General features: G+C 62.2%; 48 protein-coding genes (1 of these 48 running past the window's edge). 18 read left to right on the top strand and 30 right to left on the bottom strand.

All coding sequences use genetic code 11. The features are described from left to right. The 3 genes from VFW72_RS04670 to VFW72_RS04680 all read left to right on the top strand — a co-directional run. On the top strand, positions 1-595 hold a 595-nt coding region (locus VFW72_RS04670), incomplete at its 5' end, for a methyl-accepting chemotaxis protein (RefSeq protein WP_329673109.1). A 5-nt stretch (positions 596-600) separates the two neighbouring features. Further along, positions 601-1140, top strand: coding sequence for a chemotaxis protein CheW (locus tag VFW72_RS04675; protein ID WP_329673110.1), 540 nt, complete (start codon positions 601-603; stop codon positions 1138-1140). Positions 1141-1148: 8 nt separating this feature from the next. Next, positions 1149-1952, top strand: a complete 804-nt coding sequence (locus tag VFW72_RS04680) for a protein-glutamate O-methyltransferase CheR (protein WP_329673111.1) — start codon at positions 1149-1151, stop codon at positions 1950-1952. Positions 1953-1971: 19 nt separating this feature from the next. Here the strand turns inward: VFW72_RS04680 and VFW72_RS04685 are convergent, their stop codons facing one another. Continuing rightward, positions 1972-3075 (bottom strand): 6-carboxytetrahydropterin synthase, encoded by a 1104-nt coding sequence (locus tag VFW72_RS04685; protein ID WP_329673318.1) that lies wholly within the window; start codon positions 3073-3075, stop codon positions 1972-1974. Positions 3076-3177: 102 nt separating this feature from the next. Then, positions 3178-4827, bottom strand: coding sequence for an isovaleryl-CoA dehydrogenase (locus VFW72_RS04690; protein WP_329673112.1), 1650 nt, complete (start codon positions 4825-4827; stop codon positions 3178-3180). A 58-nt stretch (positions 4828-4885) separates the two neighbouring features. On the opposite strand from VFW72_RS04690, the gene VFW72_RS04695 reads away from it, so the two are divergent. Then, complete coding sequence (locus VFW72_RS04695; protein ID WP_329673113.1) at positions 4886-5545, top strand: TetR/AcrR family transcriptional regulator; 660 nt, start codon at positions 4886-4888, stop codon at positions 5543-5545. On the opposite strand, the gene VFW72_RS04700 is transcribed toward VFW72_RS04695, so the two are convergent. Next, positions 5526-6623, bottom strand: coding sequence for a catalase family protein (locus VFW72_RS04700; protein ID WP_329673114.1), 1098 nt, complete (start codon positions 6621-6623; stop codon positions 5526-5528). The genes VFW72_RS04695 and VFW72_RS04700 overlap by 20 nt on opposite strands. A 14-nt stretch (positions 6624-6637) precedes the next feature. Next, entirely contained in the window at positions 6638-7483 is an 846-nt protein-coding gene (locus tag VFW72_RS04705; RefSeq protein WP_329673115.1) for a pirin family protein, read from the bottom strand. A 128-nt stretch (positions 7484-7611) separates the two neighbouring features. Here VFW72_RS04705 and VFW72_RS04710 point away from each other — a divergent pair, with 128 nt between their 5' ends. Next, positions 7612-8205: a PEP-CTERM sorting domain-containing protein gene (locus VFW72_RS04710; RefSeq protein ID WP_329673116.1), complete on the top strand. Its 594-nt coding sequence runs from the start codon at positions 7612-7614 to the stop codon at positions 8203-8205. Here VFW72_RS04710 and VFW72_RS04715 read toward each other — a convergent pair. Both VFW72_RS04715 and VFW72_RS04720 read right to left on the bottom strand, forming a co-directional pair. After that, positions 8196-8531 carry a nucleotide pyrophosphohydrolase gene (locus VFW72_RS04715; protein WP_329673117.1) on the bottom strand — a complete coding sequence of 112 codons (336 nt, stop codon included), beginning with the start codon at positions 8529-8531 and terminating at the stop codon, positions 8196-8198. The two genes, VFW72_RS04710 and VFW72_RS04715, sit on opposite strands and share 10 nt — an antisense overlap. Continuing rightward, on the bottom strand, positions 8531-9226 hold the full coding sequence (locus VFW72_RS04720; RefSeq protein WP_329673118.1) for a DUF4197 domain-containing protein: 696 nt from the start codon (positions 9224-9226) through the stop codon (positions 8531-8533). The genes VFW72_RS04715 and VFW72_RS04720 overlap by 1 nt, the downstream gene beginning before the upstream one ends. Before the next feature lie 339 nt (positions 9227-9565). Here VFW72_RS04720 and nirB point away from each other — a divergent pair, with 339 nt between their 5' ends. The 5 genes from nirB (at position 9566) to VFW72_RS04745 (ending at position 17615) form a co-directional block, all read left to right on the top strand. Then, the gene (gene nirB, locus VFW72_RS04725) at positions 9566-12094 is read left to right on the top strand and encodes a nitrite reductase large subunit NirB (protein WP_329673119.1); all 2529 of its coding nucleotides are present in this window, start codon (positions 9566-9568) and stop codon (positions 12092-12094) included. Positions 12095-12141: 47 nt separating this feature from the next. Further along, positions 12142-12480, top strand: coding sequence for a nitrite reductase small subunit NirD (nirD, locus tag VFW72_RS04730; RefSeq protein ID WP_329673120.1), 339 nt, complete (start codon positions 12142-12144; stop codon positions 12478-12480). Positions 12481-12588: 108 nt separating this feature from the next. Then, positions 12589-13878, top strand: coding sequence for a nitrate- and nitrite sensing domain-containing protein (locus VFW72_RS04735; RefSeq protein ID WP_329673121.1), 1290 nt, complete (start codon positions 12589-12591; stop codon positions 13876-13878). Between the two features lie 44 nt (positions 13879-13922). Continuing rightward, positions 13923-14849: a histone deacetylase family protein gene (locus VFW72_RS04740; protein WP_329673122.1), complete on the top strand. Its 927-nt coding sequence runs from the start codon at positions 13923-13925 to the stop codon at positions 14847-14849. Positions 14850-14882: 33 nt separating this feature from the next. Next, complete coding sequence (locus tag VFW72_RS04745; protein WP_329673123.1) at positions 14883-17615, top strand: bifunctional acetate--CoA ligase family protein/GNAT family N-acetyltransferase; 2733 nt, start codon at positions 14883-14885, stop codon at positions 17613-17615. Positions 17616-17618: 3 nt separating this feature from the next. Here VFW72_RS04745 and VFW72_RS04750 read toward each other — a convergent pair whose 3' ends face one another. After that, positions 17619-17855, bottom strand: coding sequence for an ATP-binding protein (locus tag VFW72_RS04750; RefSeq protein ID WP_329673124.1), 237 nt, complete (start codon positions 17853-17855; stop codon positions 17619-17621). 22 nt (positions 17856-17877) lie between these two features. Next, positions 17878-18222 carry a zinc ribbon domain-containing protein YjdM gene (locus tag VFW72_RS04755; RefSeq protein WP_329673125.1) on the bottom strand — a complete coding sequence of 115 codons (345 nt, stop codon included), beginning with the start codon at positions 18220-18222 and terminating at the stop codon, positions 17878-17880. Between the two features lie 206 nt (positions 18223-18428). On the opposite strand from VFW72_RS04755, the gene VFW72_RS04760 reads away from it, so the two are divergent. Together VFW72_RS04760 and VFW72_RS04765 are read left to right on the top strand one after the other, a co-directional pair. Continuing rightward, a complete protein-coding gene (locus tag VFW72_RS04760; RefSeq protein WP_329673319.1) occupies positions 18429-20453 on the top strand; it encodes an ankyrin repeat domain-containing protein in 2025 nt (674 codons plus the stop codon). Between the two features lie 15 nt (positions 20454-20468). Further along, positions 20469-21191, top strand: a complete 723-nt coding sequence (locus VFW72_RS04765; RefSeq protein WP_329673126.1) for a hypothetical protein — start codon at positions 20469-20471, stop codon at positions 21189-21191. Between the two features lie 15 nt (positions 21192-21206). Here VFW72_RS04765 and VFW72_RS04770 read toward each other — a convergent pair whose 3' ends face one another. Genes VFW72_RS04770 through VFW72_RS04780 form a run of 3 tightly spaced genes read right to left on the bottom strand, consistent with a single transcriptional unit; the run spans position 21207 to position 25447 of the window. Beyond that, positions 21207-22859 (bottom strand): acetolactate synthase large subunit, encoded by a 1653-nt coding sequence (locus tag VFW72_RS04770; RefSeq protein ID WP_329673127.1) that lies wholly within the window; start codon positions 22857-22859, stop codon positions 21207-21209. A gap of 27 nt (positions 22860-22886) precedes the next feature. Beyond that, the gene (locus tag VFW72_RS04775; RefSeq protein ID WP_329673128.1) at positions 22887-23771 is read right to left on the bottom strand and encodes a bile acid:sodium symporter family protein; all 885 of its coding nucleotides are present in this window, start codon (positions 23769-23771) and stop codon (positions 22887-22889) included. 50 nt (positions 23772-23821) lie between these two features. Next, positions 23822-25447: an FAD-dependent oxidoreductase gene (locus VFW72_RS04780; protein ID WP_329673129.1), complete on the bottom strand. Its 1626-nt coding sequence runs from the start codon at positions 25445-25447 to the stop codon at positions 23822-23824. A gap of 99 nt (positions 25448-25546) precedes the next feature. Between VFW72_RS04780 and VFW72_RS04785 the strand changes: the two genes are divergently transcribed. Next, positions 25547-26521, top strand: coding sequence for an AraC family transcriptional regulator (locus VFW72_RS04785; RefSeq protein ID WP_329673130.1), 975 nt, complete (start codon positions 25547-25549; stop codon positions 26519-26521). On the opposite strand, the gene yghU is transcribed toward VFW72_RS04785, so the two are convergent. Further along, entirely contained in the window at positions 26512-27432 is a 921-nt protein-coding gene (gene yghU / locus VFW72_RS04790; RefSeq protein WP_329673131.1) for a glutathione-dependent disulfide-bond oxidoreductase, read from the bottom strand. The genes VFW72_RS04785 and yghU overlap by 10 nt on opposite strands. Before the next feature lie 202 nt (positions 27433-27634). Between yghU and VFW72_RS04795 the strand changes: the two genes are divergently transcribed. Further along, a complete protein-coding gene (locus VFW72_RS04795; RefSeq protein ID WP_329673132.1) occupies positions 27635-28144 on the top strand; it encodes a hypothetical protein in 510 nt (169 codons plus the stop codon). Between the two features lie 18 nt (positions 28145-28162). Here the strand turns inward: VFW72_RS04795 and VFW72_RS04800 are convergent, their stop codons facing one another. The 4 genes from VFW72_RS04800 to VFW72_RS04815 form a co-directional block, all read right to left on the bottom strand. Further along, positions 28163-28930, bottom strand: coding sequence for a hypothetical protein (locus tag VFW72_RS04800; RefSeq protein WP_329673133.1), 768 nt, complete (start codon positions 28928-28930; stop codon positions 28163-28165). A gap of 44 nt (positions 28931-28974) precedes the next feature. Next, positions 28975-29433: a hypothetical protein gene (locus VFW72_RS04805; RefSeq protein ID WP_329673134.1), complete on the bottom strand. Its 459-nt coding sequence runs from the start codon at positions 29431-29433 to the stop codon at positions 28975-28977. Beyond that, entirely contained in the window at positions 29430-30137 is a 708-nt protein-coding gene (locus VFW72_RS04810) for a glutamine amidotransferase (RefSeq protein ID WP_329673135.1), read from the bottom strand. Before VFW72_RS04810 ends, VFW72_RS04805 begins: the two co-directional genes overlap by 4 nt. A 78-nt stretch (positions 30138-30215) precedes the next feature. Then, positions 30216-30749 carry a peroxidase-related enzyme gene (locus VFW72_RS04815; protein WP_329673136.1) on the bottom strand — a complete coding sequence of 178 codons (534 nt, stop codon included), beginning with the start codon at positions 30747-30749 and terminating at the stop codon, positions 30216-30218. Between the two features lie 133 nt (positions 30750-30882). On the opposite strand from VFW72_RS04815, the gene VFW72_RS04820 reads away from it, so the two are divergent. Then, positions 30883-31752 carry an AraC family transcriptional regulator gene (locus tag VFW72_RS04820; protein ID WP_329673137.1) on the top strand — a complete coding sequence of 290 codons (870 nt, stop codon included), beginning with the start codon at positions 30883-30885 and terminating at the stop codon, positions 31750-31752. Between the two features lie 25 nt (positions 31753-31777). Here the strand turns inward: VFW72_RS04820 and VFW72_RS04825 are convergent, their stop codons facing one another. Then, positions 31778-32590, bottom strand: a complete 813-nt coding sequence (locus VFW72_RS04825) for a type IV pili methyl-accepting chemotaxis transducer N-terminal domain-containing protein (protein ID WP_329673138.1) — start codon at positions 32588-32590, stop codon at positions 31778-31780. 100 nt (positions 32591-32690) lie between these two features. Between VFW72_RS04825 and VFW72_RS04830 the strand changes: the two genes are divergently transcribed. Then, the gene (locus VFW72_RS04830) at positions 32691-33863 is read left to right on the top strand and encodes an aminotransferase class I/II-fold pyridoxal phosphate-dependent enzyme (RefSeq protein ID WP_329673139.1); all 1173 of its coding nucleotides are present in this window, start codon (positions 32691-32693) and stop codon (positions 33861-33863) included. A gap of 30 nt (positions 33864-33893) precedes the next feature. Here VFW72_RS04830 and katG read toward each other — a convergent pair whose 3' ends face one another. From katG to VFW72_RS04850, 4 genes are all read right to left on the bottom strand, one after another. Continuing rightward, on the bottom strand, positions 33894-36107 hold the full coding sequence (gene katG / locus VFW72_RS04835) for a catalase/peroxidase HPI (RefSeq protein ID WP_329673140.1): 2214 nt from the start codon (positions 36105-36107) through the stop codon (positions 33894-33896). Positions 36108-36240: 133 nt separating this feature from the next. Then, positions 36241-37074 (bottom strand): S-formylglutathione hydrolase, encoded by an 834-nt coding sequence (fghA, locus tag VFW72_RS04840; RefSeq protein WP_329673141.1) that lies wholly within the window; start codon positions 37072-37074, stop codon positions 36241-36243. Positions 37075-37093: 19 nt separating this feature from the next. Further along, positions 37094-38203, bottom strand: a complete 1110-nt coding sequence (locus tag VFW72_RS04845) for an S-(hydroxymethyl)glutathione dehydrogenase/class III alcohol dehydrogenase (protein ID WP_329673142.1) — start codon at positions 38201-38203, stop codon at positions 37094-37096. A 77-nt stretch (positions 38204-38280) separates the two neighbouring features. Further along, a complete protein-coding gene (locus VFW72_RS04850; protein WP_329673143.1) occupies positions 38281-38622 on the bottom strand; it encodes a hypothetical protein in 342 nt (113 codons plus the stop codon). Positions 38623-38797: 175 nt separating this feature from the next. On the opposite strand from VFW72_RS04850, the gene VFW72_RS04855 reads away from it, so the two are divergent. Further along, entirely contained in the window at positions 38798-41413 is a 2616-nt protein-coding gene (locus VFW72_RS04855) for a hybrid sensor histidine kinase/response regulator (RefSeq protein WP_329673144.1), read from the top strand. A gap of 136 nt (positions 41414-41549) precedes the next feature. Here the strand turns inward: VFW72_RS04855 and VFW72_RS04860 are convergent, their stop codons facing one another. From VFW72_RS04860 to VFW72_RS04890, 7 genes are all read right to left on the bottom strand, one after another. Continuing rightward, positions 41550-42908: an EAL domain-containing protein gene (locus tag VFW72_RS04860; RefSeq protein WP_329673145.1), complete on the bottom strand. Its 1359-nt coding sequence runs from the start codon at positions 42906-42908 to the stop codon at positions 41550-41552. A gap of 92 nt (positions 42909-43000) precedes the next feature. Further along, a complete protein-coding gene (locus VFW72_RS04865) occupies positions 43001-43819 on the bottom strand; it encodes a TlpA disulfide reductase family protein (RefSeq protein ID WP_329673146.1) in 819 nt (272 codons plus the stop codon). 7 nt (positions 43820-43826) lie between these two features. Beyond that, positions 43827-46976, bottom strand: coding sequence for a type I restriction endonuclease subunit R (locus VFW72_RS04870; protein WP_329673147.1), 3150 nt, complete (start codon positions 46974-46976; stop codon positions 43827-43829). A gap of 229 nt (positions 46977-47205) precedes the next feature. Next, positions 47206-48615, bottom strand: coding sequence for an ATP-binding protein (locus tag VFW72_RS04875; RefSeq protein ID WP_329673148.1), 1410 nt, complete (start codon positions 48613-48615; stop codon positions 47206-47208). Beyond that, a complete protein-coding gene (locus tag VFW72_RS04880; RefSeq protein ID WP_329673149.1) occupies positions 48612-49898 on the bottom strand; it encodes an FRG domain-containing protein in 1287 nt (428 codons plus the stop codon). The genes VFW72_RS04875 and VFW72_RS04880 overlap by 4 nt, the downstream gene beginning before the upstream one ends. Continuing rightward, the gene (locus VFW72_RS04885; RefSeq protein WP_329673150.1) at positions 49895-51247 is read right to left on the bottom strand and encodes a restriction endonuclease subunit S; all 1353 of its coding nucleotides are present in this window, start codon (positions 51245-51247) and stop codon (positions 49895-49897) included. The genes VFW72_RS04880 and VFW72_RS04885 overlap by 4 nt, the downstream gene beginning before the upstream one ends. Then, the gene (locus VFW72_RS04890) at positions 51237-52952 is read right to left on the bottom strand and encodes a class I SAM-dependent DNA methyltransferase (protein WP_329673151.1); all 1716 of its coding nucleotides are present in this window, start codon (positions 52950-52952) and stop codon (positions 51237-51239) included. Before VFW72_RS04890 ends, VFW72_RS04885 begins: the two co-directional genes overlap by 11 nt. 380 nt (positions 52953-53332) lie before the next feature. Between VFW72_RS04890 and VFW72_RS04895 the strand changes: the two genes are divergently transcribed. After that, positions 53333-53965, top strand: a complete 633-nt coding sequence (locus VFW72_RS04895) for a hypothetical protein (RefSeq protein ID WP_329673152.1) — start codon at positions 53333-53335, stop codon at positions 53963-53965. A 4-nt stretch (positions 53966-53969) separates the two neighbouring features. Here VFW72_RS04895 and VFW72_RS04900 read toward each other — a convergent pair whose 3' ends face one another. Then, positions 53970-55490, bottom strand: coding sequence for a methyl-accepting chemotaxis protein (locus VFW72_RS04900; RefSeq protein WP_329673153.1), 1521 nt, complete (start codon positions 55488-55490; stop codon positions 53970-53972). 167 nt (positions 55491-55657) lie between these two features. Further along, positions 55658-57671 carry the 3' portion of a DNA topoisomerase (ATP-hydrolyzing) subunit B gene (gene gyrB / locus VFW72_RS04905; RefSeq protein ID WP_414638775.1) on the bottom strand. 503 nt of this gene lie beyond the right edge of the window, so only the last 2014 of its 2517 coding nucleotides appear in the window; its start codon lies beyond the right edge, outside the window; the stop codon is at positions 55658-55660.

A 57671-nucleotide genomic window follows, 5' to 3' on the forward strand; every position in this document is an offset into this window, starting at 1 on the left:
CAACCTGCTGGCGCTGAACGCGGCCATCGAAGCCGCACGAGCCGGCGAACATGGCAAGGGCTTCGCCGTGGTGGCAGAAGAAGTGCGCAAGCTGGCCGAACGCAGCCAGGAAGCGGCCCAGGAAATTGGTGAAGTGGCCAAGTCCAGCGTGTCCCTGGCAGAACGCGCCGGCAACCTGCTCGACGCGATCGTGCCCTCGATCAGCAAGACCTCGGACCTGGTGCAGGAAATCACCTCGGCTTCCGACGAGCAATCGACCGGCATCGGCCAGATCAACATCGCCCTGACTCAGTTGTCGCAACTCACCCAGGAAAACTCCAGTGCCTCTGAAGAATTGGCCGCCACGGCCGAAGAAATGAGTGGCCAAGCCGAACAACTGCAGGAACTGATGAACTTCTTCACCACCAGCGCCACGCTGCACCAGGCCGCAACGGCCCAGCAAGCGATTCACCGTGCTGCACGGGGTGCTGCGGTCGCCACGCCCCCACGCGGCGGCAAAGCCCACAGCAACAAGCCCAGCGCCTCGTCGCGTTCGTCACGCAAGCAAACCGTGGCCAGCGCCGAGTCTCATGAGTTCGTGAAGTTCGAGGAGTGAAACCCATGAGCACCGCCACCCCAAGCACATCGACACCGACCACGCAGCCCCGCACCAACATGATCAGCCAGTACCTGATCTTCAGCCTTGGCAAGGAACTGTTTGCCGTTGGCACCCTGCGGGTGCGCGAGATCATCGAGTATGGCAACGTCACCACCGTGCCGATGATGCCGGACTTCATCCGCGGCGTGATCAACCTGCGCGGCGCCGTGGTCCCGGTCATCGACCTCAACGCCCGGTTCGGGCGTGGCCGCACCGAGATCTCTCGCCGCACGTGCGTGGTCATCCTGGAGGTGGAATCCGAGACCGATACCCATGTCCTGGGCATCGTGGTCGACTCCGTCAGCGCCGTGCGCCAGATCGACAGCAGCAACGTCGAGCCTGCACCCAGCTTTGGTACCCGCATTCGCGCCGACTTCATCGACGGCATGGCCAAGGTCAACGGCAACTTCGTCATCTTGCTGAATCTGGGCAAGGTGCTGTCGGTCGAAGAAATCACCCTGTTGGGCGACGTCAGCCGCGCGCCCGCCCCCTTGGAACACTGAGCCACACCATGCTGCCCGTTCTCACCGACAAGGAATTCAACGGTTTTCGTCAGCTCATCTTCGATGCCGCCGGCATTCACATGAGCGATGCGAAGAAGCCCCTGGTCAGCGGCCGACTGGCCAAGCGTCTGGCACAGCACGGGCTGGACACGTTTGGCGACTACTACCGCATGGTCAGCCAGGATCCGAAAGAGCGGCAGATGGCGGTGGACCTGCTGACCACCAACGAAACCTTCTTCTTTCGTGAACCCAAGCACTTCGAGTTTCTGGCCGACACCATCGTGCCGGAAATGTCCAGTGCCAGCCCCTTGCGCGTCTGGAGCGGGGCGTGCTCGTCAGGCGAAGAGCCTTACACGATCGCGATGACACTGGCCCAGGCACTGGGGCACACGCGCTTCGAGATCCTGGCTTCCGACATCAGTACCCGCGTGCTGGCCACCGCACAAAAGGGCCTTTACCCGGTGGAAGATGCACAAGACATCCCCAAGGTGTACCGCACGCAGTATTGCCTCAAGGGCATTGGTAGCCAGGACGGCTGGTTCACGGTGGACAAGGCCTTGCGCAGCCGCATTCAGTTCGAGCAGATCAACCTCAACACCCAACTACCCAATGTGGGTGTGTTCGATGTGATCTTCCTGCGCAATGTGATGATCTATTTCAATGCCGAAACCAAGCAGCAGGTGGTCAACCGCTTGCTTGATCGCCTCAAGCCCGGCGGCTATTTCATCATCAGCCACTCGGAAAGCCTGCATGGGGTGACCGACCAGCTGCAGATGGTCAAGCCCTCGATCTACCGCAAGCGCGGTCATTGAGCGCGATCACTGAGCGCGTTCAAATCGGCAGCGCCGGACCTTCCTGGCCCACCAGGGCCAAGGCCCCGCAGCCCCGGGTTTCGTACAGATCAACCCGATCCACCTGGGGCAGCACCACCCGCGCCTTGTGCAAGATCCAGTGCGCAATCGACGCGGCATCGCAATCGGCCAGATCAGCGATCTCGTGCAGCGGTTGGTGGTCCAGCATCTTGAAGATGGGCTTGAACAGGGCCTTCACATCACCGAAGTCCACCGTCCAGCCCATGACCTGATCCAGCGGCGCCGACAGGTGCAGGCGCAGGGTGTAGGTGTGGCCATGCACCTGGGCCAAGGCGTCGCCTGCCGGCGCCTGCTTGAGCACCAGGGCGCTGTCCAGAGTCATTTCCTTCCAGATGCGGTAGTCGTGCCCGTTGAAATTGGCTCCGCACGAGCCGGTTTCGTACACCGTCACCCATGACAGCTCCGGCAGCACGGGCTTGAGCCGTTCCCACAACCAGCCGGCCAGGACTTCGCTGGTGGGGTTGCTCAGGCCCTCGATGTCGTTCAGATAGCGGTGGTGCAACTGGTAGTGAAAGGGCGCCCAGACTTCGTCGAGGTGGTCGTAGTCGATGCTGATGTCGCGTCCGCCTGCATCCTGGTTCGCATGCAAGATGACCTCGAAGCCGTGGCCATGCAAACGCCCGCACTTGTGGCCCAGCGGCACATTCGGCAGCTTGTGGGCCGACTGGAAACGATAGCGCCGCCAGACATGGGCCTGGTCATGTCGATCCAGATCCACACCTTGGTCGGTGGTGCTTTGAATGCCCACTTGCTCCAGCCCTGGCACCTGCTGCGCCAGCAACTGGTCGCGCAGCCAGCGCGCCAGGTTTTCATCGGAAGGCGACGGCAACACCTCGTTGAGCAAGCGGTAGTCGAGCTGGTCGGTACAGCCCTGAAGCCGCGCCGCCAACTGGGTTACCTGTGCCCCTGGATAGGGCCCCCAGCCCTGAGGCAGATCGGCCCGAATGCGCGCCACAAAGCTGTGCCCATGCAAACGCTGCCCACGATGGCCCGCAGGCAACACATCCACCTGACGGGCTGATTCGAAACTGGCCGAAGCCGTATGGAGCGTGGTGAGGGACATGGCAGACAAGGGCGGGCGTGCAGGGACGGTGCCTTATTGGATCACCAAACCCCGCGCCGGACCTTGATGCACAGCGAACTCACCCGCCGCGCCCACTGCGGCTCAGGCCGGATAGGCCCGCGACAGAATGGCATCGACGGCCAGATGGCGGATGTCGAGGCTGCCGACGATGCGGCCCCAATAGGGATCGAGTCGGGTCTGCACAAACGCGTCGGCCACGAAGGCAGGCGCATGCTGGCGCAGCAGGCAGGCCTGAGCCACCAGGGCCAGGCGCTCGGTGAAGCGTCGGCCCAAGGCCTCCAGGTGCTCGGGCGGCTCGGCCAGCATGGCTTGCAGGCCCTTGAGTTCGGCGCGGATGCGGGGGTCATCGCCACCCGCGGTGCCCAGCTCTTCCAGCAGAGTCATGGCCGAAGCGGGGTCGCGGCCAATCGCACGCATCACGTCCAGGCACATCACGTTGCCTGAGCCTTCCCAGATCGAGTTCACCGGCGCTTCTCGGAACAGGCGGCCCATGATGCCGTCGTCCACATAGCCATTGCCACCGAACACTTCCATGGTCTCGCCCGTCAGCTCGACCGCGCGCTTGCAGACCCAGAACTTCGCTGCCGGCGTCATCACCCGCTTCCAGGCGCGCTCGGTGGGGTCATCGCCGCGCTCGTAGGCCTGGGCCAGGCGCATCATCAAGACCACATTGGCCTCGTTTTCCAGGGCCAGGTCGGTCAGTACCGCACGCATCAGCGGCTGGTTCACCAGGCGCTTGCCAAAGGCCTCACGCTGTCGGGTGTAGGCCAGGCCCTGGACCAGCCCCTGGCGCACCATGGCGGCACTGCCCACCACGCAGTTCAAGCGGGTGTACGACGCCATTTCGATGATGGTGGGAATGCCTCGGCCTTCCTCGCCCATCATGATGCCGTAGGCATCCTGGAACTCGACTTCGCTGCTGGAGTTGCTGCGGTTGCCCACCTTGCCCTTGAGGCGTTGCACCTGCACCGGGTTCTTGCTGCCATCCGGGCGCCAGCGCGGCACAAAGAAGCAGGTGGGCGCGCCATCGGCGGTTTTGGCCACCACCAGGTGGGCATCGCACATGGGGGCCGAGAAGAACCACTTGTGGCCGCGCAAGGTGTATTCCCCGCCGCGCCCACCGGCGCCCACGGGGGTGGCCTGCGTGGTGTTGGCCCGCACGTCCGAGCCGCCTTGCTTTTCCGTCATGCCCATGCCGATCCAGATCGACTGCTTTTGTGCCATGGGGAGGTCACGCGCATCGTAGGCCCGGCTGTAGAGCTGGTCTTTGTGGGCCGCCCACAAGGCGGGCTCGCGCTCGATGACGGGAATGGCCGCCTGCGTCATGGTGGCCGGGCACATGGTGCCGGCTTCGATCTGGCTGTGCAGGAAGAACCCGGCCGCCCACGCCGACCAACGCCCGGCACGGGTGTCGCTGAAGGGCAGGTCGATGAGGCCCTGCTCGCGATACAGGGCCATCAGCGTGTGCCAGCTGGGGTGGAACTCGACCTGGTCGAGGCGACGGCCTCGGCCGTCAAACGGCTTGAACTCGGGCGTGTAGCGATTGGCCTGGTCGGCCAGGGTGTAGGTCTCGGCCCGGCCCAGGGTGGCGCCATACTGGGCGAGCTGCTCGACAAAAGGCTGCGCCCCCGCACGTGCCAGCGCCTCCTGCAAGGGGGCATCGGTGCTCAAAAGGTTGTAGTCTTTGAGTTCGTCAAACTGGTTGTGAATCTGGTGGGTTTGCCAGGTCATGCTTGTCTCCGCCTGCCTCGTCGGGCTTGTTGCTGTTCGTTGTCACAGTCTAGGAAAAATGGCCTCAGAAGGTGTTCGGGTTTTGCCAGCCACGCGTCGCAAGCCGAGGCAGTCGCGTGCGCGCGCCAGTTCCGAGGCGCTTCAGGAGGCCTTTGTTCGGGTTTTGATCGACAAGGGATACGGCGGTGTCACCGTGCGCGAAGTGGCCGCTGTGGCGGGCGTGGGCATTGGCACGTTTTACGAGTACGTGGCCAACAAGGAAGCCTTGGCAGCCTTGACCATCCACTTGCGTGTCAAAGGGCTGGCGCAGGCCTTGAGTGCCTGCACCGAGCGGCACAAAGGCCAGCCCTTGAAAACGCTGGTGCCGGCCTTGATCGATGCCCAGGTTGATCAGGTTCTGGGCGATGCCGTGTCATGGGCCGCCTTGTTCATGTTGGAGCGCCAGGTGTCCACCCCCGAGGTCTATCGCAAGCACTACGACCAGTTTGTCGAGCTGTGGACGCAGGCACTGGCAGCCGCCAGCGACGCCCCTGATGCTGCACGCCTGCCGGCGATGGCGCGCATGGTGCACAGCCTCGTGTACGGCTGGGTCACCCAGAATCTGTTGACCCTGGGGCCTGAGCTGGATCGCCAGGCCTTGCGCACCGAGGTGCATCTGGCCGTTCACAGCTACCTCACGGGCTGCAGCCAGCAGACCGTCAGCGGGTCGTCTGATTGAGGCGATGCCGCAAGGCTGAGGTCGACTCGTACACGGTCTTTCTCATCCGAGAAATGCCGCCCAGCGGTTGGTGCGCGACCAGGCTGTGCCAGGGCGAAAACGACAGGTTTTCACAGCCACTGCCTTGGTCTGGAACCTGAACAGGTATGTCCAGGGTGGCCACCCGCACGAAGGCAGATTCGGATTCCAGCCAGGGCACGGTGGGGTCTTCAATGGGCATGTGCTCGGGCACGAGGCGCCGCTGAACCATGAAGTCAAAGCAGGCCGGGCCTTCACTGAGGTGTCGAAACAGGTTCTCGCCGAGGCGATCGCGGGTGTGGTTGGCACTGTCCGCTGCGGTGTCAAACTGGCTGGCAGCGCACGGTTGGGCTGAAAACTTCATTTGCTGGCCCATGCCCAGGCGCGAGGGGGTGGTGCTCCAGTAACGGCTGTGCAAGGGGTTGTCGATTCGTGTTCCGGTAAAAGCCAGAATGCGAGGCACGGTGTCGAACAGATGCCGCACGGCCCAGCCGGCTTGGTGCCAGCCACCACCGTCCATGGCGCGCACGAACGCCAGGTACTCGGCCGCGTCCCGAATGAAGAACTCGGGGTGATGGGTCATCACGAAGTCCTGGGTGTCACGGTCTTCGGGAAGGGTCGGGTTCAGCACCTTGGGGCCGGCCACGCCACGCACCTTCACCGCCATGCCGCGGGCATCGCGTGCATCGTCGTCCTGGTTCTGACCCGAGCCATTCGAAAACCGCACGACAGCGTCGTACTGGCCAGGCTGGGCAAACAAACCCTGAGCCAGAGCGGGGGGCAGATCGGGCAACACGGTCCAGGTGGCCCGCACGCAGCCATGGGCTTTGCGGTGCGCGTCTCGGAACGCGTGTCCATCCTGATCGAACCCGCGTTGTACCGTGGCCTCAAGCGTGCGCGTGACCTCGGCCATGGCCTCGGCTTCGCCAGGCGGAATGACCTCGCCATCGGCATTCGCGCTGCCGGGCACAACCCCAGGCGAAGACGCACACGCAGCCAGAGAACCGACAAGCGCCCAAGCCCAGACCAGCCTGGGGGCACACCATCGAGCGAGCTTCATCATGCCTCCTGTGCTCAGGCCAAGCGGCCAGCGCGATAGTCGTTGAAGGCCTGCTGAATCTGCTCGGGCGTATTCATGACGAACGGACCGTACTGCACGATGGGTTCGTTCAAAGGCTGGCCAGCGATCAACAGCACACGAGCAGGCTGATCACCCGCCTGCACGCGAACGCCATCGAACTCGGGGCCGTTTTGCAAGATGCCCATGCGTTGGGCCGGCAAGGTCGTACCAGCCACATCGACCGCACCACGGTACACATACACAAAGGCGTTGTGTTCAGCAGGCAAGGCCTGCTCGAATGAAGCCCCCGCCGGCAGATGCACGTCCAGGTACAGCGGTTGGGTGCCGTCGCGCTGCACGGCGCCAATCACGCCGTGGCTTTCCCCGGCAATCACGGTCACGCTCACCCCTTCGGGTGTGGTCAGGCGGGGCAGTTCGCTGGCCTTGAAATCTCGGTACCAGGGCGCGCACAGCTTGTCGTGCGAAGGCAGGTTCAGCCACAGCTGAAACCCCTCCATCACCCCCTCTTCCTGTTGCGGAATCTCGGAGTGAATCACGCCACGACCCGCGGTCATCCACTGCACGCCGCCGTTTTCCAGCAAGCCTTCATGGCCTGCGCTGTCACGATGCAGCATGCGCCCGGCAATCATGTAGGTGATGGTTTCAAACCCGCGGTGCGGGTGGTCGGGAAAGCCGGCAATGTAGTCATCGGGCTGGTCGCTGCCGAACGCATCGAGCATCAGATAGGGGTCGAGTCGGCGTTGCAGGTGCTGCGTCAGCACGCGGGTCAGTTTGACGCCGGCGCCGTCCGAGGTGGGCACGCCGTTGACGACAGATTGAATGGGGCGGAAGGAAGACATGGTGACAAGCCTAACTTGATTTGGCGCAAGACACCATGCTTTCAGACCGCATTAGGGATTGAGGACACCACAAGCGCTGCCTAAGATCAATCCGGTCCCCTCATCACAAACCACACGGAGAACGACTCATGACCTTGCGCAAATCGCTGCCCCTGACACGCCTGGCCGTCGCGCTGGCCGCTTCCCTGGCGGTCAACGCGTCTCAAGCGGTGGAGTTCACCCTCAGCGGCGCCACGGCAGACACCTGGACCTACACGCTGACCTACAACCCGCTCGACAACTACGCCATTCCGGGACTGGCCACCGAGGCCACCATCCGTCTGACCGGCTTGGCAGGCGTGGTGTCGGCCACCGGCCCGGTCAGCACCGACTTCGTACCTGACGCACCTTTCCTGGATACCATCAACCTGAACTGGACCGCTCAGGTTCTGAATGGTGGCACCGAGGTGCTGTGGACTCACGTGGGTCCCGGCACGGGCAACTTCGATGTGGACAAGCATGTGTTTGGCTTCAGCGTGTTTGCGCCAGGTGCCACCGCCGGGGCTGCCACGTTCCAAACCACCGGGTTCAGTACCGATGTGAGCTTCGGATCGCTGTCGCGTGACGTACGAGGCCAGGTGGTCGGGCCAACGGCTGCCGTGCCGGAACCCGAAAGCTGGGCCCTGGCCCTGATCGGCGTGGCCACCGTGGGCGGCGTGCTGCGCCGTCGCCGTCAGGCCTGATCCGCAGTTCGACGCAGGGGCGGAAACCGCCCCTCGTTGATGGCGATCTTGCGACGGGCGGCATCGACCAGATCAATGCCCAGCTCGTTGCTCATCTGAATCAAGTACAGCAGCACATCGGCCATTTCCAGCGCGACGGCTTCGCGCTGCGGGGCCGCCAAGTCACGGCTCTGCGCCTCGGTCATCCACTGGAAATGCTCCAGCAGCTCGCCCGCCTCCACGATCAGCGCCGAAGCCAGGTTCTTCGGCGAATGAAACTGCCCCCAGTCGCGGGCTTGCGCAAAGTCCTTGAGCTGTTGGGCCAGCTGGTCCAAGGAATCAGACATCAAAGGGCTCCAAACACTTTCTTGAGAATGGCGCTGCCGGTGCCCACCGGGTCCTGTCGAATCTTGCGTTCTTCCTCACCAATCAGGGTGTACAGGCCATCCAGGGTCTTGCCGGTCACATACGATTCGATGCTGGCCTGCTGACCGTCCACCACGCCAGCCGAGGCCAGCTTACCCGCCACGCGGTTGTAGGCTTTGGCCAGGTTCACCTTACGCGTCGCATCGGTCACCACCGGCAGGAACTTCTGTCCCAGTGGCACACGAGTCTTGTCGGCAAAGAAGGTGGTGACGGCGTTGTCGCCTCCCGCCAGAATTTTCTTGGCATCGTCCACCGTCATGGATTTGACGGCCCCCACCAGCAGGTCTTTGCCCATGGGCACCGCCGTTTCGGCCGCACGGTTCATGGTGGTGACCAGTTCATCGACCTTCTGGCCCTGACCGGCCATGCGCAGGAAATCGGCGGCTTTTTCGAGATGGCCGGGCAGAGGAATGCGCACCTTCGGGTTGCCCAGGAAGCCATCGGGCCGTCCCAACAGGCTCACGGCCGCCAGGGCGCCCTTTTCCAGGGCCGCCTTCACTCCGGCGCTGGCGTCTTTCTGGCTGAGGTCGGCCAGCGTCAGCGCATGCGCCTGGCGCATGGCCGCCAGCACAGACAAAGACAAGGCGGTGTGAGCGAGAAAGTGTCGGCGTTGCATGGCGGCTCGGCGAAAAGTAGTGACCTCCCATCTTAGAGGCTGCGCTCGCCACATGCCATCGGCCCAGGCGCACGCACCTGATGCGCCAGCTCGGGGCGCGAAGCGCACCAGTTCTGTGCCAGATCAAGACGTTCAGCGCCCAATCACGCGCACACCGCCCCCTCTGACCTGGCGCCACGAAGCAGATTGGGGCTGGCATGGGGCTTGCGTTAGTTTCATCGCCCCCGCAGTGCTGACGCTGTGAGGGCAGGTTTCTCCGCTAATGACGGCGGTTTTCTGTTGGTGTGTGGCTGAGGTCCGCAGGGCGGCGCACACCTTGATTCCTTCTCAGGAGCTCACATGAAAATCGTCGTCATTGGTCATGGCATGGTCGGCCACAAATTCCTGGAAAGCCTGGCTGAATCGGGCGTGCAAAACGCCGAAGTCACGGTGCTGTGCGAAGAGCCGCGCGCTGCTTACGACCGCGTCCACCTCTCTGAATTCTTCTCGGGCAAAACCGCCGAAGACCTGTCACTGGTCGAACCCGGCTTCTTCGAGCGCACCGGCTTCAAGCTGCGCCTGGCGGCCAAGGCCGTGGCCATTGAGCGCCGCACCAAAACCGTGACCACCGCCGATGGCGAAGAGCTGCCTTACGACAAGCTGGTGCTGGCCACCGGGTCTACCCCCTTCGTGCCCCCCGTGGCCGGCCGCGATCGCCACAACTGCTTTGTTTACCGCACCATCGAAGACCTGGAGGCCATGAAGGCCGCCGGCGCCCACTCCAAGACGGGCGTGGTCGTAGGCGGCGGCCTGCTGGGTCTGGAATGCGCCAAGGCGCTGCGCGACCTCGGCCTGGACACCCACGTGGTCGAGTTCGCCCCCCGCTTGATGGCGGCGCAGGTCGATGAAGGCGGTGGCCGCGTTCTGCGCACCAAGATCGAAGCGCTGGGCCTGCATGTGCACACCAGCCGCAGCACCGTGAAGATCGTGGACGGCGCCGACCACCAGCACCGCATGGTGTTCGAAGACGGCAGCTACCTTGAAACCGACATGATTGTCTTCTCGGCCGGCATTCGCCCCCGTGACGAACTCGCCCGCCAGTGCGTGCTGGCCATCGGCCCACGCGGTGGCGTGGTCATCGACAGCCACTGCCGCACCAGCGACCGCAATGTCTACGCCATCGGCGAATGCGCGTCGTGGAACGAGCAAACCTTTGGTCTGGTCGCCCCCGGTTACGACATGGCCCGCGTGGCCGCCCGCCACATTGCCGGTCTGGATGACGTGGCCTTTGTGGGCGCCGACATGAGCACCAAGCTCAAGCTGATGGGCGTAGATGTGGCCAGCATTGGCGACGCGCATGCCAAGTCGGCGCACTGCCGCACCTTCCACTACACCGACGAAGTCAAGCAGATCTACAAGAAGATCGTGGTCAGTGAAGACGGCAAGAAGTTGCTGGGCGCCGTGCTGGTGGGCAATGCCGATGAATACGGCACCCTGCTGCAAATGGCCCTCAACGGCATTGATCTGCCCGCCGAGCCCGAGTTCCTGATCCTGCCTTCCAGCGATGGCAAGGCCAAGCCTGGCCTGGGCCCCGATGCCCTGCCAGAAACGGCGCAAATCTGTTCGTGCAACAACGTCACCAAGGGCCAGATCTGCAAGGCTGTAGGCGAGGGCATCAGCAGCATCGCAGACCTGAAGTCCTGCACCAAGGCGGGGGCCACCTGCGGCGGCTGTGTGCCCCTGGTCACCCAGGTCATGAAGGCCGAGATGAAGAAGCAAGGCATGGCGGTGAACAACCACCTGTGCGAGCACTTCGCCTATTCGCGCCAGGAACTGTTCCACCTCATCCGCGTGGGCCAGATCAAGACCTTCGATGAGCTGCTGGCCAAGCACGGCAAGGGCCTGGGCTGCGACATCTGCAAACCCACTGCGGCGTCGATCCTGGCTTCGGTGTGGAACGACTTCGTGCTGAAGAATGACCTGGCCGCCCTGCAAGACAGCAACGACTACTTCCTGGGCAACATCCAGAAAGACGGCACCTACTCGGTCGTGCCCCGCATGGCCGGTGGTGAAGTCACCCCCGACGGCCTGATCGCCGTGGGCCAGGTGGCCAAGAAGTATGGTCTGTACACCAAGATCACCGGCGGCCAGCGCGTGGACCTGTTCGGTGCCCGCGTGGAGCAACTGCCCTCGATCTGGGAAGAGCTGATTGCCGCCGGCTTCGAGTCGGGTCACGCTTATGGCAAGTCGCTGCGCACCGTCAAGAGCTGCGTGGGCTCGACCTGGTGCCGCTATGGCGTCGATGACTCGGTGGGCCTGGCGGTGGAGCTGGAAAACCGCTACAAGGGTCTGCGCGCGCCACACAAAATCAAGTTCGGTGTGTCGGGCTGCACCCGCGAGTGCGCCGAAGCCCAGGGCAAGGACATCGGTGTCATCGCCACCGAAAAGGGCTGGAACCTGTACATCTGTGGCAATGGTGGCATGAAGCCTCGCCATGCCGAGCTGTTCGCCTCTGACCTGAGCAAGGCCGAGCTGATCCAGCTGATCGATCGTGTGCTGATGTTCTACGTGCGCACCGCCGACCGCCTGCAACGCACCAGCACCTGGCGCGAGAACCTGGAAGGGGGCCTGGACTATCTGAAGGACGTGTTGATCAAGGACAGCCTGGGCATCAACGCCGAGCTGGAAGCCCAGATGCAGCACGTGGTCGACACCTACCAATGCGAATGGAAGACCGCCGTGACCACCCCCGAAGTGCGCCAACGCTTCCGCTCCTTCGTCAACAGCGACCAGAAAGATCAACGCATCCTGTTCGTAAAAGAACGCGGCCAGATTCGCCCGGCCCGTCCTGAAGAACACGCCTCGGCTTCGCCTGAGACCACCGCCTGATCAAACGCCATTGACTGGGCCCCCAACGGGGCCCAAAGGATCTGACCATGAACACCGACACCCTGAACTGGACCGCCGCCTGCTCGGTCAACGACATCTTGCCCAACACCGGCGTGTGCGCCCTGGTCGATGACCGCCATGTGGCCATCTTTCGGCTGGGCGAGCAGCAGTTCTTCGCCATCGACAACATCGACCCCAAGTCGCAGGCCAGCGTGCTCTCGCGCGGGCTGATCGGCAGCCTGGGCGAGCACATCGTGGTGGCCTCCCCGCTTTACAAGAACCACTTCGACCTGCGCACGGGCGAGTGCCTTGAATACCCCGAGTTGTCGGTGCGTGCCCACAAGGTGCGCATCGAAGACGGCCGGGTTCTGGTCGCCCTGACCTGAACCGCATCGTCTTGCAACCTCCAGCCCCACCGGGCTGGTCTCGGCAGACAAATTGCGGACAATGCACATCCTAGCTACGTGCCTGTTGGCAATTTGTCGGCCCCTTTCATGCAACAAACGCTTTCCCTTCTCGTGCTGCGCGCCAAGCAGCTGGACCTCGATGGCATTCGCCACCTGACCGACCGTGTCGAGCTGGTGGGCACCATCGGGCGGCTGATCCACGCCTTGCAGCATGAACGCGGCGCCTCCAGCATTTACCTGGCTTCGGCCGGGCAGCAGTTTGCGGCCGAGCGTCAGGCGGCAGTGGGGGCAAGCCAGCCGATCGAATCGCAGATACGGCAACGCTTCCTGGCCCAGGCACAACCGGGCGCAGGTGCCACCTCGGCCACCTTGTCCTTGATGGCCTGGGTGCTGCTCGACCTCGATGCCCTGGAGACCCTGAGACAGCAGATCGATCAGCGCCAGATGGGGGCGCACGATGCCGTGGCCGCCTACAGCCGCCTCATTGCCGGGGCCGTCGAATTGATCTTCCACCTCGCCGAGGCCACAGGTGACGCCGGCATGTCTCGCCTGCTGGTGGCCCTGGTGCACCTGGTACAAGGCAAGGAATACGCTGGCCAGGAACGCGCCGTGGGCGCCCAGCTGCTTGCCTCAGGCCAAAGCGAGGACCCCGCCCAGCAACGCGTGGTGCAGCTCATTGATGCGCAAGACCGCTGCCTGAGCACCTTCGAAGAATTTGCCGAGCCGGAAGTCCGCGCCCGTTGGCAACAACACCAGCTCACCCCCAACGTGGCGCAACTGGAGCGCCTGCGCCGTACCCTGTGCACCACCCGGCCTGGCGCTGCCCTCGACGCCGCCCTCAGCCCCATCTGGTTTGACACCTGCAGCGAACGCATGGCGGTGATGGGAGCCATCGAAGAGGCGCTGGTCAACGCCTTGCGTCAGCACGGGCAAGCCCGACTGCAAGCCGCCCAGCAAGAACTGCAAGACGCAGAAAGCCTGCTGCAGAAGTTGCGCGACAACCCGCCACCGCATACCGATGCCGTGGGCCGCTTTTTCCGCGCCGACAGCCACCCCGAAGCCCCCCCGCTGCTGAGCCGCAACGCCCCCAGCGAATCCGACCTGGAAGCCTTGCTGCGCACCCAGTCCGAGCGCCTGGCCGCCATGGAAGCCGAGCTCGACAAGGCGCGCCGCACCTTGCATGAACGCAAGATCATCGAACGGGCCAAAGGCGTGCTGATGTCTCGCATGGGGCTGACCGAAGAGGCGGCCTTCCGCGCCCTGCAAAAAGCGTCCATGGACCACAACCGGCGCCTGCTGGACGTGGCCGAAGCCACCCTGGCCCTGCCTGACTTTGTCTTCAGTCAGGAAAACCGCACACCGAAACGGTCTGGCTGAGCCTTCGCGTTGCATTTCCCGGTCCGCGTTCCTACACTGGGACGATGCTGTCGGCCTACATCACCCACCCCGACTGCGCCCGTCACGACATGGGCGCCCAGCACCCCGAGTGCCCCGCGCGCCTGGGCGCCATCCATGATCAGTTGCTGATCAAGGGCCTGCTGGACTACATGATTCCCTACGACGCCCCGCTGGCCACCGACGAACAACTCGGTCGGGCCCACTCGGCGCTGTACGTGCAGGAAATCCGCGCCCGCTCGCCCGCCCAGGGGCAAGTTCAGATCGACCCCGACACCAGCATGAACCCCCACACCCTGCAGGCCGCCTTGCGCGCTGCCGGGGCAGCTGTCGAAGCCACCGATCTGGTCTTGCGCGGCGAGGTCAGCACCGCCTTTTGCTCGGTTCGCCCGCCTGGCCACCATGCCGAGCGCGCGGCGGCCATGGGCTTTTGCTTCTTCAACAACGTGGCCGTGGGCATTCGGCATGCGCTCGATGTGCATGGCCTGGAGCGCGTGGCCCTGATCGATTTCGACGTGCACCACGGCAATGGCAGCGAAGACATTTTCCGGGGTGACGACCGGGTGCTGATGTGCTCGATCTTCGAAAAGGGGCTCTACCCCTACAGCGGCGAAAACGCCATCGGCCCCAACATGGTCAATGTGGGCCTGGCGGCTCGCACAGGCAGCGATGCCTTTCGAGAAGCGGTGCGCGAGCAATGGCTGCCCGCCCTGGAAGCCTTTCGGCCACAGCTGATCTACGTGTCAGCCGGTTTCGACGCCCACCGTGAAGACGACATGGGCAACCTCGGCCTGGTCGATGCTGACTACGAATGGGTCACCACCCAGCTGATGGCCGTGGCCCAGCGCCACTGCCAAGGCCGCGTCATTTCCTGTCTGGAGGGGGGCTATGTACTCAACCCCCTGGGGCGCGCCGTCGCCGCCCACGTCAAGGCCCTGATCGGGGCCGCCTGAATCGGCCCCACGCCATCGCCCAAGGGAGCTTGCATGGATCAACATTACCTGACCCCGCTGTTTGCCCCGCGTTCGATCGTGGTGTTTGCCGGGGCCACTCAAGCGGCTGCAGAGGACACATCCACCGCAGCGGATCAGCCCCCCACTGCGTCCATTCCGCCCGCGCCCGCTGCGGCCGTGCTGCAAGCCCTCAAAGCCCAGCGCTTCAAAGGCACCCTGCAGTTCTTTGACACGCAAACCCGCGGCACCCTGGCCGACCTGGTTCAGGTGCAGGCTGATCTGGCCATCATTGCCCTGCCGCCTGAAGAGGTGAGTGCCGCCATTGAACTGGCCGCACGCATGGCTTGCCAGGCGGTCATGGTGCTCGCCAGTGGCATTGGGCGCGAGCAAGCGCAGCAATGGCACAAGCAGGCCCGCCGCGAAGGGCTGTACCTGCTGGGGCCCAACTGCCTGGGCTTCCAGCGCCCGGCCTTGGGTCTGAACGCCGGCACCGTGGGCCCGCTGGCCAACACCGGGCCGCTGGCCCTGGTCTCGCAGTCCGGGGCCCTGACGGCCTCCATGCTCGACTGGGCCCCCAAGAACGGCGTGGGCTTTTCCTCGGTCATCTCACTGGGCCCACACGCCAGCGTGGGGCTGGCCGAAGCCCTCGACTTCCTCGCCAACGACCCACAAACCCAGAGCATCCTGGTCTACATGGAAGGCATCTCGGATGCCCGCCGCTTCATGAGCGCACTGCGCTCGGCAGCCAATGCCAAGCCGGTCATCGTGCTGAAAGCCGGGCGTCGCGCCGCAGGCAACGCTGCCGCCCAAACCCACAGCGCCGCCATCGTGGGCCAGGATGAGGTCTTTGATGCGGCCCTGCGCCGCGCCGGTGCCGTGCGCGTGAAGTCGTTTGTAGAGATGTTTTCGGCGGCCAAGTGCCTGGCCTCGCGTTACCGCCCGGTCGGCAAGCGACTGGCCATCGTCACCAATGGCGGCGGCCCCGGTGTGCTGGCGGCCGACTGGATCAACGAAATCGACCTGCAGCTGGGCACCCTGTCGCCTGACAGTGCCAGCGCCCTGCAAGCCCAGCTCTTGCCTCAGGCTTCGCTGGTGGACCTGATCGACCTGGCGGAAGACGCCGGCCCTGGGCATTACCAGGCTGCCATCCAGGCTGCCAACCGCGACACCGGCATCGATGGCCTGCTGGTCATCTACTCGCCCAAGATGGGCCAGGACCCGGCGGCCGTGGCCCAGGCTGTGGCGGCAGCCAAATCCGGTTTGTCCAAGCCCTTGTTGACCTGCTGGATGGGCGACGCCGCCGTCGTCGCGGCCCGTGGCGTGCTGAAAGACGCCAATATTCCGAGCTTCCGCACCCCCGAAGCCGCGGTGGGCGCCTTTGGCAGCCTGAGCTCCTTCTATCAGAACCAGAAGCTGCTGCAGCAAACGCCGCCGCCTTTGTCCACCCTGGCCAAGCCCGACATCGAAGGCGCGCGCCTGGTCATCGAAAGCGTGCTGGCCGAGCGGCGCAAGGTGCTCACGGAAATGGAGTCGAAAAGTCTGCTGTCGGCCTTCCACATTCCGGTCACTGAAACTCTGCTGGCACGCAGCGCCCACGAGGCCATGATGATTGCGACCCAGCTGGGCTTCCCGGTCGCGCTCAAAATCGATTCGCCCGACATCCCGCACAAGTCCGACGTGCAGGGCGTGGCGCTGAACGTCATGAACGGCACCGGGGTGCGTGACACCTACAACGACATGATCGAGCGCGTGCGACGCCTGCGGCCCGAGGCCCGCATCAACGGCATCACGGTGCAGCAAATGGCGCGCACCCGCACGGGCCGCGAGATCTGCATTGGCGTGGTCCCGGGTGACCCGTTCGGGCCGGTGATCGCCTTTGGCGCAGGCGGCACCATGATCGAGCTGATCGACGACCGGGCGATGGAGTTGCCTCCGCTCAACCAGTACCTGGCCCACCACCTCATCGAGCGGGCTCGCGTGGCCGAAACCCTGGGCGCCTGGCGTGGCACCAATGCGGCCGATCTCGATGCCCTTGAACGCATCTTGCTGCGTGTGTCAGAGATGGTGTGCGAACTGCCCCAGCTGCGCGAGATGGACATCAACCCCATCATCATCGACGAGCATGGTGCGGTCGCGGTCGATGCGCGCATCGTCATCGACAGTGCCCCGCAAGCGATTGGCGGACGGGTTGGCGCCTACAGCCACCTGCCCATTCCACCTTACCCGGCCCGGTTGGAACAGGTCTGGCCCATGCGCGGCGGCGGCGAATACACGCTGCGCCCCATCCACACCGACGACGCGCAGATGCTGCAGGAGCTGGTTCAAAGCCTCTCGCCCGAAAGCCGCTACTTCCGCTTCGTGTCCTCGCTGACCGAACTGCCACCGGCCATGCTGGCCAAGTTCACCTTGATCGACTACGACCGGGAAATGGCCTTGGTCGCCGTCTACAAGGAACGGGTGGCCCAAGCGGATGGCGAGATGGTCGACCGCGAGCGCATCGTGGGTGTGTCACGCTACATCATCAACCCCGACCAGACCAGCTGCGAGTTCTCGCTGGTGGTGGCCGATGACTTCAGCGGCAAGGGCCTGGGCAGCCGTCTGATGGAAAGCATCATGGACGTGGCCCGCGAACGCGGCCTGACCGAGATCATCGGGCTGGTGCTGACCAACAACGACGGCATGCTGAGGCTGATGCGCAGCCTGGGGTTCACGGTCAAGCCCTATCCGGAAGACCCGGACTTCCGACTGGTCACGCACGCGCTGTAAGCGCTAGGGTCGCTCGGGCGCTCTCACACGAACCATCTCGATGGCGTCAAAGGGGCAGACCACAGCGCAGCGCGCACAGCCAGTGCATCCGGCCGGGTCGTGCAACACCGACAGCTTGCGCCACTGGCCTTCGGGCCCTTGGGCTTCCAGCCACAACACATGCGGTGGGCAAGCCGCCACGCAGCGGCCGCAGCCCGTGCAGCGATCGGGCAAGACCTGAGGCAGGGCAGCGGCGGGCATGCGGCAAAACGGGTCGGCTTGCTTAAGCCTTCTTGATGAACTCCGACTTCAGCTGCATCGGGCCAAAACCGTCGATCTTGCAGTCGATGTCATGGTCATCGCTGTCGAGCAGGCGGATGTTCTTGACCTTGGTGCCCACCTTGATGACCGACGAGGACCCCTTGATCTTCAGGTCCTTGATGAGGGTGACGGTGTCACCGTCTTGCAGCACGTTGCCGTGGGCGTCTTTCCAGACGCGGGCCGCAGGCGCCGCCTCGGCTTCGGCTGCGGCGCTCCATTCGTGGCCGCATTCGGGGCAGACGAGTTGAGTGCCGTCTTCATAGGTGTAGGTGGAGGCACATTGGGGGCAGGGGGGCAAGGTACTCATGGGGGCACTTTCAATCAATCAATGCCCCAATGGTATCGCTGCCGATTTCTCCTGCTGTCAGATCCTTCATCGGTGACCATCAACCTTTGGATATCGCAGTATTGTTTGACATATTCCAATGTACTGACCCTTCTTCGGTGATTAGATGAACTATAGGAGGATGAGTTCAATTGAAGCTGAAGTTATTGGCATTGGCCACTGCATTGTTGGCAGGCTGCGCGAGCCAACTGCATGAGGCAACGCGAGCGGGTGACCTTAGGGAAATCAATCGCTTACTGCAAAGCGGAGAAGACCCGAATGTAGTGGAAGGCGACCAAAAGACCTCGCCTTTGCATTTGGCAGCGAGCTTAGGTCAGGCTCAACTTGAAGAAGCTTTGCTAAAGAATGGTGCGTGGGTTGATCAAAAGGACGCCTATGGCCGCACCGCCTTGTTTGTGGCCAAAAACAAGCGATCAGCCGAAGTACTTCTGAGGTACGGCGCTTTGGTCAACTCCGAAGATTTGTTCAAAGAAACGCCCTTGTTCCATGCGGCCTCTCGGGGCGAGGCTGAACTGTGCCAATTCCTGATTGAGCATGGTGCATCGGTCAGTGCGGCCAGCTCAAGTGGTGTCACGCCCTTGTTCGCAACCCAAAGCCCAGATGTGGTTGCGGTCCTGGCAAAAAACGGGGTTGATTTGAACCAGATCGACAGATTCAAGCAGACCGCTCTGACTCAGGCAGCAACGAAGGGGAATGTAGCGTTGGTGAGAGGCTTGGTGGCCGCTGGTGCTGATCCGAATTTCAGAAACGGCTACAACGATCTGCCCATCTACAACGCGATTGTGATGGGGAAAAGTGAGGTCGTCGCAGCGTTCCTCGACGCGGGGAGCCGCCTGGATGGGATCAATGCGGCAGGTGCGTCAGCCCAGGATGTCGCGGCGAAACAAGGCGCTACCTCAACACAGGTCTTGATTGCCAACGCAATACGGATACAGGAGCGAAAGAAAGCCCAGGAGGCAGCACGCCTGGCCGAGCAAAAACGCCAAGAGGAAATCAACGCCCGCATTGCCGCGCAACCTTGCAAGACAGGTAAAGCCAATTGGATTTTCCTGTCAGGTGGGTGCCGAGATGGGAAGGCCGAAGGCGAAGGCAAGGCCGAAACAATAGACCGCACAGAGACCTATTCGGGTGTATTCAGTCAAGGCTTGCCCGTCAACGGCCTGTGGTCCAGCAATGGCAAGCCGCGCTACGAGGGCACATGGATCGACGGCAGTGGGGCAGGCTTTTGCTATGTGGATGGCGAAAAAGAGCCATGCGAGTTCAAGGCTCAAAAGCGGGTTGACCCGATCCATCTGGCCCGGGTGGCCAGGGAAGAAGCGCTGGAGCGCGAACGCAAAGCCCAAGCTGAGCTAGACCGGCTGGAGTGGGAAGAGCGAGAACGCGAACGCCAAAAGGAAGCACTGGAGCGCAAGATTGCTGACTGTGAACGCCAGGCCCGCAGAAAAACGGACGATGACACCGATGCAAGTTGCGATGAAGAAGGCAACTTGCAGCTGAACCAGCACAACCGTGGCACGCAGGCACGCCGCGCCGAAATCATGCGGCAGTTCAACGCCACAATGGATGGCTTGGTGCGACAGGCACAAAACATGTCCTTGCCACCCTCGACGCTGGGCAGCCCATCGGGTTCATCGTCGTATGGATCGGGCAGTCGACCTACAACGGGCTCCGGCAGCTCGTCGAGCGCATACGACTCGGGTCAGCATGCTGCTGCCATGGCGGCAGCGCGGGCGCGTTTGGAAGCGCTTCGGATAGACAGCCAGCAAAAGCTGGATGCCTGGAAAGCTCAGCAAGCCGCCGCGGCAGCAGCCGCAGCTGCGCCAAAGCCGACCGTGAATCAAGCGCCCAAGCCTGCGGCAGACGAATGGGATGACGTGCAGCCCGAAGCCATGATGGCGTGCTGGATGGACGAGAAGCGCACGCTGTGGTGGTGTGACGGCCCATTGCAACAAACGCAGGTGGGCGAAAAGGACCTGGAAACCGCGCGAGGCTTGGTCGGCTGCAGCGGCCCCAACAACCATGTCAACTCGATTGGCGTGTCGGGCAAATACCGTCTGTTTGGTTGCGGCCGAGGCATCACCAAGCGTGAGCGCTATCTGCCTCACCTGTTGGGTTTGACGCCCACGGGCAATCGCTATCAGTGCGCCAAGAATGACCGGCGCGACAAGTGCGACCGGCTGGTGGTGTATTGACTGGGGGGGACAACAATGAACCGTACGATTCGCCGGGGCCTCCATACCTTGATCACGACCATGGTGGGGGCCGTGATGCTGGCGTGCGCAGGCCACGCTTGGGCTCAGAAGGCCAATGAATGCCTCGAGACAACCGAAGATGGCAAAGTCACGCGGATGAGCAATGTGTGCGGTCTGGATATCTCGGTGGCGTATTGCGCTTTGGCCAAGCCCAGTGTGGTGCCGGTTTGTGGGTCACAGGCTAACCGAGGCAACCCGTACTACACAAACATGAGAAACCTCAAGCCAGGCGAGAGAGCTGATGTGTCCGCTTCCAAGTTGGCGACCGCCGTGTGTCTGGGCAAGATCAATGCCTGGGCGACCAAAGGCTTCTTCAAGGCCGAAGCCGATGGCCGTTTTGAATGCCTCCAGCCCAGTCATTCTGCTCAGCCGGATGACGTGATTGCTACGGCGACCACCCGTGAGGCTGCGTGCAAACTGGCGTCGGCCAGCGCAGATCAGAAAGACGGTGGAGTCCAGCCTGTCTGTGAATGTGCTGCGCTCAAAAGTGGCCGGGTCTTCGCCTGCAAAGCCGCCAAGGAATCGGCGGAGCTGGATCTGCTCAACGCGCCGGGATGGTTGCTTCGTTTCATTCACTGGAAAGGCGAAGACATCCGCACATGTGATCCGGAGCGCGACCCGAACAAGTGTGTGCGGACGTTCAAGCAACCTTCAATTGGAATCGGCTCCAGAGGGTAAAAGGCCGTCGCCCCCTCAAGGCGCCACCTTGCTCTTGATGACGCGGGCCAAGCCTTGCGGCAACTTATCGAGCGAGCCCAGCACATGCGGCAGAAGCTTGAGCTTCAGGCCGGAAAAGGCATTGGGCACCACCGCCTCGATCAAATGCGGCCCTGGGCTGCGCAGCGCGTATTCCAACGCATTGGCGAACTCTTCTGCCGTGGTGGCCCGCACCGAGTGCACGCCCATGCCATTGCCCATCTGCACAAAGTCCACCCCTGGGTTGTTCAGGTCCAGTTGCGACAAGGCTTTTTCGCCCTTGCCGGTGGCGCCCACGCGTTGCAGCTCCACATTCAAGATGGCATAAGAGCGGTTGTTGAAAATCACCGTGGTCACGTTGAGCTTTTCGCGCGCCATGGTCCACAGAGCCTGGATGGTGTACATGGCCGAGCCGTCGCCACACAGGGCCAGCACAGGCCGATCCGGGCAGGCGATGGCCGCGCCCACCGCGTTGGGCAAGCTTTGCCCAATGGCGCCGCCCGTCAGGGTGATCACGTCATGGTGCGGCGCGCCGCGCGTGAAGCTGGGCAGCATCACCCCCGAGGTCTGCGCTTCGTCCACGATGATGGCGCGCTCGGGCAGCAAATGCCCAATGGCCTTGCACACCTTTTCGGCGGTCAACTTGCCACGCGGGCGATCGGGGCGCACCGCTTCCTGCAGCACGGGGGCCACCGAGTCAGCGCCCAGGTGAGTGCTCAGTCGTTCCAACGACCCGACCGCGTCTTGCGTGAAACCCGCCAGGGTGTGGACCTGGCAGCCCTCGGGCACCAAGTAGCTCTTCTTACCCGGGTAGGCAAAGAAGGACACGGGGGCCTTGGCATCGACCAGAATGAGGTGTTCGTAGCCCGCCAACTGTACTGACGCCAACTCGGCCAGATAGGCAACGCGCTCGACATGAGGCAGGCCTGCGCCCCGCTCGATGCGGGTGGGAAACACCTCGGCAAACAGCTTGGCGCCGGTTTGTGCGGCAATGCGGCCCGCCGCCATCAGGGCCGGCGCGCGCAGGGCGCGGCCGCCCAGCAAGATCGCCGTCTTGCGACCCGAGCGCAGGGCTTGGGCCACTTCGGCCATGACCGCGTCATCGGCACAGGGGGCAGGCTGCAACACAGGCGGCGCCGCGGGCACGCCCCCCTCGCTCCACGACACGTCGGCCGGCAGGATCAAGGTGGCCACTTGCCCAGGCGGGCCCATGGCCGCGCCAATGGCTTCTGAAGCATCCCGGCACAGCGCCTCGGTGCTTTGCGAGGTGCGGACCCAGCTCGACACATTGCGCGCCACGGTTTCGATGTCGGACTGCAGTTGCGCGTCGTAGGGCACATGGTGCGTGGCGTGATCGCCCACAATGTTCACAATCGGCACCTTGCCTTTGCGCGCGTTGTGCAAGTTGGCCAGGCCATTGCCCAACCCGCAGCCCAGGTGCAGCAAGGTCGCGGCTGGTTTGTCGGCCATGCGGGCATAGCCATCAGCCGCCCCCGTGGCCACGCCTTCAAACAAGGCCAGCACCGCCCGCATGCGGGGCTCGTGGTCCAGCGCCGCCACAAAGTGCATCTCGGACGTGCCGGGGTTGGTGAAGCAAACTGTCACCCCGGCATCGACCAGGGTCTTCATCAAAGCTTGAGCGCCGTTCATAAGAGGTCTCCTTGTGGATCTTGTCGGTCAATGCGCCGCACGAGCGGCTGGGGCCTCGCTGAAGCGCCGCATGGTGAAGGCAAACAGCAAGCCGCCTACATACATCAGCACGCCATACAAGGCACCGGGAATGGCCATGGCGTCGTCTTTCAACACCGAGCTGGCCATGACCAGCGAGAGCGCGGCGTTCTGCACCGCCGTCTCAATGCCCAGGGTGATCGATTGGCTGCGCGACAAACGGGCCAGCCAGGCCACCCCGAAGCCCGTGCACAGCATCGTCAGATTCAACACCAACGCAAATGGGGCCAGCGAGGCAAAGTTGTCGCGGACCAGATGCCAGTTCTTGATCACGGCCAGCACCACGATGATCACGAACAGCAGGGTGGCCACACGCGTGGCCCGAGGTTCAAATCGCAATGCCCAGGCTGTCCAGCGATGGCGTACGACCATGCCCAAGGTGACCGGCAAACCCATCACCACGGCCACCTGCCCCATCATCAGGCCCACGGGCACCTCGACTGCACGCGCCGCGCCCATGAAATGGGCCAGGGCTGCCGTGACGATGATGGGCAAGGTGAAAATGGTCATCACACTGGCCACGGCGGTGAAGCTCAAGGCCAGGGCCACATCACCTCGGGCCAGATACGTCAACAGGTTCGACGTGGCCCCCGTGGGGCAAGCCGCCAGCAGCATGAAGCCCACGGCAAACACCCCGGTCACGCCCAGCGAGGTAAGCATCAGGTAGCACACCGCGGGAAGCAGCACGAAATGGCACAGCACCCCCACCAGCAAAGCGCGAGGTTGCCGAAGAATGCGCTGGAAATCGTTCACCGTCAGCCCCAGGCCGAGCGAGAACATGATGAAGCCCAAGATCAGGGGCAGCAGAACGCTGGAAACAATGTCACCTTGCACAGGGGCTCCTCAGGTCTTTGGTTGATTCAATGCTTTCGCAAACCGCCGGCTCATGCGCCGGCCACAATCGACTTGGCCGCTGCCCGCGCCGTCAAGATGCAGCCAGGCAGGAAGGTGCCTTCCAGCGAGCGCTTGCCATTGGCGCCACCGCCGCCAAAGCCCGCAGCCTCGCCCACACAGTACAGGCCCGACACAGGCTGCGCAGAGCGGTCCAGCACCCGGCTTTGCAGATCGGTCTGCAGCCCGCCCAGGCTCTTGCGGGTGATGAGCTGCATGTGAATGGCAATGTAGGGGCCCGCCCCTTTCATCTGCAGGGGGGCAGGTGCGCAAGTGCGCAGCTTGTCGGGCCCCCACTGGCGGGCATGCATCACGCGGCGAATCTGGTCGTCGTTGTGAAGCTTCCTACCGTTGGCAAAGTTGGCGTCAAAGGCATCGGCCGTGGCTTGCAGCACGGCGGGGTGCACGTCTGCGGTGCCGTACAAGCTCTGGGTGAGGGCATTCATCTGGCGGGCCAGGCCTTCCAGGGTGTCGTCCACCAGGAAGTGCGGGCTTTCGCGCTGCATCTGGCGAACCAGACGGTCGTTGTGGGTCAGCATCTCGAACACGAAGCGCAGGAACTGCTTGTCGCGAATGCGGGGGTTGTGCTCGGCCCCTGATACCGCAAACTCAGTCGAGGCGATGCGCCAGTTCAGCAGTTGCCAGGTATAGGGCTTGGCTTGCACGGCCACACGCTGACACAGCTCGTGCGTGTCAAAGCCGGTCACCAAGGGCTCTGGGCCGATGCGGTGCCCCGTGTGGTCCAGCCACAGCGCCGACTTGCAGGGAATCAAAGACAGGCCATGCCCCTCGAAATGCGGCTGTGGGTGGGGAATGCCGGCCGCATAGTTCCACATCTCGCCCGCGTGGGTGATACGGCCGTCCAACTGGTCTTCCACCAGGTGGTGCAAGCGGCCATCGGCAAACGGGTGGGCACCATTGAGCATGGCAGCCGGGCGAGGGCGGTGCGTAGGCCAGTTGGCCACGGTTTCGGCATGCGACCCATTGATGCCGCCGATGGCCAGCACCACCACCGGCGCGTCCAGACGCACCTCGGCGCCCGTGGCTTCATTGACGGCCACGGCACCCGACAAGGCCCCGGCACTGCGCTCCAGCGAGGTCACGCGGTGGCGGCTCAGAATCTGCAGGCGCCCGCCCGAGTCGGCCCCCTTCAGGGCCGCGATCATGCAGCGGGTCAACTCGCGCGAAGTGCCCCACACCACGTGGTAACGCGGCACGCTGTTGCCGTTGCCATACAGGCCGCGCTCCACCCAGTTCACCGCCGGCATGAACTTCAAGCCATGCGCCAACAGCCAGTCATACACCTCGGTGCGCGAATGCTGCACGTAGTACTCGGCCCATCGGCGGGGGTAGACATCGTGTTCGCCCAGCTCGCCAAAACGCAGCCAGTCGGCCAAGGCGCGCTCAGGGGTGTCCGGGATCTTCATGCGGGCTTGCAAAGGCGTGCCCACCAGGGCCATGCCACCGAAGGCCCACAGCGCCAGGCCCCCCAGGCGCTCGGGGGTGTCGCGGTCCACCAGCACCACGCGCTGGCCCGCTCGCAAGCATTCCAGGGCCGTGACGATGCCCGCCAGGCCGCCGCCCACCACCAACACGTCAGACTGAAACCGTTGAGTCATGCGCTGTCTCCCTCTCTTGAAGGCGCACCCTATCGGCTTATGATGCCCAGAAATTGACCTGACAGGACAGAGTATTTGACCTCAGAGGCCACCGTTTCCATGAGCTGGGTGCACACCGTGCTGGGCGAAGCACGGCGCCAGGGCCTGGGCGACACCACCGTGCTGGCGGCCGCCGGCATCCGGCCGGAGGAACTGCAGCAGGACCGCTGGCCCATTGACCACATCACCCGGCTGTGGCGCGCAGCCGCCCGCCTCACCCAAGACCCGGGCTTTGGCTTGAAAGCCGGCGCTTTGGTCGGCCCGGCCAGCTTCAATGTGGTGGCCTTCATCGTGCAGTCGGCCGCCACCTTGCGGCAGGCGCTGAACGTGGTCCAGAAGTACCAAAGCCTGATTTCCGACGGCGGGCGGTTCCAGCTGCTGCCCGGCCCCACAGCCAGCTGGTTGGTCTACCACCCCCGGCAGGGCGATCTGGCCTTCAGCCCGCACCAGATCGAAGCCGTGCTGGCGGCCGTGGTCAGCGCCACCCGTTGGCTCAGCCCCCAGCCCATTCGCCCCAGCCTGGTGCGATTCAGCCATGAGCAGGTGGGCCCCTTGAGCGGCTACCGCGAGGTCTTTGCCTGCCCCATCGAATTCAGCCAGGCCTACAACGGCTTGCTGATCGACAACACGGTGCTCGACCACCCCTTGCCGCAAGCCAACCCGCAACTGGCGCAGGTGCATGAACAATACGCCGCCACCCAGCTGCACGCCATGAACCAGGCACAGGATTTCGACCAGGCCGTGCGCCAATGGATCGCCACCCACATGGGCCCTCCGCTGCCCACGCGGGCCGATGCCGCCCAGGCCTTTGGCTTGAGTGAACGCACCCTGGCACGGCGGCTGCAGGCCTGCCACACGCACTTTGGCGAGGTGCTTGACCAGGTCCGGCGAGACCTGGCCCTGCAGCAGGTCAGCGGCACCCAGCGCGCGCTGCGCGACATCGCCCACGACCTGGGCTTTGCCGAGCTCAGCCCGTTTTACCGCGCCTTCCAGCGCTGGACCGGCACCACGCCGGCGCGCTGGCGTCAGGGCTGATCGCCCTTGGCTTGCAGCTTGTCTTGGGTGCGCAGTTCGAAGTCGCTCGCATCATGGCGCTCGTGCAGCTGCTCTGACAGCTCGCCCCAGGTGCGGTTCACCATGCGCCCACGCTGAACGGCGGGCCGCTGCGCGATCTGCTCAGCCCAGCGCACCACATGGGTGTAGCTGCGCGCCTGCAGAAATTCGCAGGCGTTGTAGTCGGCCCCGTTGTAGAGCTGCCCCAAGGCCAACGCCCCATACCAGGGCCAGATGGCCATGTCGGCCACGCTGTAGTCGGCCCCTGCCACAAAGGGGTGCTCGGCCAGGCGGCGGTTGAGCACGTCCATCTGCCGCTTGGCCTCCATCGCGTAGCGGTCAATCGCGTATTCGATCTTCACCGGGGCGTAGGCATAGAAATGCCCGAAGCCGCCCCCCAGGAAGGGCGCACTGCCCATCTGCCAGAAGAGCCACGACAGGCACTCGGCACGCTGCGCCGGCTCGGTGGGCAGGAAGGCCCCAAATTTTTCGGCCAGGTACAGCAGGATCGAGCCCGACTCGAACACCCGAATGGGCTGTGCACCGCTGCGGTCCATCAGAGCCGGAATTTTCGAATTGGGATTGACCTCGACAAAGCCTGAGCCAAATTGCGCACCCTGGGTGATCGGAATCAGCCAGGCGTCATATTCGGCCCCTGCGTGGCCCAGCACCAGCAACTCTTCCAGCATCACCGTCACTTTCACGCCGTTGGGCGTGGCCAGCGAATACAGCTGCAAGGGGTGCTTGCCCACGGGCAATTCGGCCTCGTGTGTGGGGCCGGCAATGGGGCGATTGATGTTGGCGAACTGACCGCCATTGGCCTGCTTCCAGGTCCAGACAGCAGGCGGCGTGTAAGTGGCCGCAGGGCTGGTTTCAGAGGGCTTTGTGTTCATGCGGATCAGGTTAGCAAAGATCCATCACGCCCCGGCGAGCTTTTCAGAATACCCCTGTTTTGCGCAGGTGTGGGCCCCTGTTACATGAAAGTCGCAGGAAAACGCCGAACCATGAAAAAGGGGCTTATTTGACTCACCAAACCTGGCCCGTTTTCTGCATGATGGGCAACAGCACTTCTGCAGTACATCGGAGGGTGGCACCATGAACTGGTTCGACAACGTCTCATCAGACTGCGATCAACCCATCGCGCCGGCCCGGCTGATGGAAGGGCACTGGCGGCACCGCCTGCACCCCTATGGCGACCTCTTGCTGTGCCGGGTCGTGATCGATGCGGCCGAACCCCGCGTGGTGGCCGCACAGGTCATGGACCACGGCGTGGTGGAAGACCTCGACAGCAGCGATCTCGAAGACCTCACCCAGGTCATGCAGGCCGAAGATGTCTTCCTGCGCCCCCAAGCCTGGGGCTTCAGCCCCTGCTCGATGTTGCCCGACTGGGCTCGCCCGTCTTTCAGCGAAAGCCAGATCGCAGAACTGGAGCGCATCCAGGGCTATCTGATCGAGGCGTCGGAAGACACCGTCGACAACGTGCTGGAGTTGCGCGATGAATTCCTGCGCGGCATTGGCGTGACCGACAAGCACATGCACCGCGCCGTGCGGCAAAACGACTACGACGCCCCGCGCCGCAAGGGCGGGCGCAACCTGGTCAACTGAGCCGTCGGCGGCGCCGGTTCAAGCCACTGCGGCCAGAATCGGCGCGGGCGACACAAACGAGGGCTGCAAGAACGGGTTGCCCTGAATCAGCACAATGGCTGCCGTGGGAGCGGCCGCCAGTGCAAACAGCCCGATCGACACGTACAGCGCTCGGGGGTTGTCCACATGCACCACCGCAATCGACAGCAGGGTCAGCAGGCCCAGAAACGCCATGCCCAGCCATTTCAAAGGGTTCACGTGCATCTGGCTCAGGCTGATGCGCTGATCGCGGTCATGCCGAATGTCGGACACCTTGTCGAGCAACAAGGCGTGGGCGTTGTGGCCCAGTGAAGCGGCCACACGTGGGTCCAGAGCCATGCGCAGCAGGGCATTGGCCTGTTGATCGGCCTCGGGGCTGGCCTGGCGCACGGCCAGGCTGTCCCACTCCTGCGCCCCAGCGTGCGCATAGGCTCGCACCGCGTTCAAGAAGGGGCCACGCAAGGGCTCGTCCAACTGCCCACCCAGCACCACCAAACCGCGCAGGGCATCGGCCTCGTGAAACACCGCAGCCGTGGCCTTGTCATGGGCGCTCCAGGTGTCGTTGGCAATGAAGGCCAAAGTCAGACCGAACAGCACCCCCAGCACGTTGATGAACGGCGGAGCCACCCCACGCAAAGCCTGAATGCGCCCCCGCCAAGGCGATGAGCGCATCAACCAGACCACCGCCAGCACCGCCCCCAAAGTGCCCAGCATGGCCACCGCGGCATAAAGGTAATGGTCGTAAGGGTTCAAAGGGGTGAGCAGCATGAAACAAAGCCTGCAATGAGCCAAAGCCCATTATCTTCCCAGGGTCATGCACTCAGGGTCCACAGCCCCCAGATCACGGCCCAGCCACTCAAGATCCAACAACCGAGCAGTCCCACAGCAGTCCAGGCCCACCACAGCGGGCTGCTGAGCAAGACGGCCGAACCCAGGCGCCAGGAGACCGACACGGCGGTGAACACCCCATCGCGGGTGCGCACCAGACGGGTGCTTTCCTGGCGCGTGACCTGGCCCAGGCCGCGAGCCATGGCTTCGCGCAAGCCCGCCACGTCAGACAAGGCCTCGGCCAAGGTCAAGCCGGGCAGCACACAGGCCGCCCCCACCAATGCCGTGAACCCGGCCAGCCAGCCATGGCCCCCGTGCCACCACAGGGCCACCAGGCCCAGGGTGGCCAGCGCCCCCATCAGCGACACCCAGGTGATCCACCGTGCTGCGCCCGCGCCCAAGCGCTCCAGTCGGGTCAGCCAGACTTGAGACGGTTCACTCATGCGTTCAAGCCTTGCATCCAATCGATCAACACCTGCGCCGCAACGGTTTCCAGCCCTGGCGCCCAACGCTGCGCTTGTTGCCGCAAGCTGACGACGTCCAGCCCGGCTGCAGCCAACTCACCGGTGTGCCCGATCAGCCAGCGCTCGAAAGTGCGGGCCTGCGCCTCGATGTGAAACTGCAGGGCCAGCACCTGGGGGCCCATCTGAAACGCCTGATGCGCATACACCTCAGAAGAGGCCAGGCATTGCGCCCCACGTGGCAAGTCGAAGGTGTCGCCATGCCAATGCAGCACAGGCACGCCTTGCAAATGCTTCAGCGGCGACTGTTGCCCCGCAACTGTCAACTGCAGCTCGCTCCAGCCAATCTCCTTGGTCCCACCGGGGTACACGCGGCCACCCAGGGCCTGCGCCATCAACTGGGCGCCCAGACAAATGCCCAGGGTGGGCTTGTGCGCCTGCAAGCGGCGGCGCAAGGCCTCCAGCTCATCGTTCAGAAACGGGTACCGATCGGCCTCGTACACGCCAATGGGCCCACCCAGCACCACCAGCCATTCGGCTCGGTCGATGGCCGCGCCCACATCGTCCACCCCCGCTTGCACCACCTCGATGGCGTGGCCCCGTTCACGCAACACTGCCTCGAACGAGCCCAGATCTTCAAACGCCAGGTGTTGAACCACCGTGACGGTCGCCGGTTGATGCACCATGCCCAGCCTCCTGAACAGCCCTTGTTGAGAATCAGGCGGCCATGATGCCAGTGATCGGCCGCCTGCAAGGCAAAGACCTTAGCGCAGCACGACGCGAGGGAAGTCCACCGGCACCTCGAAGGCCACATTCACATAGTTGGTAAACAAGTTCAGCGCCACATGCGCAAGGATCTCGACCACCTGCTCGTCGTTGAAACCCACCTCATGCAAATTGGCCACGTCGGCATCGGTGATCTGGGCCCGGTTCTCCACCACCTTCAGGGCAAAGGCCAAGGCCGCCGCCGTGCGAGGATGATCCGAACGACCCACCTGCGCCGCGGCCATTTGCTCCGCGGTGGCTCCCGCTTGCTTGCCCAGCATGGTGTGCGCGGCCAGGCAGTATTCGCAGGCATTGCGGTTGGCCACCGCCACCGCAATTTGTTCGCCCAACTGGGCGCCCAGCGTTCCGCCCCCCAAGGCCCCGAAAAATCCCCACATGGCTTGCAAGGCGGCAGGGGAATTGCCCACCGCTTTGAACATGTTCGGCGTCATGCCGAAGGCCTGCTGCACCTGGCTCAGCAAAGGCTGGCTGGCGGTCGGTTGAAGTTGCGTTTGCAAGTTGACGCGTGGCATGGCTTGTCCTTTCAGTTGATTCGATCTGGTTGACTTGGACACCGGCAAGTGCGCTGGTGTGACGTCAGTTTGCGCAAACCCATTGAACTGATGGATACTTTGCGTACGCATTTCAGCTCATTTCGTACAAGTCATGCCAACCAAAGAGCCCGCCTCCCACCCCATCGACCGGCTGTCAGGCCTGCTGTCACGCTTTCGGGTGCAGGCTCAGTTGCATCACACCGGGGCGCTGTGTGGGCTGACCCATTTCGATGCCCGCGAAGGACATGGCTACCTGCATGTGCTGCGGCGTGGGCACTTGAAGGTCACACACCCCGGTGCGCGCGGCATCCCCAAGGCGGTTGAGCTGAGTGAGCCCACCCTGCTGTTCTACCCACGCCCCCTGACGCATCACTTCCACAACCCGCCACGCGACGGGTCCGACTTCACCTGCGCCCGACTGGCTTTCGACGGCGGCCCTGACAACCCCTTGGCCCGAGCTTTGCCCGGCTTCATGGCCGTGCCGCTGGATCGCGTGCCCGGACTGGCCTCCGCCCTGGATTTGCTCTTTGCCGAAACCGACCACGTACGCTGCGGCCAACGGCTGCTCGCTGACCGCTTGTTCGAAGTGGTGGTGTTGCAGCTGCTGCGTTGGTTGCTCGACCATCCGCAGCAAGCGGGCATCCGATCTGGCTTGATCACCGGCCTGTCTGATCCCAGGCTGGCTCGCACCCTGGTGGCCCTGCACGACGCCCCCGGCGACGCCTGGTCGCTGGAACGCATGGCCGAATGCGCCGGCATGTCGCGTACGGCTTTCGCCAACACCTTCCGCGAAGTCCTGGGCCAAACCCCTGCCGACTACCTGTCAGACTGGCGCATGGCCCTGGCACAAAGCCGATTGCGCGAAGGCTGCGCCATCAAACTGCTGGCCGAAGAGCTGGGCTACGCCAACCCCTCCGCCCTGACGCGCGCGTTCACGGCCAAGGTGGGGGCATCGCCTCGCGATTGGTTGAAGATGCAATGAGCCCAAAACTCGTCGCCCCTTGATGTCAACTCAGGCGGCTGTACATGCCGGTGACCTGGTCCATCACCTTCAAGATGTTTTCGCTGCTGACGAACACCTCACGCGCTCGCACTGAGGCGTTCGATGCATCACCTACGCGAGCCAGGGCATTGTCGAAAAACACCCATTGCTGCCGCACCAGCTCCAGTTGCTCACGAATGGCCACCGTGGCTTGGGGTGCGGCGGTCAAGGTCTGCAAGGCCTGCTCGAATTCATGGCGTGCCACATCCAGCTCTTGCAGCTGTTCCGGGCTGGCCACGCCCCAGGCCTTGCTCAGATAGAACTTGGCCATGCGTTGCGACAGCATGCGCTGGCGCCCAGCCATGTTCACCAAGCGGCCCACAGCCCGACCTGAATACGCTTCCATCTGCACGGTGCCCTGGTGCGCCAACTTCAGCACCCGCGCATCCAGCGCCAACAGGTCCGCCGCAGCCCCCCGGTCCGGCGCGCGCCCCACCAGCACCGTCTTGTAGTCGCTCCACACCCGCTCCAGCGAGGCATAGGTGGTTCGGATGTCCGCATTCGGTGCATAGGCCTTCAGTTCAACCAACTGTCGATCAAACAAGGCCATCGAATCGGCCATGATTTTCTCGGCCCGTTGCGCGTCTACCCCCTGGCCGGTGGCCAGCCAGGCCTTGGCCATGCGTTGCGACAGCATGCGCTGGCGCCCCGCCTTGTTGATCGCATCATTCACCCCCACCACCTGGGCCCCCGCAGGCAAGCACAGACTCATGCCCATCGCCATGCCCAGCCCACCCTTCAGCCACAACCGGCGATTCAGGTCGAATTCCATTTCCATTTTGTAAACCTCAGCACTTCAAAAACAACGCTGAAGCGTTAGCAGGATCCGGACCAACGGCTAACCCAGCCTGGCACGCGGTCACGATTAACATCGCGCCATGCACATCTCTCAACGCGCCCAATCGATCACGCCCTTTCTGGCCATGGAGTTCGGCAAGCACGCCGCCGCCTTGGAAGCGCACGGGCACCGTGTCATCAAACTGAATCTGGGCGAGCCCGATTTCGGGGCACCCCCCGCCGTGCTGGCCGAACTGCAGAAAGTGGCACAACAAGCCTTGCCCTATACCGGCGCACTGGGTTTGACGGCGCTGCGAGAGGCCATTGCCGGCTTCTACCAAACCATGCATGGCGTGACCGTTTCGCCTGATCGCATCGTGGTCACGGCGGGTGCGTCAGCGGCGCTGCTGCTGGTCACCGCCGCCCTGGTTGACCCAGGCGACGAGGTGCTGGTGGGCGACCCGTCTTACCCCTGCAACCGCCAGTTCCTCAGCGGCTTTGGCGCCGATGTGCGGTTGGTGCCCACCGACGCCACCTCTCGCTTTCAGCTGGACCTGGCGGCCGTGCAACGCCACTGGAGCGCACGCACTCGGGGCCTGATGATGGCCACGCCCTCGAACCCCACCGGCACCTCGGTACCGCCCGCCGAACTGGCCGCCATTTGCGATTGGGCCCGCCGGCACGATGCCTGGCGCATCGTCGACGAGATCTACCTCAACCTCAGCGATGCCGATGCCAACGGCCACCCCGCACCCACCGTGCTGGCCCGCGACCCGGATGCCATCGTCATCAACAGCTTTTCCAAGTATTTCGGCATGACGGGTTGGCGCCTGGGCTGGGCCGTGGTGCCGGAGGCGCTGGTCCCTGCGATGGAACGCCTGGCGCAGAACTACTACATCTGCGCCTCCACCCCGGCACAGATGGCCGCGTTGGCCTGCTTCACGCCGGAATCGCTGGCCGTGTGCGAAGCACGCCGTGCCGAGTTCGCCGCGCGTCGGGCGCTGGTCTTGCAAGGTCTGGCTGATGCCGGCCTGCGCGTACCGGTTCTGCCCGATGGCGCGTTCTACGTTTACATCGATGTCAGTCCCACCGGGCTGGACGCGATGCAGTTCTGCGAACGGGCGCTGCAGGAAGCCCATGTGGCGCTCACGCCCGGATACGACTTTGGCCCCAGCAGTGGGGGCCAGCACGTTCGGCTGTCGTATGCCGCGTCGCAAGACGAGCTCAGGGAAGGGCTGGCTCGTCTGGCTCGGTTTGTCAGCACCTTGAAGTAGGCGGCATGGCCTGGCCATGCCGGCCTCTCCTTACTTCTTCAGGTCAAACCGATCCAACTCCATCACCTTGTGCCAGGCGGCCACGAAGTCTTGCACCATCCTGGCCTGACCGTCTTCCTGGGCATAGACCTCGGCAATCGCGCGCAACTGCGCGTTCGAGCCAAAGATCAAGTCCACCACGGTGGCCGTCCACTTCACGGCCCCGGTCTGGCGATCACGGCCTTCCAGCACATTGGCATCGGCGGCCGAGCGCTGCCAAGCCGTGCGCATGTCGAGCAGGTTGACAAAGAAGTCGTTGCTCAAGGTCTCGGGGCGCTGGGTGAGCACGCCGTGTTGGCTGGCGCCCGTGTTGGCATTCAAGGCACGCAGCCCCCCGACCAGCACGGTCATTTCAGGCGCCGTCAGCGTGAGCAACTGGGCCTTGTCGATCAGCATCTCGGCGGCGTACTGCTCCACTCCCTTGGCCACGTAGTTGCGGAAGCCATCGGCACGGGGTTCGAGCACGGCAAACGATTCCAAGTCGGTCTGATCTTGGGTCGCATCGGTGCGGCCGGGGGTGAAGGGCACCGCCACGTTATGGCCGGCCTTCTTCGCAGCGGCTTCAATGGCCGCACCACCGGCCAGCACGATCAAGTCAGCCATTGACACCTTCTTGCCACCGGTTTGCGCTGCGTTGAAGGCTTGCTGGATGGCTGTGAGCTGGGCCAGCACCTTGTCGAGCTCAGCCGGGTTGTTGGCAGCCCAGTTCTTTTGCGGTGCCAGGCGAATGCGCGCCCCGTTGGCTCCGCCGCGCTTGTCGCTGCCACGGAAGGTGGCGGCCGAGGCCCAGGCGGTGTTGACCAACTGGGCCACGCTCAGGCCCGAGGCCAACACTTGCACCTTCAAGGCGGCCACATCCTGGGCATCGATCAAGGGATGATCCACCGCCGGCACCGGGTCTTGCCACTTCAGCACTTCAGCCGGCACGAGCTTGCCCAGGTAGCGGGCACGTGGGCCCATGTCGCGGTGGGTCAGCTTGAACCAGGCACGGGCGAAGGCATCGGCGAACTCGGCCGGGTTCTGGTGGAAGCGGCGTGAGATCTTTTCATAGGCGGGGTCGAAGCGCAGCGAGAGATCGGCCGTGGTCATCATCGGCGGGTGCTTCTTGCTGGGGTCGTGCGCATCGGGAATCAGGTGCTCGGGCTTGCAGTTCTTGGGCGTCCACTGGTGGGCACCGGCCGGGCTCTTGGTCAGCACCCACTCGTTGCCGAACAGCACATCGAAATAGCCGTTGTCCCACTTGGTGGGGTTGGGCTTCCAGGCGCCTTCGATGCCGCTGGTGGTGGTGTGCACGCCCTTGCCGGTGCCGAACCGGTTGATCCAGCCCAGGCCCATGGCTTCCACCGGCGCGGCTTCGGGCTCGGGGCCGACCAAGGCCGGATCGCCCGCACCGTGGGCCTTGCCGAAGGTGTGGCCACCGGCCACCAGGGCCACGGTTTCCTCGTCGTTCATGGCCATGCGGGCAAAGGTTTCGCGCACGTCGCGGCCCGAGGCCACGGGGTCAGGGTTGCCGTCTGGCCCTTCCGGGTTCACGTAGATCAGACCCATCTGCACGGCGGCCAAGGGGTTGTCCAACTCGCGCTCGCCTTTGTAGCGGCTGTTGGCTTCCTTGCTGCTGGCCAGCCATTTGGTCTCCGGGCCCCAGTAGGTGTCTTCACCGGGTTCCCAGATGTCTTCGCGGCCGCCGGCAAAGCCGAAGGTCTTGAACCCCATCGATTCCAAGGCCACATTGCCGGCCAGAATCATCAAATCGGCCCATGAAATCTTGTTGCCGTACTTTTGCTTGATGGGCCACAACAGGCGACGGGCCTTGTCGAGGTTGCCGTTGTCTGGCCAGCTGTTGAGCGGGGCGAAGCGCTGCGCGCCTTCGCCAGCGCCACCACGGCCATCGGCAATGCGGTAGGTGCCGGCCGAGTGCCAGGCCATGCGAATGAACAGCCCGCCGTAATGGCCCCAGTCGGCTGGCCACCAGTCTTGCGAGTCGGTCATCAAGGCATGCAGGTCTTTCACGACCGCATCCAGGTCGAGCGACTTGAAGGCTTCGGCGTAGTTGAATGTCGTGCCCAGAGGGTTCGCCTTGGGCGAGTGCTGGTGCAGGATGTTGAGGTTCAGTTGCTCAGGCCACCAGGTGCGGTTGGTGGGAGCGGCGGCGACACGGGTCTGCGGGTTGGCAGCGTGAAACGGGCACTTGGATTCGGCGCTCATGGGCTTCTCCTGTTCTGTCAGTCAGCGGGGGTACTGAAAGGCAGTGTAGGAATCGAAACCCGTGCCGGCAAGGCAGAAAAAGCTATGACGGTGATTGGCTCATCCGAATGAAAACACCGAACACCACGCTTGCCTAGGCAGTCAAAGCCTTGGCGTGGTGCGCAAAGTGGTCGCCCAGGAAGGTCGCGATGAAGTAGTAGCTGTGGTCGTAGCCGGGCTGGCGGCGTAGGGTCAGGGGGTGACCCACAGCCTGGCAGGCTTGCTCCAGCAGCTCAGGCCGCAACTGGGTGGCCAGAAATTCGTCGGCTTCTCCTTGGTCAACCAACAAAGGCAGTCGTTCCGACGCCTTGGCGATCAGCGCCACGGCATCCCACTCGGCCCAAGCGTCGGGGTCTGGCCCCAGATAGGCCGTCAGCGCCTTCACGCCCCAGGGCACCTGGCTGGGCGCCACGATGGGCGAAAACGCCGACACGCTCTGGTAGCGCCCAGGGTGGCGCAAGGCCGTGATCAAGGCGCCATGCCCGCCCATCGAGTGCCCCATGATGCCGCGCTGGCCGTTCGTGGCAAAGTGGGCATCGACCAGGGCAGGCAGCTCCAGCGCCACATAGTCCTGCATGCGGTAGTGGGCAGCCCAGGGCGCCTGCGTGGCGTTCACATAAAAGCCCGCGCCCTGGCCCAGGTCATAGGCCGAGTCATCGGCCACGCCTTCACCACGGGGGCTGGTGTCCGGCGCCACCACGATCACACCATGGTGTGCCGCATGGGCTTGCGCACCGGCCTTGGTGATGAAGTTCTGCTCGGTGCACGTCAGGCCCGACAACCAATACACCACCGGGCAAGGCTCGCCCCGGGTCGCTGCCGCGGGCAGGAAGATGCCAAATCGCATCTCGCAATTCAGCACCTCGGATCGGTGCTTCCACACCTCCTGGCGGCCGCCCGCACAGCCATGCAATTCAATGCGTTCCATGTTCAGGCTCTCAAGGGCTTCAGAAATGAATCACGGTGCGGATCGACTTGCCTTCGTGCATCAAATCAAACGCTTCATTGATGCGGTCCAGCGGGTGGGTATGGGTCACGAATGGGGCCAACTCGATCTCGCCCTTCATGGCTTGTTCGACCATGCCGGGCAATTGCGAACGGCCCTTCACCCCACCAAAGGCGGTGCCCATCCATTTGCGCCCGGTCACCAACTGGAAGGGGCGGGTGGAAATTTCCTGCCCCGAACCGGCCACACCAATGATGACGGACTGGCCCCAGCCTCGGTGTGCGCACTCCAGCGCCGCGCGCATCACCTGCACATTGCCAATGCATTCAAACGAATGGTCCACGCCCCAGCCGGTCATCTCCACAATCACTTGCTGAATGGGCTTGTCGTGGTCTTTCGGGTTCACGAAATCAGTGGCTCCGAAGTGGCGGGCCAGTTCGAACTTGGCAGGGTTGGTGTCAATCGCGATGATGCGACCCGCCTGGGCCTGCTTGGCGCCTTGCACCACAGCCAGGCCAATGCCGCCCAGGCCGAACACGGCCACCGTGTCACCCGGCTGCACCTTGGCGGTGTTCTTCACCGCACCCAGGCCGGTGGTCACACCACAACCCAGCAGGCACACGTGCTCGTGGTTGGCCTCGGGGTTGATCTTGGCCAGCGACACCTCGGCCACCACGGTGTACTCGCTGAACGTGGAGCAGCCCATGTAGTGATAGATGGGCTTGCCCTGGTAGGAAAAGCGGGTGGTGCCATCGGGCATCACACCCTTGCCTTGCGTGGCGCGCACCGACACACACAGATTGGTCTTGCCGCTCTTGCAAAACAGGCATTCGCCACATTCAGCGGTGTACAAAGGAATGACATGGTCGCCGGGCTTCAGCGAGGTCACCCCTTCGCCCACCTCCACCACCACACCCGCGCCTTCGTGGCCCAGCACGGCGGGGAAAATGCCCTCGGGGTCATCACCCGACAGGGTGAAGGCATCGGTGTGGCACACGCCAGTGTGCGTGATGCGCACCAGCACCTCGCCTTTGCGAGGCGGTTCCACGTCGATTTCAACAACCTGCAAAGGCTTGCCGGCCTCAAAGGCCACCGCGGCACGGGATTTCATCGTTGGGGCTCCTCATTTCAGATCCCGCAACGTTAGCGCAATTCTTCAGCCCTCACCCTCAGCAGGGTGAGGTTTCTTCAAGGGCGATGCGCCAGGCTCTGCAAGCACTGCCGTGCCATCTGCTCAGCTTGAACAGCGGCATCCAAGGGGCTCAGGCACAAGCCTGCCACCTCGTAGCGCGTGTTTTCGTAGATCTGGGCCGTGGCTGGAAAAATGCCCAAGAGTTGGGACAAGGCCGCGTCATCGGCTCGCAACGCCAGTTCATGCTCAATGTGCTGCACCAACTGGCGGTACTGCGTCGGGTTTGGCGCTTGCGCGCTGCGATCCATGCGCTCGAGCAGCGCAGACAAATTGACAAGGTTTTGCAGCGTGGCTGGCAAATGAACCACGCGCACCTGCGAATCACTGGCTTGGGTCATGGTTGCGTCAAACACATCAGTTCATTCAAGTTCAGAAATCAGGGCACCTCCGCAGAATTCAAGATCTGCCCCCCAAACTGCCCCCATCAAATAAAACCCGCCTGGGTGTGACATGCCGCACGGATTCCTCAGGCCAGGTGGTGCAATCTTGAAGTGCTTGCGTCGAATACCGACCATGGCCCGATCTCTCCTAGCCCGCATTGCCTGCGCCCTGCCTCACGACAACGAGGCGCAGGCCCTTCGCATGTCACGCTTTCTGATGGCGTTGGCCACCTACGCCATCACCATCGTGCTGACCAGCCTGGCCTCGGCATTGGGCTTCGTCGAGCAGAAAGCCATCTGGATCATGACGGCGGCCATCGTCGTCGTGAACCTCACTTTCTATGCCCTGATCCGTTTCGACTGGAACCTCAAGTTCAAGGACCCCAGCCTCACGCAGGAGCAAATCTTCGCGTGCTGCTTCGTGGGCATCATCCCGGTTCACTACGCCCAGACCGAAGCCCGCGGCATGTTCCTGATGATGTACATCGTGCCCATCACCTTCGGCATGTTCAAACTGAACCTGCGACAGATGATCCGCATTGCCTTCTTTGGGGCGGCCTTGTATGCGGTTGACACCCTCTGGGGCCTGTACGTTGGGAATTCGGGCCTGAACCAGCGCGCCGAGTTGCTGCACCTGGCCGTGCTGTGTGCCGTGCTGCCCTGGTTTGCCGCCTTCGGGGGCTACAACAGCGATCTGCGTCGGCGCATGCGCGAAGCCCGTGTGGCCGCTGAAATTGCCAGCCAATCGAAAAGCGAGTTCCTGGCCAACATGAGCCACGAGATTCGCACCCCCATGAACGGCGTCATCGGCATGCTGGGCTTGCTTCTGGGTACCGACCTGAAGCCTCAGCAGAAGGAATTCGCCGAAGTGGCGCGCGGCAGCGCAGAAAGCCTGCTGGGCCTGATCAACGACATCCTCGACTTCTCCAAAATCGAGGCAGGCAAGCTCGCAATCGAGCCCATTCCGTTTTGCATGCGCAACCTGGCCGAGTCTCTGGCCGAGTTCCAGCTTCTGGCCGCCGAGAAAAAAGGCCTGGACCTGATCCTGCGCGTTGACCCGCAACTGCCCGAGCATCTGGTGGGCGACCCCGGTCGCATCCGCCAGGTCATCTCGAATCTGATGAGCAACGCCATCAAATTCACCAAAGAAGGCGAAGTCATCATCGAGATCGAGCAAGCGGCCCCGACCGACACCCTGGCTCACCTGCGTGTCAAGGTTACCGACACCGGCATTGGCTTGACGGAGGAACAACGCAAACGCCTGTTCCAGAAGTTCTCACAGGCCGACACCTCCACCACCCGTGTTTATGGTGGAACGGGCCTGGGTCTGGCCATCTCGAAACAGCTGGTCGAGCTGATGGGCGGGGAAATCAATGTCGACAGCGAGCCCGGCCACGGCAGCACCTTCTGGTTCACGCTGAACTTGCCCGTCGACCCCACCGCCGCTGACGCGCAAGCCGACCAGCAGACTGGCCCCAGCCCTCATGCCGGGGCTCGGGTGCTGCTAACCGCCCCCCACCCCCTGACCCGCCAAGTGCTGCGCGAGGAACTGGAACGGCTGGGCTACGCCGCCACCGAATGCGAAGGCGGCTTTGACGCCTTCAATGCCATTCAAGACGCCGCCGACGATGGGCAACCGTTTGACGTGGCCATTCTGGCGCTGAACACCGAAGGGCTGGATGGCCTGACTCTGGCCACCTCGCTGCAAGACGACCCCGTGCTGAAACGCACCCGCCTGATCGCCTTGGGCCCCTCGTCACGCCAGTCTGATATTCAACCCTTCAAGGATGCCGGCTTCACCGCCTACCTGTGCAGCCCCATCCGGCGGCGTGATGTCAGAACCCTGGTCGATGCCACCCTCAGCCCGCCACCGCGCCCGCTGGACTTCATCACCCGCCACGGGCTCACGGCCCTGCTGGAAGAAAGTGACACCCGCACCCCGCATGCGCGCTCATTTGCCAACTGCCGCATTCTGGTGGTCGATGACAACGCCGTGAACCAGAAGGTCGCGGCCATCATGCTGCAGCGCTATGGCTGCATGGTCGACGTCGCAGCCAGTGGCATCGAGGCATGCAACATGGTCAACATGCTGCCCTTCGATCTGGTGCTGATGGACTGCCAGATGCCCGAAATGGATGGCTATGAAGCCACCAAGCAGATCCGCCAGCGGGAAGCCGATACCCAAGCCACCCATCGCTTGCCCATCATTGCCCTGACCGCCAATGCCATGGAGGGCAATGCCGAGCGCTGCCTGGCCGCCGGCATGGACGACTACCTCAGCAAGCCCATTCGCCCAGAAGCCTTGCTTGACAAGCTCAGCCAGTGGCTGCCGCTGCGCACCGAATCTGGTGTATCGGCCGCTCAAGCCAATGCCCCGGAATCCCCAGCCACTGCGCCAGCTACCCCGCGAGCCAGCCACGCTGGCTTTGATGAGGTCAAGGCCTTGCTGGGTGACGACTTTGCCCCTCTGGCCCAGACCTACGCTGACGACATGACCCAGAAAGTCAATGAACTGACCCAACTGGTCCGCAACCAGCAGTGGCCCGAAGCCCATGCTCTGGCCCACCTGTTGAAAGGCAGCTCACTGTCCATGGGCGCCAGCGAGCTGGCGGCTGTGTGCAACGACATCGAAGTGGCCAGCAAGGCAGCAGACTCCATCGGAGCAAACCAGGCCCTGGCCCATTTGCAAGCCATCGCTGAGATGACGCACAACACCTTGCGCGCTTATCTGGAAGAAGCGGTCGCGTAATCAACCCACACGGGGAGGCCCAAAGGACTTGGGCCACAGAACGCCATCTGCCAATGGGCACTGCGCTGACCTCACTCTGCTGCGAACCCTGTACGGCGCCTGCCCAGTCAGCTCAACACCGTGTTCAACACCCGCTTCAAGCTTTGAGCGAGCGGCCCACCAACTCTTCAAACTGGTCGACTGGCATCGGCTTGCCGAACAGATAGCCCTGGTAGAGGTTGCAGCCGTTTTCGCGCAGCCAGCCGCGCTGGCTCTCGGTTTCCACGCCTTCGGCGATCACCGACAAGCCCAGGCTGTCACTCATGGAAATCAGCGTACGGGCAATGGCTTTGTCGTTCTTGTCGGTCAGCACATCGCGCACGAAGCACTGGTCGATCTTCAGCTGGTCCAAAGGCAAACGCTTGAGGTAGTTCAGCGACGAAAAGCCCGTGCCGAAGTCGTCTAGCGAGAAGGTCAGGCCATGGGCTTTCAAGGCTGCCATCTTGTTGATGACATCTTCAATGTCCTTGACCAGCATGCTCTCGGTCAGCTCCAGCTTGAGGCGAGACGGATCAATGCCACTGCGCTCGACAATGCCCAGCACCAGCGGCACAAAATCAGGCTGACGAAGCTGCGTGGCGCTGATGTTCACCGCCAGCGTCAAATGCGACCTGGCAGGCTCACTTGACCAGACCTTGAGCTGGGCGCACGCCGTCTTCAGCACCCATTCGCCAATGGGCACAATCAAGCCCGTTTCTTCGGCCATCGGAATGAAGCGATTCGGCGAAATCATGCCGCGCTTGGGGTGTTGCCAGCGCAGCAACACCTCGGCGCCCAGCACATGGCCGTCGTCATTCGTTTGCGGCTGGTAATGCAGCAGAAACTGGCCCTCGGCAATCGCACGGCGCAGGTCGGCCTCCAAGCCATTACGCTCCGCCACATCGGCCTGCATGATGATCAGAATGGCGCCCAGTGTCACGATGAAGGTGGCGTAGTTCAGCCAGACCCCAATCACGCGCACCTCCAGCGGGGGCAACAACTCGGGTATGTGCACGCCAATGTCGCCGGCGCCCAGCACCAGGAAGCACACCAGGCTCAGCAGCGGCAAGCCAAACCGCAACAAAGGCTTGTCGGTTCGAAACAGCAAATTCGCGCCCGCCGCCAGCGACAACAAGTGGAAATGGGCTGTGCGAGGCGCCCCGGGGGTGGGCACATCCAGCAAGGAAAACCCCGCCACCACCAGCAACACGCTGGGCACGGTCAGCAAGGCGGCTGCACGCATGCGACGTGTCAGCACCAGGCCCAGAATGGCCGCGCCCACGCACACCAGGGCCAAAGACAGCCCCATCAACAGCCACTTGGCTTTCAGCAGATAGTAGATCCACCACCCACCGCCCACGGTCAGGAGGATGCCGCTGCACGACAACAGCAGCATGCGGATCCGGCGACGGTGCTTGTCGCTGGATCCGGGGCTGTATGGCGGCGGAGATTTGGCGGAACCGTGACTGGCAGACATCGAGAGACTTGAATGCAGGTTCTGACGTCATCGGTCAAGCCTTCAAGCACTTGAGCCCACCAGCCCGACGCGCACCAAACTGGGGTGCTTTTTCACGACCCGCGGATTCGCGCCACCTGTTCGCTCAAGGTGGCCCAAGACACCTCGCCCATGCGCTGCGCCACCAGGCGCCCCTGGGCGTCAAAGAACAAGGTGGTGGGGTAGCCAGCAGCCGCAAAGCGGGCCGCCACCTGGCCCTTCGGGTCCAGCAGCATATTGCTCAGTGTGAAGCCATGGCGCTGCAGATAGGCCTGAACCTCGGCGGCTGATTCGCCCTGGTTCACAAACACATAGTGCACATCGGTATGCACTTGCTGGCCGCGGTGCAGCACCGGCATCTCGCGCTGGCAAGGCGGGCACCACGTGGCCCACAGATTCACCACCACCGGCTTGCCACGAAAGCTGGTCAACGACACGGGCTGCATGTCCGCATTCAAACCGGGCAAGCTGATGGCCGGCAAGGCCGGCGCCTGCTGGGTGCTGCCCATCAAGGCCAGCGTGCCCGCCGCCCACACCACCGAAGCCGTGACCATGGCGGCCAGCAAGGGCTTGCGCCACAGGGCCTGCTTTCGCATCAGCACCAGGGCATACAGCCATGCTGCCACCAAGCCGGCTTGGGCATCCCACCCACCATCGCGAATGTTGAGCACGCCCCAAGGTGAATCGGCATAGGCTGCGCGAAAGCGCCACACGAAAGCCAGGCGAGCCACCAGCAGCGCCACCACGCCGATGCGCCAGGTATGGCGGCTCAGGTCCACCCCGGCGCGGCGTGCCAGCCAACCGGCCACCCAGCTGCCCAAGAAAAAAGACGCCAGGGTGATGAGGTAGGAAGTGGAAAGGGCCAGGGGGCCTAGGTGGAGGGAGGGGGGCATGGTTCCATCAAGCGGACCAAATATTCGACAAAGTCTCGGCCTGCTTCAAAACCAACTCCACTGCCTCCAACTGTTGATCAGGGGGATACTTCCATCTCTGCAAGGTTCGACGCACCAAGATTCGCAATTTGGCTCTCACGCTCTCTCTCACTTGCCAATCAACAGTGGTACTGGATCGAAGCTTGTCCGTAAGTTCAATGGCAATCTTCTTGAGCGTCTCGTCACCCAATTCGCGAACCGCGCTTTCGTTGTTGGCCAAGGCGTCGTAGAAAGCGATCTCATCGGGGCCAAGGCCCAAGGCCTGCTCTCGCTCCAACTCGGCCTGAAACTCTTTGGCCATGGCGATCAGCTCTTCGATCACCTGGGCTGTTTCAATGGCGCGGTTGTGATACTTGCGCAGCGTCTCCAACAAGCGGTCGCCGTACTTTTTTTCCTGGATGACGTTGTTGCGTGCGCGTGCCTTGATCTCGTCACGCAGCAGCTTCTCCAGCAGCTCCACGGCCAGGTTGCGTGTCTTCATCTGCCGCACGTCTTCAAGGAACTCTTCCGACAGCAAGCCAATGTTGGGCTTGTCCAGCCCGGCCAGCGCGAACACATCGGCCACGCCTTCCGACACGATGGCGTTGTCCAAGATCTGCTTGAGCGCGCTGTTCTTCTCGGCATCACTGCGTTTCTTGTCGACGGTGGTGAACTTAGCAATGGCCGCTTTGATGGCCGAGAAGAAGGCGATCTCCTTGCGCAAGCCCTCGGCCTCTTCCAGTGTTCCGCACAGCGAGAAGGCTTTGGCCACTGCCACCATGGTGTCCAGGAAGCGCGTCTTGCCGTCTTTCTGGCCCAAGATGTGGTTGGCAGCTGGAACTAGCAACTGGAGGGCTTGAGTTTCAAAGGCGCTGTAGTCGAAGCCATGCATCATGCCGCGCACGATGTCCAGCTTCTCCAGCAAAACAGACAAGGCCTCGGCCGCGTTGTGGGTCGGGTCACCCTTGCCCTGGGCATCGGTGTAGGTCTTCAGCGCAGCCTTGAGTTCGTTCGCAATGCCGATGTAATCGACCACCAGGCCGCCCGGCTTGTTCTTGAATACCCGGTTGACGCGGGCAATGGCCTGCATCAGGTTGTGGCCCTTCATCGGCTTGTCGATGTACATGGTATGGCAGCAGGGCGCGTCAAAGCCTGTCAGCCACATATCACGCACGATCACCAGCTTCAACGGGTCTTTCACGTCTTTGAAGCGCGCCTCCAGGCGCTTCTTGACTTGCTTGCTGTACAGGTGCGGCTGCAACAAGGCCTTGTCTGCGGCAGAGCCCGTCATCACGATCTTGATGGCGCCTTGTTCAGGGTCATCGCTGTGCCAATCTGGCCGCAAGGCCACGATGGCGTTGTAGAGGTGTGCGCAGATGTCGCGGCTCATGCACACGATCATGGCCTTGCCTTCCACCACCGAGATGCGCGCATCGAAGTGCTCGATCAGATCGCGCGCCACCTGTTGCAGCCGGGGCTCTGAGCCCACCAGCTTTTCCAGCGCGGCCCATTCGCTCTTGGTCTTCTCACGGCTGGCAATGTCTTCTTCGTCTTCCACCACCTCGTCAACCTGCTCGTTGAGCTGGTCGATCTCAGCCTGGTTGACATCGAGCTTGGCTAGGCGGCTTTCGTAATAGATGGGCACCGTCGCGCCGTCATCCACGGCATCTTGGATGTCATAGATGCTGACGTAATCACCAAACACGGCGCGGGTGTCTTTGTCTTCCAGGGCAATGGGGGTGCCCGTGAAGCCGATGAAGGTGGCATTCTTCAAGGCATCGCGCAGGTGCTTGGCATAGCCAAACACGTACTTGCCGGTTTTGGTGTCCAACCTGCCCTTGGTGCCGTACTGGCTGCGGTGTGCCTCGTCAGAGATGACCACGATGTTGCTGCGGCCAGAAAGCAGGGGGTGCACCTCTTCGCCTTCTTGCAAGCCGAACTTCTGCACGGTGGTGAAGATGATGCCGCCTGCCTCGCGTGAGGCCAGCATGTCGCGCAGCTCATCGCGGCCACCGGCTTGCACGGGCGTGGTCTTGAGCAGGTCGCTGGCCGCGCAGAAGGTGGCGAACAGTTGGCCGTCCAGGTCGTTGCGGTCGGTCACCACCACCAGTGTGGGATTTTTCATCTCGGGCTGTTGCAGCAGCTTGCCCGCATAACAGGCCATGGTGATGCTTTTGCCCGAGCCTTGGGTGTGCCACACCACGCCGGCCTTGCGCGAGCCCGGCTTCACCTCTTTGCCATAAGTGGCGCGCTCTTCATGCACTTCCACCAGGCCTTTGCCGGCGTCTTGCGCAGCAATCACCGTGGCCCGCACCGCTTCACGCACGGCATGGAACTGGTGGTAGCCCGCGATCTTTTTGATGATGCTGTCGCCGTCTTGCTCAAACAGCACGAAGTGCCGCACATAGTCCAGAAACAGCTCAGGCTTGAAAAAGCCGCGCACCACGGTTTCCAGCTCCATCTGCAAGCGTGGCCGGTCGTTCTCATTGGCCACGGTGCGCCAGGGCAGCATACGTTCGGCATTGGCCGTGAGCGAGCCCACGCGGGCAGTGAAGCCATCACTCACAACCAGGGCGGCGTTGCTGTTGAACAGGTCGCTGATTTCGTCTTTGTAGGTTTGCAGCTGGTTGAAGGCATCCCACACATCGGTTTGCTCATTGGCGGGGTTCTTCAGCTCCACCACGGCCAGAGGCAGGCCGTTCACGAAGGCGATCACATCGGGCCGGCGTGGCTGCTTGGTGCCAGTGATGGTGAACTGGTTTACCACCAGAAAATCGTTGTTGCTGGGCTGGGCAAAGTCGATGAAATGGACCAGGTCGGCCTTCTTGTCATCGCCCACCGCAAACTCGACCATCACACCGTTGAGCAAAAGGCGGTGCACGCTGCGGTTGCGCACCACCATTTGCGGCTCGCTCACGGTATGCAGGGCATGGGCAGCTTGCTCCAGGGCGGCCGGCGGCATGTGGGGGTTGATGCGGGCCAGCGCGGCCAGCAGCCGCTCACGCAGCACCACCTGCCGGTAATCAGTGCGTTCGGGCGCGTTGCTGTCGAGTGCGATGTCGGGGCCGTGGGCAAAGTGCCAGCCGGCCTCTTGAAACCAACCCAGGCAGAGATCTTCGAGTTGTTGTTCGTTCAACATGTTGGGGCCCTCATGTACCTGCCGCTGCCTGCGAAGTTGTAACGCCAAACATGAGGAGCTGCCCGGCAAACCTTAGGAGCTGCACCGCAAATATGAGGAGCTCCGGCCTCAAAACTGAGGAGCTCCACGAAAGTCGGCCTCATCGTTTGCGATGAAATAAGAAATTCCATACAAATCAATGGCTTAGCTTGTTTGAAGCCCTTGGAGCGGGGTAGCGATGAAATAGCGGTCAGGCCCATGCCGGAATGTATCTCGCGTAACGTTTCGAGTCCGGTGCGTTCGGATCGTTCTTGACCAAGCCTTGTTCAACGGTGGATGTGATGATCTGCGACACCGTGTTGCTACTGCCTTCGGGTAATCCGAACCGCTCGCGCAGGGATTGATTGGTCATCTGCTTGCGTAACACGTACTGAAGCACGCAGTGTTGGTAGCACGCCCGCACCCGATCCCCACCGTTCATGTCCTTGAACGAACGCGGCCCGTGGATGACCACGATGGTGCGCCGATGGCTGGTCAGGAACTCCGGTGCAGGCAGTTGCATCAACTCCGCAGCCTCAATAACCCGGTCAATGCCACTGCTCTTTTCTTCACAAATGCCAAAGCGCCGCATCAAATCGGCCAAGCGCTCGTTGCGGGATTGGTAGCCGTCAATGAACCGCTCCACCGGCACAATGGGTTCGCCAGGATTAGAGATTTCCACCCGGTTGCTGAACACCTCCACCACGGGTGATGCACCGCCCATGTCGAAGTCTTGGTGAATGAGCGCATTGGCCAGCAGCTCTCGCACCACCACCTCTGGCAACAGCTTCACCTCTTTGCGGATGGCCCCCTCAATCACCTCGTTCTGAGGCAGTTTGCCCATCACGTACTGCACCAGCCCCGCAAAGCCCACGGCGTAGCCCTTCTCGCCGGTCACGTCGGAGACCGTCTTCATCTTGGACTCACCCTCATAAACGATCACCCGGGCCGCCTTGCGGCTGATGTCGGGGAACTGCCTCATGTTTTTGGCCAGCAGCACCGCGCCCATGTGCAGGATATTGAACCCCGCGCCGCTGCGCTCGATCAAGCGCTCATCCAGCAATCGCGCCAACACTCCTGCCTGGTCCGTTGGATAGGGCAAGCGCATCAAGTCAAAGAAGGTCTGAGTGTCCAGCAACTGCACCACGTCTTGCGAAGACACATCCTTCAAGGCCGGGTTGTCGAGCCAACTGGGCTGCCCCTCTGCGAAGATCTTGCGCAGTTGGTCTTCGGTCATTGGCACGAGCTCTTCGCCGGAGCGCATAAGGTAGGCGCCCTCGTAGTGATAGGCTGTGCCCTTGGGCCGACCCGGGATGCTGAACACCACCACCCGGCCCGAAGGATGCGCCACGGCCTCGACGTCCACTCGAAAGCCTACCCAGTGGAAAAGCTTTTCGGCAATGTCCTGGGCGTCTGGAAAGGCCTGGCTGCCAACCACTGGGCGCGGCGGCTTGTCAGCAACACCCAGCACCAAGTGCCCGCCACCTTCGTTGGCAATGGCCACACAGTATCGGCACAGCTTGCGCGTGTCGTACTGGGTGCTCGCCTCTTTGAATTCGAGGTTTTGGGTTTCAGAGGCCAGGCCTCGCCAGAGGTCGATCTGTGCGATGGTGATCGTCATGCTGGGTCACCCCCATCCGTCAACTTAGACAATGTCAAAACCTGCTCGACCACCTGTTCACGCAGTGACTGAGGGTAGCCAAACTTTCGTAACACCACGCGCACGATATTTCGCAACCTAGCCTGGACGGTGTCGCGGGTTTCCCAATCAACCACCTTGTTCTTGGCGATGGAGGAAGCCAGCTCTTCGGCCATGAGCGCAATGCGGCCTGGCTCCACCTGCTCGGCCCCAACAGGTTGCCGCAGTAGATCTTCAATGCTGGTCAGCGTAGCCTGCGACGTGGCCGAACTCACCGTTGCATCGATCTGATCCATTGCGGTCACTTGCTCGGTGACCGTCGCTTCGTGATGCTTGCTGCGCTGTTGAACGGCCTCAGCCATCTCCGCTTCAGTGGTGATGACATTGCAATACTCCGATGCCCCCAGCAAGTCCGGGAACAGGCTGGCGTGGTGCACGTTCATGCGGCGCAAATGGCGCAGGCAAGCATCGCGTTCCTCATTGCGGATGTAGATCTTGCAGATGTACTTGGCCAGAATGCCGGGCTGCTCATCCTCAGATGCAGAGCGCAACTCTTCATCCTCAAACAGCTCGTCGTCAGCCAGCACGGTGGCCAGCTTGTTTTCAATGGTGGCGTCTGTGGGTGAAAAGGTGAACAAGCCTGCTTGGTTCACGAGGCGCCCGTGGTCGTCTTTGCGGGGCTCCCACACACGTATGCCCGTTTCGCCCTCGTGCTCCGCCAGGAAGCTCTTGTTGAGCACATATACCGCCCGGTAGGGGTTGGCGGCCTCTTCCTTGCTGTCCTCTTTGTGGAAGGCAAAGAACAGCGCCACGTAAGGTGAATAGGTCCAGTCCAGCAAGGGCGTCATCAAGCCATGGTGCTGGCCGACGGACCACAACTCGTCGTCCTCATCCACCATGGCCGCATCCGAAAGCCGACCACGCACTGCACGCTTGAAGCGTTCCAACTGAGCTTGGGCCAGCGCCTCGGTGACGATGCCATTGGAGGTCAAGCGCCCCAAGGTGGGCATCAAGCTCCAGTCGAAGCGCCTGTGACCGCGAAACACCAATTGCACACCGGGGCGATTGAAGAAGTCACTCTCTAACAGATCGGTGAAATCGCGCCAGGATTCCAGCCGCGTGACCGGGATGCGGTCACTGACAACATCCGCCATCACCTCAAAGCGTTTGGCTTTGCTGTCTGCGCTCCAACGTGGGACTTTTTCAAAGTAGTCACTGGACTCTTGGGACGGCGCTTCGGCCGGGGGAGTGACGGCCTCGTTCATGCCTCAGCCTCCACAGCCGCTTCCTTCACGGACAGTTCGCCGGACAAGAGTTTGGGGAGCAGGGTGTCGCGAAGATCAGCCAGTGCCTTAATTACAGCCGAGTTTGAACGAATCGCCTTTCGCAGCGTCGTTGCTTCTAAATCAAACAGTTTCAGCGTGTCTGAGTCTGGGAGAATCAATTCGAGGCGATAGGCATTTTCACGATTGAGGCCTGGCACAGCTGCGTCGGTGTTCATCTTCTCTAGCCCCAAAGTCTGCATTGCGTAATAGCAAAAAGTCAGCGGTGCTGCCAAAGGGCAAACGTAGTAGGTCGTATCAATGGGGAAAAATGGGTTGTCTTCCCAGTACAGGCTTCCCACGGTACCTTTGCGACCAACAATGACTGAACCACGCGGCACAAGCGGCTTGTTGTGGTAACCGGTGATGCCGCCAGAACCATACACAGGCACATGGCCGTCTTGTCTATCAGCTGACTTAAGTGCCTTACCGTAAACCAATTCAAGTACGTTACCAAGTCGCTGTACCGTCCATCCCTTCGGAATCTCGCCCAACTCCGACTCTTCTAAGTCATCGGGGAACAGCGCGGCAGTAGCTGCGAGCTGCTCGTATTGCTCAGGCGGCAGCGCGTCGAGTTCGGCATCGGCTTTGCCGCTGATCGCGCACATGGCGGCGCGCAGTGGGTCACGGCCTTCTTGCTTGGCAGCGATCTTGGCTTTGACGGGGTCGAAATCAACAAACCATGATTTGAAGATGGCATGGGCCATGGCTTCGAGGGTTTGGTTGATGCGACGATTGACATCAATTCTTGTGTCTAACGAGTCCAGCACCCTAACGATCCTTTGCTGAACGTCGAGAGGAGGTAGCCTAAAGGCATGCTTCTTGAGTTGACCAAGATTGAACCCCGGTACTGCAGCTCCAATCGCATTGGCTAGTAGCTCTTGTTGCTTTTCTGGGCCAGAGAACACGTAGTAAAGAAACTTCGAATCGACCTTCTTTGGGTCAACTGTCAACTTCATCTGCTTGTTGGAAACCACGTACTCTGGGTACTTGGATCTCTCATGAATCAACCCGACTTGATTGATGGTGCCCCAACAAGTGAAGACCAAATCTCCTCGTTTGGCTACCGATCGGCTGAATTCCTTGGCCTTATCGAACGACACAAAAACAAGATTCTCGTCAACCAGCTTGACCCCGACATCTGCACTTAGATTCGAGCCCCTGATAACAGGAACGCCTGATTCAGTAAAGAACTTCGCGCCAATTGCCGAGCCAAATGGGCCCGTCGACAGTGCATTCGAACCACTTGCGGCGATTTCTTCGATACGAACTTCAGGCCAATCAGAACTCATACCCCAACCCCGCCAAGTTCTTCTTGATCTCACCCTCCAGCTTGGCACTCTCCCCAAACTGCTCTGCCAACTGCGCCGTCAGCCGCGCCATCTTGTCGGCAAAGGCTTCGCCGTCTTCCTGCTGCTCTTCGGTGCCCACATAGCGCCCCGGCGTCAGCACGTGCTCATGCTTGCGGATGTCGTCCAGTGAGGCCGAATAGCAAAAGCCCGGCACGTCGGCATAGCCCTCGCCGTGTTGCCAGGCATGGAAGGTGTCGGCCACCTTCTGGATGTCATCCAGCGTGAAGTCGCGCAGCACGCGGTCTTTCATATAGCCCAGTTGGCGGGCATCAATGAACAAGAACTGCCCACGTCGGTCGCGCTTCTTTTTGTCCAGATTGAAGCCGTTGGCCTTGTCTTTGGTCAGGAACCAGATGCACGCCGGGATCTGCGTGTTGGTGAACAACTGGCCGGGCAGGGCCACCATGCATTCCACAAAGTCGCGCTCCACCAGGGTCTTGCGGATCTCGCCTTCGTTGTTGGTGTTGCTGCTCATCGAGCCATTGGCCAGCAACAGCGCCATGCTGCCCGCCGGGGCCAGGTGGTAGAGCATGTGCTGCAACCAAGCGAAGTTGGCGTTGCCCTGGGGTGGGGTGCCCGCCAACCAGCGTGGGTCGTTCTCCAGCTTGGCATTCCACCATTCCTTCATGTTGAAGGGCGGGTTGGCCATCACGTAATCGGCACGCAAGTCGGGGTGCAGGTCGTTGAGCAGGGTGTCGCCCGGCTGGCCGCCGAAGTTGAAATCCAGCCCCCTGATGGCCATGTTCATGGCCGCCAGCTTCCAGGTGGTGGGGTTGCTCTCTTGGCCGTACACGCTGATCTGGCTGGTCTTGCTGGCCTTGCCTTGCTTGGCGGCCTTGTCGCTGTGCTGCTCAATGAACTCTTCGCTTTGCACAAAGAAGCCGCCCGAGCCCATGGCCGGGTCATACACGCGGCCTTTGAAGGGCTGCAGCATTTCAACGATGAGGGTGACGATGCTCTTGGGTGTGTAGTACTGCCCGCCCTTCTTGCCTTCGGCCAGGGCGAACTGGCCCAGGAAGTATTCGTACACATGGCCCAGCACGTCTTTGCTCTTCAAGCTCAGGGCCTGGCCGTTGTAAGTGGGCTGGGTGAAGTTGGTGTCTGAGAAGTGGGCGATCAGATCGGCCAGCTTGTGGCTGTCAATCTGCGTGCGGGCAAAGTCTTTGTTCAGCACGTTCTTGAGCTTGCTGTTCTCACGCTCCACGGCCTCCATGGCGTTGTCGATCAGCCAGCCCACAGTGCGCATCTCTTCGGGCTCGTCTTTGCCGGGCTTGTTCCAGGGCAGGGCGGCCTTGGGCGGCAACTGGGCACAGTCGCGCAGGGTTTGCCAGCGGGCTTCGAAGGGCACCCAGAACACGTTCTTCTCGGTGTAGTAGTCGCGCACCTCCAGCTCGGCGGCCACATTGGCTTCGTAGTCGTCGGGGTAGTCGGCTGGGTCCATGTAGTAGTCATGGGCGGGGTCACGGAACTGCTTGTCCAACTCTTGTTGGCGCTCTTCAAAGGCGTCAGACACGTACTTCAAAAACAGCAGACCCAGCACCACGTGCTTGTACACGGCAGCATCAAGAGATGAACGTAGCTTGTCAGCAGCAGTCCAGAGCTTCTTTTCTAGGTCTTCAAAGAACTTTTGTTCTGTGGCGTTCATGACGGGGCTGATTGTTTAATTCTCAGAAAATTTGAGTTGGCATGCGCTACGCATACCAAGACGGTTATTTTGAATGAGTTGTTGATATACACAACTCAACCAAAGAATCATTCTTCCAAGCTTGAGGGGGCTCAAGCATAGAAAGACTTTGGAATAGCGGACACATGACTGGAAACTCAATCTCACCCTGTTGTCAGGGTTAGACAGCCGACGGATTCGTTTTCTCTTTTGCAAGCGGAGCGCGACATTTGCACGCTTTCCGGGAAATTGCAGCAATTGGAAGCCAAACCCCAGGCTTTTGTCCCGATTGCCGTCCGACTGTCTGTGCATACTGAAATGAGCGCAGTCCGTGCTTTGTTCAGCACTCGTGCCCCATTGCTATGACTTCCACTCATCACACGACGATTGCCGACCGGGTCGACAAGACTCGCCCACACAAACTGGCCATGCCGCCCGATGTGGATGCGACGCAATCGCCCACCTTGGTCTACCAATACCTGGACAACGGCGAACGGGTTGAAGTACCCGGTACACGGGACAACCAGACCCCCGGGGTGCTGGCGCAGGAAGCCCGTATTCGGGAAGCGCATTACTTGAAGATGGCGCAAGACGCCTTGAGCAAGCAATACAACCCCGAATGGCAACGTGAGTTCGAGCATGACCAGGCCATGCGCCGCGCCCAGGAGGCTGCGGATCAAGCCAAGGTGTATGACGACCTGGAACGCATGATGTGCAGCGGCTATCACACCAGTGGCTTGCCCCTGCCAGACAGGGTGAACTACGCACGCACCTACGAGGCCATGGCCGATTACCTGGCCACCAAGCCCGAACGCGACTGGATGCGCGACGAGATCTCAGACCCAGCGTCGTGCCGGGCCTGGGAAATCGTGGAACAAGAAGCCGAGGAACAGCTTCAGTACGCCTACTTCTTTGACACCAGCGACATTCATGATCGCGAGCAGGTTCGGCGTATCAGTGCAGTTGACATCTACCAGGTGTTGTACCCGGACTGATGTGTCACAGGCGGAAGGTACCCACCACGCCTGACAAACGCACACCCTGGTCCTTCAGCGACTCTGCCGCAGCAGCCGATTGCTCGACCAGGGCCGCGTTTTGCTGAGTCATCTGATCCAGCTGCGTGATGGCCTGGTTGACCTGGGTGATGCCTTCAGACTGCTCTTGAGTGGAATGAGAGATCTCGCCCACGATGTCGGTCACACGCTGAACCGAGGCCACGATTTCGTTCATGGTCTGACCTGCATCGGCCACCAGGCGGGCACCGCCTTCCACCTTGTCAACCGACGCGCCAATGAGGGTTTTGATTTCCTTGGCGGCGGTGGCGCTGCGTTGGGCCAGGCTGCGAACTTCGCTGGCCACCACGGCAAAGCCACGGCCTTGTTCACCTGCGCGAGCGGCTTCCACGGCGGCATTCAAAGCCAGGATGTTGGTCTGGAAAGCAATGCCATCGATGACGCCAATGATGTCGGCAATCTTCTGTGAACTGGCATTGATTTCGCCCATGGTAGACACGACTTGCGACACCACTTCGCCACCCCGTTGGGCCACCTCGGTGGCCGAGACCGCCAGCTGATTGGCCTGGCGTGCGGCGTCAGCAGAATGGCGCACCGCTTCGGTCAGCTGCATGATGGAAGAAGCCGTTTGCTGCAAGCTCGACGCAGTTTGCTCGGTACGCATGCTCAAGTCCTGGCTGCCCACTGCAATTTCGGCACTGGCCGTGTGAATGCTGTTGGTGCTGTCGCGTACTTCGCGAACCAAGTCTTGCAGGCGTTGCTGGGTCTTTTGCAGTTCGCCCAGCAAACCTTCGTGGTCGCTGCCCTGATTCACACGGTAGGTCAGGTCGCCACTGGCAATGTGTTGCAATGCAACGCGCGCATCAGCCGGGTCACCCCCCAGTTCCTTGGCCACCGTTTTGCGCAGCACCAGTAGCATCGTGATCGACACACCCACAGCGACCACGGCAATCAGCATGGAGATCAGTTCAGCCCGGTCGCCGGCAGACTGGGTTTCCTTGTGGGTGAGGGCAGCCATCTCGCGGCTCTTGGCCACCAGCTCGATCAGCTGAGCACGCAGTTCGCGCCAAGCAGGGGTTTCTTCCTTCTTCAGCACCTCCATGGCCTGAGCCTGGTCAGTTTTGATGGCACTGAGCACAAGGGCCTGCTTGCTGGCTTGCTGGGTTCGCAGGGGTTCGAGCTCGCGAATCGCCGCGCTGAGGGCGGTGCCTGCCCCGGCCTGCTGCGCTTTGGCGTAGGCTTCGTCGTACTTCTTCTGGGCCGCTTCGAAATTCTCGTAAGCCTTCTTGTTGCTGGGGTCAATTACCACGTTGCGAAGGGCTTGCCCCATTTGGAGGCCCTGGGCATACATCTCATTGACGGTGTCGGCCGTGGCCTGTTCAGTCGTGATGTAGTGATCGAACTTGCCCTGGGTGCTCATCAAGCCCCACAGCGAAATCGCCAAAGCGACCAGGAACAGACTGGCAGGCGCCGCGGCGCAGAGAATCAAGCGACGATTGAAGTTCACGGTCACGCCCTTCTGTGCAGAAAATGGATACCAACGCCCAGCCCTCCGTGGAGAGAGCGGGTCGTAGGGGCATCTTCGACAGAAGCAAGGGCGAGCTTGACCGATCAGGACGGTAATAGTGCACAGGTGGGCGCACTATGCGTGTCGTTCAAGACATTGACACAATGTCAAGCGTCAATGTTCGTCGCGCGCAAAGCGTTCGATTCAATGAAGTCACGACGTGGTTCCACTTCATCGCCCATCAGCATGGTGAACACGCGGTCGGCTTCGATGGCGTCTTCAATCTGCACACGCAGCAGGCGGCGCACATTGGGGTCCATCGTGGTTTCCCACAGCTGTTCTGGGTTCATTTCGCCCAGACCCTTATAGCGCTGGCGGCCCACGCTGTTTTCGGCTTGGGTCATCAACCAGGCCATGGCCGCGCGGAAGTCGGCCACCTTGGCTTCCTTGGCTTTTTCGCCTTCGCCACGGCGCACCACAGCGTCTTCGCTCAGCAAGCCCTTGAAGGTGGTGCCGGCCTTGGCCAACGCTTCGTAGTCAGCGCCGTGCACGAAGTCAGGCGTGATGATGCTGTACTTGGTGTTGCCGTGGAAGATGCGGCTGATGCGCAGGATGTGCTTGTCGGTACGGGCATCGAACTCGGCCGTGACTTCGGCGTTGTGCAGCGCGGCCTTCAAGGCGGTGGCGCTGGCTTCGGCGTCGGCCAGGCTGTCGAGGTTCAGGGTCAAGCCGTTGGCAATGGCGCGCAGAGCTTCGATGTCCATCCAGTTGCCCAGGCGTTCGACCACGCTGTTGGCGGTCACATAGGCCTTGGCCAATTCCTGCAAAGCTTCACCTGTGATGGAAGGTTTGCCTTGTCCGGGCTCCACCACCGCACCATCCAGCGCCACCTTGGTCAGGTAGTCGTCCAGTGCGTGGGCGTCTTTCAGATACTGCTCTTGCTTGCCATGCTTGACCTTGTAGAGAGGCGGCTGGGCAATGTAGATGTGACCCCGTTCAACCAGTTCAGGCATCTGGCGGAAGAAGAAGGTCAGCAGCAGGGTACGAATGTGGGCGCCGTCGACGTCCGCGTCAGTCATGATGATGATGCGGTGGTAGCGGAGCTTATCGGGGTTGAAGTCGTCGGTGCCACCGGCCTTGCCGATGCCAGTGCCCAAAGCGGTGATCAGCGTGATGATTTCATTGCTGGTCAGCAGCTTTTCGTAGCGCGCTTTTTCCACGTTCAGGATCTTGCCGCGCAGAGGCAAGATGGCCTGGAACTTACGGTCTCGACCTTGCTTGGCAGAGCCACCGGCGGAGTCACCCTCCACGATGTAGATTTCGCACAGCGCGGGGTCTTTTTCCTGGCAATCGGCCAGTTTGCCGGGCAGGCCCATGCCGTCGAGCACGCCTTTGCGGCGAGTCATTTCGCGGGCCTTGCGCGCGGCTTCACGAGCGCGGGCGGCGTCCACGATCTTGCCGCAAATGATCTTGGCGTCTGAGGGGTTTTCCAACAACCAGTCGGTCAACAAGCGCGAGACGATGTCTTCCACCGGCGCACGCACTTCCGACGACACCAGCTTGTCTTTGGTCTGGCTGCTGAACTTGGGTTCAGGCACCTTCACCGACACCACACAGGCCAGGCCTTCGCGCATGTCGTCACCGGTCACATCGACCTTGGCTTTCTTGGCCAGTTCGTTGTCTTCGATGTACTTGTTGATGACGCGGGTCATGGCCGCGCGCAGGCCGGTCAAGTGGGTGCCGCCGTCGCGCTGGGGAATGTTGTTGGTGAAGCAGAGAACGGACTCGTTGAAGCTCTCGTTCCATTGCATGGCCACTTCCACGCCGATGTTGGTGCCTTGTTCAGACACCTTGTCACCCATGGCATGGAAGATGTTGGGGTGCAGCGTGCGCTTGCCTTTGTTGACGAACTCGACAAAGCCTTTGACACCACCGGCGTAGGCGAAGTTGTCTTCCTTGTTGTTGCGCTCGTCAACCAGGCGAATCTTCACGCCATTGTTCAGGAACGACAGTTCGCGCAGGCGCTTGGCCAGGATGTCGTAGTGGAACTCGTTGTTCTGGGCGAAGATTTCGACGTCGGGCAGGAAGTGCACTTCGGTGCCGCGCTTGTCGGTGTCCCCGATGATCTTCATGGGGCTGACTTCAAACCCGTCGCGCATTTCCAGCACGCGGTCTTGCGGC

The organism is Aquabacterium sp., assembly GCF_036273115.1.
GTDB lineage: Bacteria > Pseudomonadota > Gammaproteobacteria > Burkholderiales > Burkholderiaceae_C > Aquabacterium.

Excerpts from the sequence above, each read along its gene's own strand:
- VFW72_RS04815 (WP_329673136.1), bottom strand. The coding sequence starts at position 30,749 with ATGCCACGCGTCAACTTGCAAACGCAACTTCAACCGACCGCCAGCCAG.
- VFW72_RS04700 (WP_329673114.1), bottom strand. The coding sequence starts at position 6,623 with ATGAAGCTCGCTCGATGGTGTGCCCCCAGGCTGGTCTGGGCTTGGGCG.
- yghU (WP_329673131.1), bottom strand. The coding sequence starts at position 27,432 with ATGAACACAAAGCCCTCTGAAACCAGCCCTGCGGCCACTTACACGCCG.
- VFW72_RS04830 (WP_329673139.1), top strand. The coding sequence starts at position 32,691 with ATGCACATCTCTCAACGCGCCCAATCGATCACGCCCTTTCTGGCCATG.
- VFW72_RS04720 (WP_329673118.1), bottom strand. The coding sequence starts at position 9,226 with ATGCAACGCCGACACTTTCTCGCTCACACCGCCTTGTCTTTGTCTGTG.
- VFW72_RS04710 (WP_329673116.1), top strand. The coding sequence starts at position 7,612 with ATGACCTTGCGCAAATCGCTGCCCCTGACACGCCTGGCCGTCGCGCTG.
- VFW72_RS04685 (WP_329673318.1), bottom strand. The coding sequence starts at position 3,075 with ATGTCCCTCACCACGCTCCATACGGCTTCGGCCAGTTTCGAATCAGCC.
- fghA (WP_329673141.1), bottom strand. The coding sequence starts at position 37,074 with ATGGAACGCATTGAATTGCATGGCTGTGCGGGCGGCCGCCAGGAGGTG.
- VFW72_RS04885 (WP_329673150.1), bottom strand. The coding sequence starts at position 51,247 with ATGAGTTCTGATTGGCCTGAAGTTCGTATCGAAGAAATCGCCGCAAGT.
- nirB (WP_329673119.1), top strand. The coding sequence starts at position 9,566 with ATGAAAATCGTCGTCATTGGTCATGGCATGGTCGGCCACAAATTCCTG.
- VFW72_RS04800 (WP_329673133.1), bottom strand. The coding sequence starts at position 28,930 with ATGCTGCTCACCCCTTTGAACCCTTACGACCATTACCTTTATGCCGCG.
- VFW72_RS04855 (WP_329673144.1), top strand. The coding sequence starts at position 38,798 with ATGGCCCGATCTCTCCTAGCCCGCATTGCCTGCGCCCTGCCTCACGAC.
- VFW72_RS04895 (WP_329673152.1), top strand. The coding sequence starts at position 53,333 with ATGACTTCCACTCATCACACGACGATTGCCGACCGGGTCGACAAGACT.
- VFW72_RS04860 (WP_329673145.1), bottom strand. The coding sequence starts at position 42,908 with ATGTCTGCCAGTCACGGTTCCGCCAAATCTCCGCCGCCATACAGCCCC.
- VFW72_RS04690 (WP_329673112.1), bottom strand. The coding sequence starts at position 4,827 with ATGACCTGGCAAACCCACCAGATTCACAACCAGTTTGACGAACTCAAA.
- VFW72_RS04780 (WP_329673129.1), bottom strand. The coding sequence starts at position 25,447 with ATGACTCAACGGTTTCAGTCTGACGTGTTGGTGGTGGGCGGCGGCCTG.
- VFW72_RS04820 (WP_329673137.1), top strand. The coding sequence starts at position 30,883 with ATGCCAACCAAAGAGCCCGCCTCCCACCCCATCGACCGGCTGTCAGGC.
- VFW72_RS04870 (WP_329673147.1), bottom strand. The coding sequence starts at position 46,976 with ATGTTGAACGAACAACAACTCGAAGATCTCTGCCTGGGTTGGTTTCAA.
- VFW72_RS04805 (WP_329673134.1), bottom strand. The coding sequence starts at position 29,433 with ATGAGTGAACCGTCTCAAGTCTGGCTGACCCGACTGGAGCGCTTGGGC.
- VFW72_RS04695 (WP_329673113.1), top strand. The coding sequence starts at position 4,886 with ATGGCCTCAGAAGGTGTTCGGGTTTTGCCAGCCACGCGTCGCAAGCCG.
- VFW72_RS04745 (WP_329673123.1), top strand. The coding sequence starts at position 14,883 with ATGGATCAACATTACCTGACCCCGCTGTTTGCCCCGCGTTCGATCGTG.
- VFW72_RS04765 (WP_329673126.1), top strand. The coding sequence starts at position 20,469 with ATGAACCGTACGATTCGCCGGGGCCTCCATACCTTGATCACGACCATG.
- VFW72_RS04735 (WP_329673121.1), top strand. The coding sequence starts at position 12,589 with ATGCAACAAACGCTTTCCCTTCTCGTGCTGCGCGCCAAGCAGCTGGAC.
- VFW72_RS04845 (WP_329673142.1), bottom strand. The coding sequence starts at position 38,203 with ATGAAATCCCGTGCCGCGGTGGCCTTTGAGGCCGGCAAGCCTTTGCAG.
- VFW72_RS04675 (WP_329673110.1), top strand. The coding sequence starts at position 601 with ATGAGCACCGCCACCCCAAGCACATCGACACCGACCACGCAGCCCCGC.
- VFW72_RS04865 (WP_329673146.1), bottom strand. The coding sequence starts at position 43,819 with ATGCCCCCCTCCCTCCACCTAGGCCCCCTGGCCCTTTCCACTTCCTAC.
- VFW72_RS04810 (WP_329673135.1), bottom strand. The coding sequence starts at position 30,137 with ATGGTGCATCAACCGGCGACCGTCACGGTGGTTCAACACCTGGCGTTT.
- VFW72_RS04875 (WP_329673148.1), bottom strand. The coding sequence starts at position 48,615 with ATGACGATCACCATCGCACAGATCGACCTCTGGCGAGGCCTGGCCTCT.
- VFW72_RS04715 (WP_329673117.1), bottom strand. The coding sequence starts at position 8,531 with ATGTCTGATTCCTTGGACCAGCTGGCCCAACAGCTCAAGGACTTTGCG.
- VFW72_RS04785 (WP_329673130.1), top strand. The coding sequence starts at position 25,547 with ATGAGCTGGGTGCACACCGTGCTGGGCGAAGCACGGCGCCAGGGCCTG.
- VFW72_RS04750 (WP_329673124.1), bottom strand. The coding sequence starts at position 17,855 with ATGCCCGCCGCTGCCCTGCCTCAGGTCTTGCCCGATCGCTGCACGGGC.
- VFW72_RS04770 (WP_329673127.1), bottom strand. The coding sequence starts at position 22,859 with ATGAACGGCGCTCAAGCTTTGATGAAGACCCTGGTCGATGCCGGGGTG.
- VFW72_RS04680 (WP_329673111.1), top strand. The coding sequence starts at position 1,149 with ATGCTGCCCGTTCTCACCGACAAGGAATTCAACGGTTTTCGTCAGCTC.
- VFW72_RS04705 (WP_329673115.1), bottom strand. The coding sequence starts at position 7,483 with ATGTCTTCCTTCCGCCCCATTCAATCTGTCGTCAACGGCGTGCCCACC.
- VFW72_RS04850 (WP_329673143.1), bottom strand. The coding sequence starts at position 38,622 with ATGACCCAAGCCAGTGATTCGCAGGTGCGCGTGGTTCATTTGCCAGCC.
- katG (WP_329673140.1), bottom strand. The coding sequence starts at position 36,107 with ATGAGCGCCGAATCCAAGTGCCCGTTTCACGCTGCCAACCCGCAGACC.
- nirD (WP_329673120.1), top strand. The coding sequence starts at position 12,142 with ATGAACACCGACACCCTGAACTGGACCGCCGCCTGCTCGGTCAACGAC.
- VFW72_RS04755 (WP_329673125.1), bottom strand. The coding sequence starts at position 18,222 with ATGAGTACCTTGCCCCCCTGCCCCCAATGTGCCTCCACCTACACCTAT.
- VFW72_RS04795 (WP_329673132.1), top strand. The coding sequence starts at position 27,635 with ATGAACTGGTTCGACAACGTCTCATCAGACTGCGATCAACCCATCGCG.
- VFW72_RS04890 (WP_329673151.1), bottom strand. The coding sequence starts at position 52,952 with ATGAACGCCACAGAACAAAAGTTCTTTGAAGACCTAGAAAAGAAGCTC.
- VFW72_RS04880 (WP_329673149.1), bottom strand. The coding sequence starts at position 49,898 with ATGAACGAGGCCGTCACTCCCCCGGCCGAAGCGCCGTCCCAAGAGTCC.
- VFW72_RS04740 (WP_329673122.1), top strand. The coding sequence starts at position 13,923 with ATGCTGTCGGCCTACATCACCCACCCCGACTGCGCCCGTCACGACATG.
- VFW72_RS04825 (WP_329673138.1), bottom strand. The coding sequence starts at position 32,590 with ATGGAAATGGAATTCGACCTGAATCGCCGGTTGTGGCTGAAGGGTGGG.